39 protein-coding genes and 1 tRNA gene are annotated in these 45,130 nt (G+C 70.9%); 28 read left to right on the top strand and 12 right to left on the bottom strand.

Going from position 1 to position 45,130, the window contains the following annotated elements:
- A partial coding sequence (locus E1287_RS44805) for a hypothetical protein (protein ID WP_207934355.1) occupies positions 1 to 364 on the top strand: 364 nt, incomplete at its 5' end.
- Positions 340 to 762: a hypothetical protein gene (locus E1287_RS21230; RefSeq protein WP_131966792.1), complete on the top strand. Its 423-nt coding sequence runs from the start codon at positions 340 to 342 to the stop codon at positions 760 to 762. The genes E1287_RS44805 and E1287_RS21230, both read left to right, overlap by 25 nt.
- Before the next feature lie 215 nt (positions 763 to 977).
- On the opposite strand, the gene E1287_RS21235 is transcribed toward E1287_RS21230, so the two are convergent.
- Both E1287_RS21235 and moeZ read right to left on the bottom strand, forming a co-directional pair.
- A complete protein-coding gene (locus tag E1287_RS21235; RefSeq protein WP_131966793.1) occupies positions 978 to 1,373 on the bottom strand; it encodes a nuclear transport factor 2 family protein in 396 nt (131 codons plus the stop codon).
- A gap of 66 nt (positions 1,374 to 1,439) precedes the next feature.
- Positions 1,440 to 2,621: an adenylyltransferase/sulfurtransferase MoeZ gene (gene moeZ / locus E1287_RS21240; protein WP_131966794.1), complete on the bottom strand. Its 1,182-nt coding sequence runs from the start codon at positions 2,619 to 2,621 to the stop codon at positions 1,440 to 1,442.
- A 312-nt stretch (positions 2,622 to 2,933) separates the two neighbouring features.
- Here moeZ and E1287_RS21245 point away from each other — a divergent pair, with 312 nt between their 5' ends.
- From E1287_RS21245 to E1287_RS21275, 7 genes are all read left to right on the top strand, one after another.
- On the top strand, positions 2,934 to 3,713 hold the full coding sequence (locus E1287_RS21245; protein WP_131966795.1) for a hypothetical protein: 780 nt from the start codon (positions 2,934 to 2,936) through the stop codon (positions 3,711 to 3,713).
- Between the two features lie 83 nt (positions 3,714 to 3,796).
- Complete coding sequence (locus E1287_RS21250; protein ID WP_243719276.1) at positions 3,797 to 5,284, top strand: S8 family serine peptidase; 1,488 nt, start codon at positions 3,797 to 3,799, stop codon at positions 5,282 to 5,284.
- Between the two features lie 18 nt (positions 5,285 to 5,302).
- Complete coding sequence (locus E1287_RS21255; RefSeq protein ID WP_131966796.1) at positions 5,303 to 5,617, top strand: MGMT family protein; 315 nt, start codon at positions 5,303 to 5,305, stop codon at positions 5,615 to 5,617.
- Between the two features lie 93 nt (positions 5,618 to 5,710).
- Positions 5,711 to 8,884 (top strand): ATP-dependent DNA helicase, encoded by a 3,174-nt coding sequence (locus E1287_RS21260; RefSeq protein WP_131966797.1) that lies wholly within the window; start codon positions 5,711 to 5,713, stop codon positions 8,882 to 8,884.
- 83 nt (positions 8,885 to 8,967) lie between these two features.
- Positions 8,968 to 12,372, top strand: coding sequence for an ATP-dependent DNA helicase (locus tag E1287_RS21265; RefSeq protein WP_131966798.1), 3,405 nt, complete (start codon positions 8,968 to 8,970; stop codon positions 12,370 to 12,372).
- 79 nt (positions 12,373 to 12,451) lie between these two features.
- Positions 12,452 to 13,231 (top strand): methyltransferase domain-containing protein, encoded by a 780-nt coding sequence (locus E1287_RS21270; RefSeq protein WP_131966799.1) that lies wholly within the window; start codon positions 12,452 to 12,454, stop codon positions 13,229 to 13,231.
- A 58-nt stretch (positions 13,232 to 13,289) separates the two neighbouring features.
- Complete coding sequence (locus E1287_RS21275; RefSeq protein ID WP_131966800.1) at positions 13,290 to 13,598, top strand: hypothetical protein; 309 nt, start codon at positions 13,290 to 13,292, stop codon at positions 13,596 to 13,598.
- Between the two features lie 59 nt (positions 13,599 to 13,657).
- Here E1287_RS21275 and E1287_RS21280 read toward each other — a convergent pair whose 3' ends face one another.
- The gene (locus E1287_RS21280; RefSeq protein WP_243719278.1) at positions 13,658 to 15,268 is read right to left on the bottom strand and encodes an AMP-binding protein; all 1,611 of its coding nucleotides are present in this window, start codon (positions 15,266 to 15,268) and stop codon (positions 13,658 to 13,660) included.
- A 144-nt stretch (positions 15,269 to 15,412) separates the two neighbouring features.
- On the opposite strand from E1287_RS21280, the gene E1287_RS21285 reads away from it, so the two are divergent.
- Positions 15,413 to 16,060: a maleylpyruvate isomerase N-terminal domain-containing protein gene (locus tag E1287_RS21285; RefSeq protein ID WP_131966801.1), complete on the top strand. Its 648-nt coding sequence runs from the start codon at positions 15,413 to 15,415 to the stop codon at positions 16,058 to 16,060.
- Positions 16,057 to 16,887 (top strand): maleylpyruvate isomerase family mycothiol-dependent enzyme, encoded by an 831-nt coding sequence (locus E1287_RS21290; protein ID WP_131966802.1) that lies wholly within the window; start codon positions 16,057 to 16,059, stop codon positions 16,885 to 16,887. The genes E1287_RS21285 and E1287_RS21290 overlap by 4 nt, the downstream gene beginning before the upstream one ends.
- Before the next feature lie 9 nt (positions 16,888 to 16,896).
- Here E1287_RS21290 and E1287_RS21295 read toward each other — a convergent pair whose 3' ends face one another.
- From E1287_RS21295 to E1287_RS21310, 4 genes are read right to left on the bottom strand one after another with little or no spacing between them, the layout of a single operon-like run.
- On the bottom strand, positions 16,897 to 17,973 hold the full coding sequence (locus tag E1287_RS21295) for an alanine racemase (RefSeq protein ID WP_131966803.1): 1,077 nt from the start codon (positions 17,971 to 17,973) through the stop codon (positions 16,897 to 16,899).
- Positions 17,970 to 19,616, bottom strand: coding sequence for an IucA/IucC family protein (locus E1287_RS21300; RefSeq protein ID WP_131966804.1), 1,647 nt, complete (start codon positions 19,614 to 19,616; stop codon positions 17,970 to 17,972). Before E1287_RS21300 ends, E1287_RS21295 begins: the two co-directional genes overlap by 4 nt.
- Positions 19,607 to 21,184 carry an IucA/IucC family protein gene (locus E1287_RS21305; protein ID WP_131966805.1) on the bottom strand — a complete coding sequence of 526 codons (1,578 nt, stop codon included), beginning with the start codon at positions 21,182 to 21,184 and terminating at the stop codon, positions 19,607 to 19,609. Before E1287_RS21305 ends, E1287_RS21300 begins: the two co-directional genes overlap by 10 nt.
- Positions 21,181 to 22,281, bottom strand: a complete 1,101-nt coding sequence (locus E1287_RS21310) for a siderophore biosynthesis protein (RefSeq protein ID WP_243719280.1) — start codon at positions 22,279 to 22,281, stop codon at positions 21,181 to 21,183. The genes E1287_RS21305 and E1287_RS21310 overlap by 4 nt, the downstream gene beginning before the upstream one ends.
- 189 nt (positions 22,282 to 22,470) lie before the next feature.
- Here E1287_RS21310 and E1287_RS21315 point away from each other — a divergent pair, with 189 nt between their 5' ends.
- From E1287_RS21315 to nudC, 3 genes are all read left to right on the top strand, one after another.
- Positions 22,471 to 23,082 (top strand): metal-dependent phosphohydrolase, encoded by a 612-nt coding sequence (locus E1287_RS21315; RefSeq protein WP_131966807.1) that lies wholly within the window; start codon positions 22,471 to 22,473, stop codon positions 23,080 to 23,082.
- Between the two features lie 141 nt (positions 23,083 to 23,223).
- Positions 23,224 to 24,606: a dipeptidase gene (locus E1287_RS21320; protein ID WP_243719282.1), complete on the top strand. Its 1,383-nt coding sequence runs from the start codon at positions 23,224 to 23,226 to the stop codon at positions 24,604 to 24,606.
- Between the two features lie 93 nt (positions 24,607 to 24,699).
- Positions 24,700 to 25,614 (top strand): NAD(+) diphosphatase, encoded by a 915-nt coding sequence (gene nudC / locus E1287_RS21325; RefSeq protein ID WP_131966808.1) that lies wholly within the window; start codon positions 24,700 to 24,702, stop codon positions 25,612 to 25,614.
- 19 nt (positions 25,615 to 25,633) lie between these two features.
- Here the strand turns inward: nudC and E1287_RS21330 are convergent, their stop codons facing one another.
- Positions 25,634 to 25,915, bottom strand: coding sequence for a mycoredoxin (locus E1287_RS21330; RefSeq protein ID WP_131966809.1), 282 nt, complete (start codon positions 25,913 to 25,915; stop codon positions 25,634 to 25,636).
- A 149-nt stretch (positions 25,916 to 26,064) separates the two neighbouring features.
- Between E1287_RS21330 and E1287_RS21335 the strand changes: the two genes are divergently transcribed.
- From E1287_RS21335 to E1287_RS21360, 6 genes are all read left to right on the top strand, one after another.
- Complete coding sequence (locus E1287_RS21335; RefSeq protein WP_131966810.1) at positions 26,065 to 28,131, top strand: ATP-dependent DNA helicase UvrD2; 2,067 nt, start codon at positions 26,065 to 26,067, stop codon at positions 28,129 to 28,131.
- Positions 28,132 to 28,192: 61 nt separating this feature from the next.
- Positions 28,193 to 29,110, top strand: a complete 918-nt coding sequence (locus tag E1287_RS21340) for an acyl-CoA thioesterase II (protein WP_131966811.1) — start codon at positions 28,193 to 28,195, stop codon at positions 29,108 to 29,110.
- A 234-nt stretch (positions 29,111 to 29,344) separates the two neighbouring features.
- On the top strand, positions 29,345 to 31,165 hold the full coding sequence (locus tag E1287_RS21345; RefSeq protein ID WP_207934356.1) for an alpha/beta hydrolase: 1,821 nt from the start codon (positions 29,345 to 29,347) through the stop codon (positions 31,163 to 31,165).
- Positions 31,166 to 31,570: 405 nt separating this feature from the next.
- Positions 31,571 to 31,897 (top strand): hypothetical protein, encoded by a 327-nt coding sequence (locus tag E1287_RS21350; RefSeq protein WP_131966812.1) that lies wholly within the window; start codon positions 31,571 to 31,573, stop codon positions 31,895 to 31,897.
- Between the two features lie 122 nt (positions 31,898 to 32,019).
- Positions 32,020 to 32,298: a WhiB family transcriptional regulator gene (locus E1287_RS21355; protein ID WP_131966813.1), complete on the top strand. Its 279-nt coding sequence runs from the start codon at positions 32,020 to 32,022 to the stop codon at positions 32,296 to 32,298.
- Complete coding sequence (locus E1287_RS21360) at positions 32,298 to 32,576, top strand: hypothetical protein (protein WP_131966814.1); 279 nt, start codon at positions 32,298 to 32,300, stop codon at positions 32,574 to 32,576. The genes E1287_RS21355 and E1287_RS21360 overlap by 1 nt, the downstream gene beginning before the upstream one ends.
- 183 nt (positions 32,577 to 32,759) lie before the next feature.
- Here the strand turns inward: E1287_RS21360 and E1287_RS21365 are convergent, their stop codons facing one another.
- Positions 32,760 to 34,091 carry an AarF/ABC1/UbiB kinase family protein gene (locus E1287_RS21365; protein ID WP_243719284.1) on the bottom strand — a complete coding sequence of 444 codons (1,332 nt, stop codon included), beginning with the start codon at positions 34,089 to 34,091 and terminating at the stop codon, positions 32,760 to 32,762.
- 175 nt (positions 34,092 to 34,266) lie between these two features.
- Here E1287_RS21365 and E1287_RS21370 point away from each other — a divergent pair, with 175 nt between their 5' ends.
- The 3 genes from E1287_RS21370 to E1287_RS21380 all read left to right on the top strand — a co-directional run bounded on the left by E1287_RS21370 (position 34,267) and on the right by E1287_RS21380 (position 36,408).
- Positions 34,267 to 35,055: an enoyl-CoA hydratase/isomerase family protein gene (locus E1287_RS21370; RefSeq protein WP_131966816.1), complete on the top strand. Its 789-nt coding sequence runs from the start codon at positions 34,267 to 34,269 to the stop codon at positions 35,053 to 35,055.
- Positions 35,056 to 35,188: 133 nt separating this feature from the next.
- On the top strand, positions 35,189 to 35,722 hold the full coding sequence (locus E1287_RS21375; protein WP_131966817.1) for a M48 family metallopeptidase: 534 nt from the start codon (positions 35,189 to 35,191) through the stop codon (positions 35,720 to 35,722).
- Positions 35,719 to 36,408, top strand: a complete 690-nt coding sequence (locus E1287_RS21380) for a hypothetical protein (RefSeq protein WP_243719286.1) — start codon at positions 35,719 to 35,721, stop codon at positions 36,406 to 36,408. The genes E1287_RS21375 and E1287_RS21380 overlap by 4 nt, the downstream gene beginning before the upstream one ends.
- Here E1287_RS21380 and E1287_RS21385 read toward each other — a convergent pair.
- Together E1287_RS21385 and E1287_RS21390 are read right to left on the bottom strand one after the other, a co-directional pair.
- Positions 36,390 to 36,953 carry an NUDIX hydrolase gene (locus tag E1287_RS21385; RefSeq protein ID WP_243719287.1) on the bottom strand — a complete coding sequence of 188 codons (564 nt, stop codon included), beginning with the start codon at positions 36,951 to 36,953 and terminating at the stop codon, positions 36,390 to 36,392. The genes E1287_RS21380 and E1287_RS21385 overlap by 19 nt on opposite strands.
- Positions 36,954 to 37,140: 187 nt before the next feature.
- Positions 37,141 to 38,568, bottom strand: a complete 1,428-nt coding sequence (locus E1287_RS21390; protein ID WP_131966818.1) for a zinc-dependent metalloprotease — start codon at positions 38,566 to 38,568, stop codon at positions 37,141 to 37,143.
- Positions 38,569 to 38,657: 89 nt separating this feature from the next.
- On the opposite strand from E1287_RS21390, the gene E1287_RS21395 reads away from it, so the two are divergent.
- Positions 38,658 to 39,740, top strand: coding sequence for an NAD-dependent epimerase/dehydratase family protein (locus E1287_RS21395; RefSeq protein ID WP_131966819.1), 1,083 nt, complete (start codon positions 38,658 to 38,660; stop codon positions 39,738 to 39,740).
- A gap of 100 nt (positions 39,741 to 39,840) precedes the next feature.
- Here E1287_RS21395 and E1287_RS21400 read toward each other — a convergent pair whose 3' ends face one another.
- Positions 39,841 to 42,756, bottom strand: coding sequence for a UPF0182 family protein (locus E1287_RS21400; RefSeq protein ID WP_131966820.1), 2,916 nt, complete (start codon positions 42,754 to 42,756; stop codon positions 39,841 to 39,843).
- A gap of 108 nt (positions 42,757 to 42,864) precedes the next feature.
- Between E1287_RS21400 and E1287_RS21405 the strand changes: the two genes are divergently transcribed.
- The 4 genes from E1287_RS21405 (at position 42,865) to E1287_RS21420 (ending at position 45,040) form a co-directional block, all read left to right on the top strand.
- The gene (locus E1287_RS21405; protein WP_131966821.1) at positions 42,865 to 43,401 is read left to right on the top strand and encodes a PPA1309 family protein; all 537 of its coding nucleotides are present in this window, start codon (positions 42,865 to 42,867) and stop codon (positions 43,399 to 43,401) included.
- A 10-nt stretch (positions 43,402 to 43,411) separates the two neighbouring features.
- The gene (locus E1287_RS21410) at positions 43,412 to 43,843 is read left to right on the top strand and encodes a molybdenum cofactor biosynthesis protein MoaE (protein ID WP_243719291.1); all 432 of its coding nucleotides are present in this window, start codon (positions 43,412 to 43,414) and stop codon (positions 43,841 to 43,843) included.
- 27 nt (positions 43,844 to 43,870) lie between these two features.
- Positions 43,871 to 44,917 (top strand): PDZ domain-containing protein, encoded by a 1,047-nt coding sequence (locus E1287_RS21415; RefSeq protein WP_131966822.1) that lies wholly within the window; start codon positions 43,871 to 43,873, stop codon positions 44,915 to 44,917.
- A 49-nt stretch (positions 44,918 to 44,966) separates the two neighbouring features.
- Positions 44,967 to 45,040 (top strand) — tRNA-Met (locus E1287_RS21420).
- Positions 45,041 to 45,130: the final 90 nt, after the last annotated feature.

The raw sequence follows: 45,130 nt of genomic DNA on the forward strand, positions 1-45,130 counted from the left end.
GCTCGACCCCCTCGGGCTCACCCCCCACAACTACAGTGGGGACGATGAGGGAACTCGGCCAGACCGCAAATTCGTAAAGAACGATGATGAGTTGCTCCAGTATGCTATGGACGCCGCCGGTGGGGACTTGGACAGCCTGGAACAGCGAAAGCCCACATTCTGGCGAGGGCGGCATCCTGACGGCGAAATGATCGATATCGAATGGGAGCCCAAGGGGCATAGCAACACTAATGAAGGGCCGCATGTGACCGTGCGACGCCTCAAGGACCCCGAGGATCCCAGGATGGGATGGAAGGTGGTCGACAAGGTGTTCATCGAGGGGCGCGAAAGGTGGGGGGAGTGGAGATGGACCGGCGACACGTAAATTGGACGAGCGCGGAAGACATACTGAGCAATGTGATAGAGGGTGCGAGCAGTTTTGAGCTGGATGAGATACCTGGCCTGAGACCGGAGATCTGGCAAAGATTTCCCATCAACGATCGAGACCCTCGCGCCGTCGAGCAAGAGTTCGTTGAGTACTGCCTCCCCCGAGTCGCAGGTCTTTTGGTCGTGGTGACCTTCGCCAGCTTCAAGGACTCGGTCGGTCCGCTGTTCGTGCGCGCGGAAGCATTCCCGAGTTTCGTTGAGGGCTATTGGGACAGCTTCGGCGAGCTTTTGGTGGACGGTGATGTGGTCGTCGTATCCGCAAAGACTGGCAAGGTGATTGCAGTCCATCATAGTGAGCTAATAACGACGATCGAAGGCCGCACCATCGACCTCTAATAAAGTGCTGCCTGAATGGTTCCTGTTGTTCGGTGCGGGAGCGGGTGCTGGCGAGGGCGAACACGTCACCTTTCGGCCATGGCACCATCAGGATTGGATCGACAACCGATGATCTCCCGGTGGTTCCGCCGGGCTTTGATGACTCCGAGTTGGCGGCGACCTGGCTTCGTACGCTCGGGGTCATCGCCGCTGAGGTGCGTTCTTGTCTGGGGCTTTTAGGGGAGGGAGAAGACCTCGGATAGGGCTTTGGGGTCGTAGCCGTCTACGTGGAACCAGGCTTCGGCGATTTTGGCGGAGGTGAGGCGGTAGATCGCGATTTCGTTGCCTCTGACGTGGGTTTCGCCTCGGCTGGCTGACCAGCGGATCTTGGCTACTACGTGCTCGTCGGTTGTCAGGAAGGCCGTGGGTTCCAGGGTGAAGGTGCCGTTGGTCGCTTGCTTGAGGTCGTCCAGCAGCTTGAGTACGGTTTCTCGGCCCTGGTGGGTGCCTGAGTAGTCCTCGTTGCCTGGTTCGTGCCAGCGGACGTCTGGGGCGAGGAGGGCGTGGAGGGTTTTGGTGTCGCCGTCGCTGCGGGCTTTGTAGAACGAGCGGATTACGTTCTCGTTGGCCATGTCGTCCCCAGTGCACTGGCGAAGGCCCCGAACCCGGTGTGTGGTGGGTTCGGGGCCTTCGGTGGGTTAGTAGGTGGGTTGGGACGGGTCTATTTGGTTCACCCAGGCCAGGACGCCGCCGCCCACGTGGACGGCGTCGGAGAAGCCTGCGTTCTTGACGACCGCCAGGGCCTCGGCGGAGCGGACGCCCGACTTGCAGTGCAGGACGATCTTCTTGTCCTGCGGGAGGCGCTCCAGGGCCGAGCCGTTCAGGAAGTCGCCCTTGGGGATGAGGGTCGCGCCGGGGATCGAGACGATCTCGTACTCGTTGGGCTCGCGGACGTCCACCAGGAAGATGTCGTCGTTCCGGTCCTGCATGGCCTTGAGGTCGATGACGGTGATCGTGGAGTCCTGCGCGGCCTCGGCGGCCTCGTCGGAGACGGCGCCGCAGAACGCCTCGTAGTCTTCGAGGAGCTCGGTCTGCGTGGGGTTCTTGCCGCAGAGGGGGCACTCCGGGTCCTTGCGGACCTTGACGGAGCGGTAGCTCATCTCGAGGGCGTCGTAGATCATCAGGCGGCCGACGAGGGGCTCGCCGATGCCGGCGAGGAGCTTGATGGCCTCGTTCACCTGGATGGAGCCGATCGACGCGCAAAGAACGCCCAGGACGCCGCCCTCGGCGCAGGACGGGACCATGCCGGGCGGCGGCGGCTCCGGGTAGAGGCAGCGGTAGCACGGGCCGTGCTCGGCCCAGAACACGGACGCCTGGCCGTCGAAGCGGTAGATCGAACCCCAGACGTACGGCTTGCCCAGGAGGACGGCGGCGTCGTTCACCATGTAGCGGGTCGCGAAGTTGTCGGTGCCGTCCACGATCAGGTCGTAGCCGGAGAAGATGTCCATGATGTTGTCGCGGTCGAGCGCGGTGTTGTGCACGACCACGTCGATCAGCGGGTTGATCTCACGGACGGTCTCGGCGGCCGACTCCACCTTCGGCTTGCCCAGCGACGACTGGCGGTGGATGATCTGCCGCTGCAGGTTGGACTCGTCCACGACGTCGAAGTCGATGACGCCGAGCGTGCCCACGCCGGCGGCGGCGAGGTAGAGGAGGGCGGGGGAGCCGAGACCGCCCGCGCCCACGACCAGGACTTTGGCGTTCTTGAGGCGCTTCTGCCCGGACATGCCCACGTCGGGGATGATCAGGTGCCGCGAGTAGCGGTTGACCTCGTCGCGGGTGAGCTCCGCTGCGGGCTCGACCAAAGGTGGCAACGACACGGTGGGTGCTCCTGTGCTGACGCGTGTTAGGGCGGGACGTCTTCGTCCTCTCACCGCACAACCTTGCCATGCGCTGGGTCATTCCCGGGCTTCCGGCGCCCTGGACGGTCTCCTCACTGCAATGTCAGGGCGGAATGTCGTGAAGCAACGATAATCTTGGCTGTTGTGGCGTTCCTGCCCCCCTCCCAGCAGCCGCACCCGCCGCGGCCCCCGCAGCAGCCCGGCATGCCCGCAAGCCGTCCGCCCGGCATGCCCGCCGGGCCCTCTGGCATGCCCCCTGGCGGGCCTTCCGGGATGTACGGTCCGCCCTACATGGGGCCGCCGGGTCCGCCGGGGCCGCCGCCGGTGACGGTGCTCGGCCTGCGCGGACGGCAGTGGATGATCGTCGCGCTCGTCGTCGCCTGCTGCTACCTGATCACCACCGGGGTCTCGCTCACCGGCGCCTGGGCGGCCCTCACCCGCGACCCCACCAGCGCCGAGCTGCAACTGGCCGCGAACAAGGAGGTGGCGCGCCGGTGGCAGGCTTGGCCCGCGGGACGCATCTTCCCTGAGCAGGTCAGCTACCGCCCGCAGACGGGCCACAGCGAGTACGCGACACGGATGGGCATCGTCCCCGACACCGCCTGCGCGCAGGCGGTCGACGAGGAGATCGCGAGGACGATCGGAAGGCATGGTTGCCGGGCCGTCCTGCGCGCCACGTACGTCGATCAGTTGCAGGGCATCGTCGTAACGGTCGGCGTGGTGGCGTTCCCCGATCCGTGGAAGGCCGACAAGGCGTACAGGGAGCTGCCCGGTTCGCAGCGGCTGGACGGGCGGGGCACGGTGCGTCCGGCGTTGCACGCGGCGCCCTTCCCCGGGACGGCGTCCGCGCGGTTCAACGACGAGGCCCGGCAGGACCGGACCATCGACCGGGGCGGCCCGTACGTCGTGCTGACGACGTCCGGCCAGACCGACGGCCGCCCCGCCGCGGCGATCAAGAAGGCGCGGCCCGGCGAGCCGTTCGCGCTCGCGCCGCAGGTCGGGCACGCGATCGCGCGGGCGCTGGCCGCCAAGGCCCTGCCGGACTGCGACGAACCCGAGTGGGAATGCTGACGGGAGCGCGGATGCCAGGGCGCCAGGCGGGCGGGACGCGTCGGACCCCGCCGCCCTCCGCGCGGCCGACGCGGAGGCGGGCGGTGGCGGCGGTGTTCGCGGCGGCGGTTGCCGGGACGTGGCTGATGCCCGTTCCCGCGCAGGCCGACATCGTCCGCGATCGGCAGAAGCCCATCCTGAACATGCTCGGCATGGACGCCGCGTGGCGGATCACCAAGGGCAAGGGCGTGACCGTCGCGGTCGTCGACTCCGGCGTCGATCCGCGTCAGGCGGACCTCGCCGGCTCGGTCACCACCGGGCCCAACATGCTCGCCGAGGTCGACGCCGGGACGCAGCCGGTGCGCGAGCACGGCACCGGGATGGCGTCGCTGATCGCGGGCCACGGCCACGGCGCCGGGGGCGGCTCCGGCATCATCGGGATCGCGCCGGAGTCCCGCATCCTCGCGATCCGGGCGATCGGCGAGCCGGAGGACAAGAGCTTCCGCCGCTACCGGACGTCCGAGCGGGCCGACACCGCCGTGGCGCGCGGCATCCGCTACGCCGCCGACCACGGCGCCGACGTGATCAACCTCTCGCTCGGCAAGGACGAGGAGGTCCCGGACGAGCGCGCGGCCATCGGATACGCCATCCGCAAGGGCGTCGTCGTGGTGTCCGCGGTCGGGAACGACGGCGACGACCCGGGCGCTCTGGACGGCGAGGGATACGCGCCGTACTCCTACCCGGCGTCCTATCCGGGCGTCATCGCGGTCGCCGCGACCGAGCCCGGCCACGCCCGCGCGCCGTTCTCCAACCGCAACTACTCGGTGCTGGTGTCGGCGCCCGGCGTGGACGTGCCCGTCGCGTCCCCGGGCGGCAGGTACTTCTCCAGCGGCGGGACCAGTGACTCCAGCGCGCTCGTGTCCGGAATCGCCGCGCTGATCCGCGCCAAGCATCCGAAGATGGCGCCGTCGCTGGTCGCGCAGGCGCTGATCCAGAGCGCCCGGCACGCGCCGTCCGGCGGCTACAACGCCGACATCGGGTTCGGGGAGGTGCACGCGTCCCGGGCGCTGTCCGCGGCCGACGCGCTGGCCTCGTCCGCCGGGTCCGGCAAGGCCGCGGGCAAGGCGTCCGGGCAGCGCTTCGGGGAGGAGGACCCCGAGCCGGTGGAGGTCATCGAGCGGCCCGGCTGGGTCAACCCGCTGATCATCGGGCTGGTGCTCGCCGGGATCGGCGGGACGGTCACGGCCGGCGCGATCGCGATCACGTTCCGCCGCCGCCATCCCCGGCTCGCCGGTGGTCCGCCGCTGGGCCCTGGCCCGGCGATGGGTTCGCCGATGGGTGCCGGTCCCGGGTTGTTCTCGTCCCCTGGGCGGACGCAGGGAGGCGGTCCGCCGCATGCTCCGCCCTATGGCGCTCCAGGTTCGGCGCCAGGTGGACCGCCGCCGCGCCAGAGCGGACCGCCGCCACGGCCGAATGGTCCGTTGCCTGGGCAGGACGGGCCGTCGGGGTCGAGCAGGCCCTCCGGGCCGCCGACGTGGGGGTCTGAATCCGGACCGCCGCCTGGGTCGTTGCCGCCACTGCCGCCCGCCTGAGACCGCGAGAATCGCCGGATGTGGTCTGAACCGGATGAGTACGCCGAGGCCGTCCTGGACGCGGTGGAGCGGATCCCGCCCGGCCGTGTCCTCGCCTACGGCGATGTGGCCGAGCTGGTCGGACGCGGCGGGCCCCGGCAGGTCGGACGCGTGATGTCCCTGTACGGGGGCGCCGTGCCGTGGTGGCGGGTGATCCGCGCGGACGGCAGCCCGCCGAGCGGCCACGAGATCGAGGCGCACGAGCAGTACCGCGCCGAGGGCACCCCGCTGCGCCCGGACGGCCGCCGCGTCGACATGTCCCGCGCCCGCTGGACGGGGCCGGATCCGTCCTGACCCGTCCGCCGCCTCCCGCCGCGCGGGGTTTCTTGGGCGACATGCGTGCGTTGTGGTCAGAACCGCCCCGGTGATCTGTTCCAATGAACTGTTGTGCCGTCTGCTTCCTACCGTCTCGTACGCCGCGCGGGCCCCGCGCGGACCGTCCCGCCCGTGCTCGACGAGCAGCAGCGGCGGGTGGTGGAGCATGCCGGCGGGCCGATGCTCGTGCTGGCGGGGCCGGGCACCGGGAAGACGACCACGATCGTCGAGGCCGTCGTCGACCGCATCGAGAACCGCGGCGTGGACCCGGAGCGCGTCCTCGTCCTGACGTTCAGCCGCAAGGCGGCGGGGGAGCTGCGGCAGCGGATCACGGGGCGCCTGCACCGGACGACGCGCACGCCCCTGGCGCTCACCTTCCACAGCTACGCCTACGCCCTGCTCCGCCGGGATGCCGTCCTGGACGAAGAGCAAGCGCCGCGCCTTCTGTCGGGACCGGAGCAGCTTCTAGAGGTTCGGCGGTTCCTGGAGGGCGAACTGGCGGACGGCGCTCGTGGCTGGCCCGAACGACTCCGGGCCGCTCTGGCTACACGTGGGTTCGCTGAAGAACTGCGTGACTTCACCTTGCGCGCGGTAGAGCGGGATGTCTTCGGCGAAGACCTCGTTGCGCTCGGACGTATGCGCGGACGCGATGACTGGCCCGCCATAGGCGAATTCATGGAGCGGTATGCGGATCGGTTCGCGCTCGATCCCGTCCCGACGTACGACTACGGCGAGCTGATTCACGTGGCCGCCCGCATGCTCGCGGACGAAGAAGTACGGATCCGGGAGCAGGACGCCTACGACATCGTGTTCGTAGACGAATATCAGGACACCGACCCTGCGCAGGAAGCCCTCCTGCACTACCTCGCCGGTGACGGCCGCGACCTCGTCGTCGTCGGCGACCCGGATCAGTCCATTTACGGGTTCCGTGGCGCCGACGTGCGCGGCATCCAAGAGTTCCCGAACCGATTCCGGACGCTGGACGGCGAACCAGCCTCAGTCGTGGCTCTGCAGACGTGCCGCCGGATGGGGCCCGAGATCCTGGCGGCGTCGCGGCGGATCGCCCGGCGCCTGCCCGCCGGGTCGGCGGGGGCCGCGGAGCATCGCGCGCTGCGTCCGGTGGAGGAGCTGGAGGACGGCGAGGTACGCGCCGTGATCGCCGACTCCGAGAGCCAGGAGTCGGCGCTTGTGGCGGACGAATTGCGCCGCGCGCATCTCCTGGACGGCATCCCGTGGTCGCGTATGGCCGTGCTGGTGCGCAGTGCAGTAAGGCAGGTCCCGGTTCTGCGGCGGGCGCTGGCCCAGGCCGGTGTGCCCGTGGTCGTGGCGGGGGACGAAGTCCCCCTGATCGGTGAGCCCGCCGTTCGTCCGTTCCTTGTTCTGCTAAGGGCGGCGTTGAAGAAAGGGTTCCTGGACGAGGTCGTTGCAGAAGACCTGCTGACGGGTCCGCTAGGCGGTGCCGACGCGCTGGCCATGCGCCGGTTGAAGCGGGCGCTGCGCGACCTGGAGGAATTGTCGGGAGGGCAGCGTCCGCTAGGGGAGCTTCTGGTCGCGGCGGTGAACGACCCGCGTGAGCTTGTTCTCGTCCACGAAAGGGTGCGAGCGCCTGCCGAACGGGTCGCGCACCTCATCGACGTAGCGCGCCGCAGCGTTCACGACGGCGGCAGTGCCGAGGACGTCCTGTGGGCCGTCTGGCAGGAGAGCGGGCAAGCGGACGTACTGCTGGAGCAGAGCGTCAAGGGCGGGACGCGCGGCGCGTCAGCCGACCGTGACCTCGATGCCGTCGTGGCCCTTTTCGACCACGCGGCACGGTTTGTCGACCGGCTTCCGCAGGCGGGGCCTGAATTGTTCGTCGACAACATCGCGTCCCAGGAAATCGCCGGTGACACGCTTGCCGAACAGGCGCCGGAAGGCGAAGCCGTCCGGATCCTCACCGCACACCGCTCCAAGGGGCTGGAGTGGGACGTGGTCGTGGTAGCCGGCGTCCAGGAAGGTGTCTGGCCGGACGTGCGTCTCCGTGGGTCGCTGCTCGGTATTGAAGAACTGGTCGAGCACGCCGCAGGGGCCGAGCCGGAAGGAGACGCTGCGGCCGGTGCGTCCATGGCGGCCAAAATGCTGGACGAGGAACGCCGACTCTTCTACGTAGCAGTCACCCGAGCCCGGAAACGGCTCCTCGTAACTGCCGTGGGTGGGGACGACACCGAGGAACGGCCGTCACGGTTCCTGAACGAACTCCTCCCAGGCGCCATCGAGCAATCGCAACTGGACGAGAAGACTCGGTGGCTTTCGCTGTCCGCGCTGGTCGCAGACCTCCGTTCCGTGGTCGCGGACCCGTCCCGTCCGGAACCGCTGCGGCGCGCCGCCGCCGGACACCTGGCCCGCCTAGCGCGCGCGGGCGTGCGCGGCGCGAAGCCGGAGAACTGGTACGCCATCACCGCCCTTTCCGATTCCGGGCCCGCGTTCGCCGAGGACGAGCCCATCACGATCTCCCCGTCCCAGGTCGAGGCGTTCACGACGTGCGGGCTGCGCTGGCTGCTCGCGTCCGCGGTAGGCGCGCAGGAGGGCGGGCCGAACGAGTACAGCACCATGGGCAAGGTCATCCATGCGGTCGCCGAACTGGCGGGCGCGGACGACGGCGTCAACGAGGTTCACGTCGCCGAACGGCTGGACGAGATCTGGAACGACCTGGAATTCCGCAGCTCCTGGTACTCGGAGAAGCAGCGCGAGCAGGCCGGCCGGATGGTCGACAAGTTCCTCGACTGGCACCGCGGCAACCCCAACGAGGTCGTCGCGCTGGAGGAGTCGTTCAAGGTCGACCTCGGCCGCGTCGTCATCAAGGGCCGCATCGACCGCGCCGAACGCGACGAGGACGGCCGTGCCGTCATCATCGACATCAAGACGTCCTCGACCGCCGTCCCCAAGGACGACCTGGCCCGCCACCCGCAGCTCGGCGTCTACCAGTACGCGGTGATGCTCGGCGCGTTCGAGCGGCACGGGCTGATCGAGCCGGGCGGCGCCAAGCTCGTCCAGGTCGGCAAGGCCGCGTTCACCGCCAAGGCGCGCGAGCAGGAGCAGCCGCCACCGTCCGAGGACGACGATCCCGAATGGCCCAAGAAGCTCGTCGAGATCGTCGCGACCGGTATGGCCGGCGAGGTCTTCCAGGCCAGGGCCAACGACAAGTGTCGGACGTGCCCCGTACGCTCCTGCTGCCCGGTCCACGACGAAGGCGGCCAGGTCGGCGACTAGCGGCGGCGGGTTCTGTACGCTCCTGCTGATCCGTCCGCCTCGCCGAGGGCGGGCACGTCGACACGCAGCTCGGGGGGAGTGGGGTGATCACGCCGGGAGAGCTGGCCCGGCTGCTGGAGATCCCGGAGCCGACGAAGGAGCAGGCCCGGGTGATCGAGGCGCCGATGGCGCCCATGGCGGTGATCGCGGGCGCCGGGTCAGGCAAGAGCGAGACGATGGCCGCGCGGGTGGTGTGGCTGGTCGCGAACGGGTTCGTCCGGCCGGAGCGCGTGCTCGGCCTCACGTTCACGCGGAAGGCCGCCGCGGAGCTGGGCGTCCGCGTGCGGAAGCGGCTCGACAAGCTGCGCGAGGTGCTTCCCGGGGACGAGCTGGAACGGCTCGGCGGCGAAGCGCTGTTCGACGGCGAGCCGATGGTGTCGACGTACCACTCGTACGCCGCGCGGCTCTTCGGCGACCACGCATTGCGCGAGGCGCTCGAACCGACGATGCGGCTGATCTCACCGGCCGTCGCCTGGCAGATCTGCTCGCGTGTCGTCGACGCCTACCACGGGCCGATGGACCGCATCGAATGGCAGCCCGACACCGTGACGAAGGCCGTCATGGAACTCGCCGGAGACCTGTCGGAGCATCTGCGGACGGCCGACGACGTCCGCAAGGTCGGGACATGGCTGGACGAACGGTTCGCCGTGGTGAAGAAGCCGCTCAAGGCGCAGCGCGACATCCTCGCCAAGCAGGCCGTCCGGGAACAGCTCATGCCGCTGATCGAGGCGTACGGGCGCGCCAAGGCCGACCGCGAGGTCATCGACCACGGCGACCAGATGGCGCTGGCGGCGAGGATCGCCTACAAGCATCCCGAGGTCGGGATGATCGAGCGGTCGCGGTTCTCGGTCGTCCTGCTGGACGAGTACCAGGACACGTCGCAGGCGCAGCTCGTCCTGCTGAAGTCGCTGTTCACGGGCGGGCATCCGGTGACGGCGGTCGGCGACCCGTGCCAGTCCATCTACGGGTGGCGCGGCGCGAGCGCGGGGAACCTGCTGCGGTTCGCGTACGACTTCCCTTCGCAGGCCGGAATCGCGGGGGGACGTCCTGTGCCCGCGCCGGTCGTCCAGCTCAGCCGGTCGTTCCGGAACGGCGAGCAGATCCTGGACGCCGCCGCCAAGATCCAGGAGGAGCTGCGGGCGGAGACGAAGGCCGTGCCGCGGCTCATCCCCGGCGCGGGCCGGGAGGGGCGCGGACGCGTCGAATGCGCGCTGTTCGACACCGTCGAGGACGAGGCCGAACGCATCGCCGCCCGCATCGCCGGTCTCATGGCCGCCGACCCCGAAACGGCCCCGGACGGCGGCCCGCCCGCCGGCGGCGAAGGCCTGGAGTACGGCGACATCGCCGTCCTCGCGCGGAAGCGGTCGCAGTTCCCGCTGATCAGGCGGGCGCTGGAGGCGCGCGGCATCCCGGTCGAGGTCGTCGGGCTCGGCGGGCTCCTCACCGTCCCCGAGGTGCAGGACGTCGTCGCCACGATGCGGGTCATGCACGACCCGACGGCGGGCGCGTCCCTCGCGCGGCTGCTCACCGGCCCGCGCTGGCGCCTCGGCCCGCGCGACCTCGTCGCCCTCGGCCGCCGCGCCCGCGCCCTCGCCCAGGACGCCGCCCGCGACATCACTCCGCCCGAGACCGCCCAGCCGGAGCAGACCCCGCCGGACGAATCCCCGACCGGCACCGGCGAGGCCGCCGAAACGGGTGAAACAGCTGAAACCGCGGACGATCCGCTGCGGCAGCTCGTCAGCGAGCTGAACCAGGAGACCGGGAGCCTGGTCGACGCGCTCGACGACCTCGGCCCGCCGGAGGCGTACTCGCCGGAAGGCCGCGCGCGGCTCCGCCGCCTCCGCGACGAGCTGCGCATGCTCCGCGGGCAGGTCGGGCTCCCGCTGCCCGACCTCGTCAGCGAGGTGGAACGCGCGCTCGGCCTCGACATCGAGGTCGCCGCCCGGTCCGGGCTCGACCCCGTCACCGCCCGCGCCGACCTCGACGCCTTCATCGACGCGGCCGCCACGTTCGCCGGCGACGCCGAAGACCCGACGCTCGGCGCGTTCCTCGCCTACCTCAAGGCCGCCGAGACGGAGGAGTTCGGGCTGGAGGCCGGACGGGTCGGCGAGACCAACAGCGTGAAGCTCCTCACCGTCCACGCGTCCAAGGGCCTGGAATGGCCGGTGGTCGTCGTTCCCGGCCTATCGTCCGTCCCGCAGAAGAACGGCGCGCCCGCCAAGGGGTCGATCTTCCCGTCGCCGCCGCAGAACGCCACCCGCTGGACCGCGAACCCGCGCGTCCTGCCGTTCATGCTCCGCGGCGACCGCGCCGACCTGCCGCCGCTGAACGGGCTGGAGAAGGACGACCTCGCCGCCTTCGACGACGCCTGCGCCGAACGCGACCTGCGCGAGGAGCGGCGGCTCGCCTACGTCGCGGTGACGCGCGCGTCCACCCTGCTCATCGCCACGGGCTACTGGTGGGGTTCGTCAGGACGCCCGCTCGGGCCGTCGCCGTTCCTGGAGGAGATCCACGCGGTCTGCGTGACCGGCGCCGGGTCCGTCCCCGTGTGGGCCGACCCGCCGGAGGAGGGAACCGCGAACCCGCTGCTCGCCGACCCCGACGAGGCGCAGTGGCCCATCGCGCCCGGCGACCGCGGCGGCTCCGACGCCACGTCCCGCGAACGGTACGAGGCCGTGGTCGAGGCCGCCCGCATGGTCGAGGACGAGATGGCCGGGCGGACGCGCCACTGGGCCGGTCACGAGGGGCTGTCCGACGCCGACCGGGGCCGCATGACCGCGTGGGCGCGCGACGTCGAGCTGCTGCTCGCCGAACGCGACCGGGGGCGCGGCGGCGACGGGCTCCTGGTCGAACTGCCCGCGCACCTGTCGGTGTCGTCGCTGGTGTCGCTGGCCCGCGACCCGGCGGCGCTGGCCCGGCAGATCCGCCGCCCGATGCCACGTCCGCCCGCCCCCTACGTGAGGCGCGGCACCGCGTTCCACGCCTGGCTGGAGAGCCGCTGGGGGCAGCAGCGCCTCCTCGACCCCGACGAGCTCCCCGGCGCGGCCGACGAGGGCGCCGCCGACGACGCGCAGCTCGCGCGGCTCCGGTCCCGTTTCGAGGAGTCGGAGTGGGCGTCGCGGGAGCCGCTCGACATCGAGGTGCCGTTCGAGACCATCATCGGCGACCGGCTGATCCGCGGGCGCATGGACGCCGTCTTCCGGTCGGGCGGCGGCGGGTACGAGATCGTCGACTGGAAGACCGGGTCGCCGCCGTCCGGCGACGAGGCCCGGTTCGCGTCGGTGCAGCTCGCCGCGTACCGGATGGCGTGGGCGGAACTCGCCGGGGTGGACGTCGGGCAGGTCAGCGCGGCCTTCCACTACGTCAGCGCCAACGTCACCGTCCGCCCGGCCGACCTGCTGGACGCGGAGGGTCTGGCCGCGCTGCTGGAGACCGTCCCCGCCGCCTGAGCCGTCGTTGTGTCACGCCGACCCCTGTTCACCGTGCGTGGTTTCGGGGATGATCCGGGCAACCATCCGAGGAGGCGACGTGACGGTGACGCATGACGACAAGGTCGTACGGGAGTTCTCCAAGCAGGCCGCGGGATTCGCCGACCCCGGGCTGAACACGGCGCTCACCCGCCATCTGGACCGGCTCGTCCGGTTCATGGAACCGGAGCTCGACCTTGAGGACGTCGTGCTGGAGGTCGCCGCCGGAACCGGGATCGTCTCCCGGGCGATCGCGCCCCGCGTCCGCCACGTGACGGCCTTCGACCTCACCCCGGCCATGCTCGCCGAGGGCAAGCGCGACGCCGACCACGCGGGACTCACGAACGTCACCTTCACCCGCGGCGACGCCGCCGCGCTGCCCTACGTCGACCGGTCGTTCACGCTGGTCGTCACCCGCCTCTCGCTGCATCAGGTCGCCGACCCCGCGGCGGTCGTGGGGGAGATGGCCAGGGTGAGCCGTCCGGGCGCGGCGCTGATCATCGCCGATCTGGTCCGTCCGGACGGGCTGGACGGCGACCCCGACCGGATCGAGAGGCTCCGCGACCCGTCGCACGGCACCGTGCTCACCGAAGCGCAGATCGCAGAGCTGGTCACGGCGGCGGGCGCGGAGGTGAAGCGCGCCGAGCGGTTCGATCACGTCCGTCCGCTGGAACCGTGGCTGGAGCTCTCGCAGACGCCCGACGACGTCGCCGCGCAGATCAGGCGGGAGCTGGAGGACGAGCTGGCGGGAGGCCCCGCGACCGGGATGCGCCCCAGCAAACCGGACGGCGTCCTGCATTTCACGCATTCCTACCTCTTCCAGCAGGCGATCGCCGAATAGGGCGTGCGTTCGATCAAACGTTCGACGAATGTCGCCCGTGTGGTCTAAGTTGTCGAACATGGGTTCTAAGAACGTGCGCTCCCTCGAACGCGAACCGGCCGCGCTGGCGATGCGCATCGGCGTCGTCGCGGCCGAGGCCGCCCTCGCCACCTTCGCCCGCAACCTCGACGTGGACGACCTCGAGGACGGCGTCGACTTCCAGGGCGCCATCGGCCCCGCCGAATGGCCCGTGTTCTCCCTGGTCATCGACACCCTCGCCGAGGCCGCCCCGGGCGACCGCCGCTCCCTGGACGAACGCCGCGCCGACGCCCTCAACGACCTCGCCCGCATCTGCATGGCCGCCAAGACCCGCCCCGGCGCCGCCTGACGCCTGCGGGCCGCTTGATGCCTGCGGGCCGCCAGCCGCCTGCGGCCGGCCGCGCCGCGCTAGTCGTCGTCCAGGGCGGTCGCCTTCACCTTGCCGGTGCTGGTGCGCGGCAGTTCCTCGACGAACCTGACGTCGCGCGGGACCTTGTAGCGGGCCAGGTGTTCTCGCACGTACGCCCTGACCTCGTCCTCGGTGATCCGCGCTCCGGGGTTCCGGACGATGTGCGCTGCGAGCCGCTGGCCGAACCTCTGGTCGTCCACGCCGGTCACCGACACTTCGGCGACGTCCGGATGGCCGCCGAGCAGGCTCTCGACCTCGCCGGGGAACACGTTCTCCCCGCCCGAGATGATCATGTCGTCGGCGCGTCCGTCGATGAACAGCCGTCCCGCCTCGTCGAAATGCCCGAGGTCGCCGGTGCTCGTCAGGCCGTCCCGCACCCGCTTGCCGCCGCCGCCCGTGTAGCCAGCGAACCGCAGGCCGCCGCCGGTGTGGATCTCGCCGATCTCACCGGCGGGCAGTTCGCGCCCGCTCTCGTCCAGGATCTTGATGGTGAGGCGGAAGGACGGTTTTCCCACCGTGCCGGGAGCGTCTCTCAGATCGTCGGGAGTCGCGATCGTGGCCCAGCCCGTCTCCGTCGCGCCGTACACGTTGATGAGGATGTCGCCGAACCTGCCCATGAACGCGTCCGACAAATGAGGATGCAGCGCCGAACCGCCGCACACGACGACGCGGAGGGACGGCGTTCTCGGCGTCTCCTCCAGGTCGAGGACGCGCTGGAGCATCACGGGCACCGCCACCAGCGCCTCCGCCTCGCAGGCCGCGATCGTGTCCAGCGTCTCCCGCGCGTCGAAACGCCGGGACAGGACGAGCGGCATCCCCATGCCGAGCCCGACCGTCGCATAGGCGAAACCCAGGATGTGGAAAAGCGGCGGCGCGATCACGATGGGCCCGCCCGACCGGACCGGAACCCGCATGAGATGACTGAGCGCCGCAGGCAGCAACGACGAAATCGATAGATCGTGCGTCGCGCCCTTCGGTGTTCCTGTGGTTCCGGAAGTCATGACGATGATGCGGCTGGTCCGCTCTGGGGCGATCGGCTCTGCTTGCGTGCCGGCTATGAGCGCGTCGATCGTCTTGAACGTTTCGTGCGGGTCGCCGTCCGTCCAGGCGAGGAGGCGTTGTCCATCGAATCCGGAATTGTCGACCGTCGAGCCGAACTCCTCATCGTGGACGAGTAGCCCAATGCCTTCGCGTTCGATGACGTCACCTAGCTGCGTGGCGGAGAAGTCCGCATTGAGCAGCACCACGTCATCGCCCAGGCGGGACGCGGCGAGAACCGCCTCGATGAATCCCCGGTGATTGCGGCACAGGACGCCGACCCGGCCGCCGTCCGTGCGGTCGCGGAGCGCGGTCGCGAGTGACGCCGCCCGCTGTTCGAGTTCCCGGTAGGACAGCGTTCCGCGTTCGTCGATCAGCGCCGTCCGGTCGGGGAAGCGCAGCGCCGCCATCGCGCCGATCGTCGCGGGAACGGGCCCGAAGCGCATGTACGGAAGCAGCAGACGTACGGCTCTGTCCGGTCGGACGGGGTGCAGGGCGCCGGCGTCGCGGACGGCGCGGGTCGCCCGCAGCCCAAGGGTCGCGAAGCCACGCATCCGGTCGAGCAGCAGCACAGCGTCCGTCTCTCCTCCGAAGACCCGTCACCCGCGCGGACGAGTCCCGGCACACGGCATACCCGGCTTTCCGCAAGATATGGGGTGCGCTTCCCCCGATTTAATGGTTCTCGGGAACGCGGAGCCGCTGGGTAGTGTCGGATCATGCCGCGTTCATCCGATTCCGTCGAGGCCGTCACCGCGGACGATCTCGACCTGGCCGTCCAACTCGCCGTCGACGCCCTTCGGAAGGCCCCTCCGGAGGTGTGGGACGCCAAGGCCGGGATCCTCGAATGGGACTGCTGGGAGACCGTGGAGCATCTGAGCGACGACCTCTTCGCGTACGCGGCGCAGCTGGGGCCGAAGGCGCCGCCGATGGACGGCGAGGTGCCGTTCGTCTGGGAGAGCCGGCGGCCCGGCGGGCCCGCGAACGCCGTCCACGCGAACCGTGAGGCCGGGCCCGGCGGGCTCCTGCAGGTGCTGGAGGCGTGCGGCGGGCTGCTCATCGCCATGGTGCGCGTCACGCCGCCGGACGTCCGCGCCCATCACGTGTTCGGGGCGTCGGACGCGGAGGGCTTCGCCGCGATGGGAGTGGTGGAGATCCTCGTCCACACCCATGACCTGGCGGAGGGCCTCGGCCTGGCGTGGGAGCCGCCCGCCGGGCTTTGCGCGCGCGTGCTCGGACGGCTGTTCCCGGACGCCCCGCGCGACACCGACCCGTGGCCGACCCTGCTCTGGGCCACCGGCCGCGCCGACCTCCCCGGCCGTCCGCGCCCCACGTCCTGGCGCTGGCACGGGGCGCCGCGCGGATGAGCGCCTGGCTCGGCCCGCCCATCGACGTGCGCCCTCTGTTCGCGGGCCAGCAGGCCGCCTTCATCGAGCTGCTGCGCGGTTTCACGGCCGATGAATGGACGCGCCCGACCGTTTGCCCGGGATGGGACGTCAAGGACATCGCGACCCATGTACTCGGCGACCACGTGGGCCGCCTGTCGATGCTGCGGGATCGGTTCGTGACGCTCCAACCCCGGGAGGACGAGCCGTTTCCCGATTTCATCGACCGCATCAACGACGAATGGGTGACGGCAGCGCGGCGTCTCAGCCCGATTCTTCTCCTGGACCTGCTCTCGTCCGTCGGTGACCAGGTCGTGGAGTTCTGGCAGACCGTCGACATGGACGCCATCGGCGGTTCGGTCAGCTGGGCCGGTCCGGAATCGCATCCCGTGTGGCTGGACGCCGCCCGCGACTTCAGCGAGTACTGGACGCACCACCAGCAGATCTGCGACGCCACCGGACGGGCAGGGCTGACGGAACCGCGCTATCTCGGACCCGTCCTCGATACCTTCATGCGGGCATTGCCGCACACCATGCGAGACATTCCTGCACCGGAGGGAACGGTCGTTCAGGTGGTCGTTTCCGGATTCGGTGGCTGGGCCTGCGTCCGTGGCAGCGAGCGGTGGGAACTGCAGCGAGAAACCCGCAGCACGCCTGATGCGCTGATCGAACTCGACTCTGACACGGCCTGGCGGTTGTGCACGCGCGGCATCACGCCTGCGCGCGCCACCGAGCGCTCCCGAATTGACGGTGATCGGGCGCTCGGAGAGGCGGCACTGCAGATCGTGTCGATCATTCACCCCGGCTGACGCCCCGGATCAACGGATGTAGTGGAAGGCCGGCTTCGGATGCATGAGGAAGTCGTGGTGCGAGATGTTCCAGGCATAAGCGCCGGCCATGGTGAACGCGATGATGTCACCGGGGATCAGCGGCGGGACGAGGACATTGCGCGCGAAGACGTCCTTCGGCGTGCACAGTTGGCCGACCAGGGTGGCTGGGATTCTCTGGCCGCTTGCGGTGAGCGACAGAAAGGGCTGGTCGTGGCCCTTGGTGACCGGAGTTCGCAGATGGTGGGTGCCGCCGCGCAGGATGACGTAGGTCTCGCCGCGGGTTGTCTTCACGTCCAGGACGTCGGTGACGTACCAGCCGTGGTAAGCGGTGATGGCTCGGCCGGGTTCGACGCGGACCTTGGCGGGGATGAGGCTCAGGCCCGTCCCGTAAGCCTGCCAGTTGAAGCGCGAATCGGGGGACGTGTAATCGACGGCCATGCCGCCGCCCACGTTCAGTTCCGGATTGGTCACCCCGAGGGATTTCAGCCACGGGAGCGCCCATTCGGTTACCTGGTCGGCGATGTCGAGCAGGGCGGGAGCGTCCAGGCCCGACGCCAGGTGGGCGTGGATGCCGCGGAGGGTGAGCTGAGGATTGTCCGCCAGTAGGTAGGCGCATTCGTTGAGGGTGTCCTCGTCCATGCCGAACGGGCCGTTCATGGTCAGGGCGGCGTCCGGTGTGTTCAGCGGAAGGTTCGCGCGGAGGAGGATGTTCGCGAAGCCCTCGGCCGCGAGGCGGATCAGCTCGCTCGGGCTTTCCACGTGGATGCGGTCGGCGTGGAGCGCGAGGGACAACTCTTGAGGAGTTTTTCCGGGCCCGCCGAAGGCTATGCGAGTTTTGGGCAGTGTCTCCCGGACGTGGGTGAGTTCGCCGCCGGACGAGACTTCGACGCCGTCCACATGAGGCGCGATGGTCCGCAGGATCTCGACGTCAGGATTGGCCTTGGCGGCGTAGAAGAGTTCCGTCGGGCCAAGGGCGGCGCGGATGGACTTGATATGGGATTCCAGGCCGGCGAGGTCGTAGATGTAGGCCGGGTACCTGTCGAGGTTGAGGGCGTATTCCTTCATAGCGGTCGGGGTGCGACGAGCGGGTTGGGGACGGTGACATAGGCCGCGCCGCGATCGGCCGACCGGGACCAGCGGGTCCGGAGGTTCGCCTTGGCGGGCAGCGGCACCCCGGCCAGCAGGGCCCTCATCTGGGGATGGCGGTCATGGGCGGTGAAATGCCTTCTCGCTGTTCGCCAGAGCATTTTCTCCAGGAGCGGGTGCAGGTCGGCTATCGCGGCCGCGATCTCGGTCAGATGGTTGACGAAAAGGCAGTAGACGACGCGGTTCCAGCCGCGGTCGGGGGCGTAGGTGAGGCTTTCGGCGACGCGGGCCGGAAGGTGCGTCAGGTCCCAGCGGCCCGCGGTGAGCTTCGTGCCTTCCAGATCGCGGAACGCGGTGTGGATGGGCATGCCGTCGCCGTCCACGCAGATGAGGACGTTCTGGAGGTGGGGTTCCAAAACGATGCCGTGGTCGAGGTAGGCGCTCAGGACCGGCGGTGCTACGTGGGCTACGTAGGCGTCCCACCAGGCTTGGGCGCCCTCCGGCGTCGCTAGGGCGGGCAGGTCTGCGAGGAATGTGTTGAAGGGGTCGGCCAGGGCGCCCGCAAGGAGCGGTGTCCCGGGAAGCGTCTTGATGCCCTCGCGAAGGATCACCCCGAGGCCCTCGTACAGGCGGCGGTCGGCGAGCGTGACGCTGCGGTACGCGGGCTCTGCGAGGAGCGTGGAGTTCAGCTTTCTGAAGATGGGCGGCAGCAGGTCGTTCAGGGCCGCCGCGCTGGCCAGCTCGTACCAGGCGTTCTTACGGACGCAGTTGGTGATGCGCACGTCCAGGCTGAATTTGCAGAACACGTCGGCGTCCGGCAGGTACGCCGTGCGTACGGACGACGTCGGCACCGCCTCGGCATCAGACGGACCGAGATTGAGCAGCAGACCCCGCGCCAGAGCCTCCTGCAAGACGGGATTGTCCGCCAGCAGCGAGAACTGCCACGGATGGACGGGAATCAGTTTCCGGCCCTGCGGAATGCGAGGCCCGTAGGTCTCCAGACCTGTGAACGCCTCTGGAGTTCCCTCTTCGGCGACGAGATGTTCAGGGACGGCCAGCCACAGCGGACGAAAACGAGCCCTGGCCTCTGGCGCGTACTGCAGCCAGTCAGTCGGCGAACCCTGGCGGGACTTCGGCGACGGGTGGAAACGGTGACCCGCCACCAGAGATTGTTCAGAGTCGATGTAGGGATCGTATGCAGGGTAGGGATCGTATGCGGGTTCGCCTCGCGCGGCGATGATCGCCTCCAGAGCGGTGTGGCTGCCATCCACCTGAACGAGGAATTCGGGGTTCGGGCAGCCGGTCGCCAGTTCCAGCTCACCCGCCACCAGATTCGCCAGCCTGTTCCAGGAGAGCCGGATCCAGTCGTCCCCGCGTTGCTCTTCGTACGGCGGCGCAAGCCGGTAGGTCGCGCCCACCGGTGGACGGGCCAGGCCCGTGCGCAGCACGACGCCCGCGCGAGGCAGGCGCGCGACGAGCTGGACACCGTCCTGCCAGACCTGCTCCTCGGGCGCGCACACCTCCCGGATCAGGCAGTTGAGCAGCGCGGTGGAGGTCGCGTCTCCGGCCAGGTCGGCCGGGTCGGCGGTGACGGCGGTGAGTGCGGTTCCGATTACGGGCAAGTCGCGTCCAGTAGGTAGTTGGGGCCCGGCGGGCCGTAGTGCTTGTTGATGTCGGCCGCGCCTGTCCTGGCCTTGTCGACGAGGGTTCCGGCGGTGACCATGGCCTTGCCCGGCAGGGCGTCGGCGTCCAGCGTGCGGGAGCGCAGGAACGCGTCGACCGGGCCGAGCGCGTCGTCCAGCCGTTCGCGGATCAGCGACAGTCCGGTGCGCCAGGGGAGCAGCCCGCGCTCGGCCAGGCCGAACGCCGGTGCCGCGGCGCACAGGTGCAGCGTGATGGTGACGAAGACGCGCGCGAGCGCCTCGTCGTCGCTGGTCGTCATACGGCGGTCGATGAGGTCGCGCGGGTCCGCGCCGGGGGACGGGGTGAGCCGCTCGCGGAGCCTGGACGTGTTGATGAGCGCGCCGTCGTTGTCCTTGACCAGGAGCCGGAGCGGGGCATCGCCCAGGACCAGTGCCACGTTCTGCTGGTGCGCCTCTAGCGCGATGCCGTACCGGAACAGCGTGACGTTCCAGGAGAACAGCGCCGACAGGTATGCGTCGAAGAGAGCCTCGACGTCCCACCGCTCGACTACGTAACCGCCATCGGGAGCCTCCGCCAGCAGCGCCGCTATGGGGACGATGTGCGCGCGCGCCGTTTCGGGCGGGAAACGCCGCACGAGATAGCCGAGGAGAGGATCCTGCGCGTGGCCGTACGTCTGCTCGTCGGCGAGAAGGACGGGCAGCGCCGGTTCCCGCTGCAGGACGTCGCGCAGGAGGCGTTCGACGAGCGCGCCGTCCGGGAGCGTGCCCGGCATGATCGTGCGGCGGTTGCGGAGGCCCAGCGTGGCGGTCGGCAACGGCATCTTCAGGTGGTCGAGCGGCGCGGCGGCGACGGTCCGCATCGAGAGCGTGGGCGCGACCTGGAGGTACGGATCGGGCGCGAGGGTCGCTCCGGGGCGCTCGCGCACCTGCCGCACCGCGAGCGGGTGGACGGGGAACAGCACGCCGAGCCCCGGGGCCAGGCCGACGTCGGACGGGCCCGGCCACCAGCCGGGCGGCGACCCCGCCAGCTCCGGATTCCGCACCGCCGCCCAGCGCAGCGGGAACGACGGCGCGAACTCGGGCGCGTAGCGGCTCAGATCGGCCATGGACAGCCCGGCGCGGCTCCTCCCGGTCGGATGTACCGGGTGGTCGTTGTAGGCCGCCAGCGTCTCGTAGAACGTCCCGGGGCCGGTGCGCAGCTCGTCGGGCAGGCGGGCGAGCCGCCGGTGCACCGCCGGCCGCGCGTCGAGGTGGAGCTTGGCCGTCGCCAGCGCGTCCAGGCATTCCCGCTCGAAAGCGGCGGTGTCGTCCCGCGGGTCCGCCACGGCGTGGACGGTGGTGAAGACGTCGCTCAGCCTGAGTTTCTGCGCAGGATCCACGACGAATTCGGACAGAAACGCAGGACATGCTTGCAGAAGGCGCACGGGACGGTGGGGAAGCCGCAGTGTCTTTTGCTCGATGAAACGGCGTAGGCCCGCGTAGTTCTCGCGCAGGAGCGCGTCCAGAATCCGGGCGGCCAGTGAGCCCTCGATGTCATGGCCGGTCACGTGATCGTCCAGTCGTGGGCGGCGCGGAAGCGGGCCAAGGCGGCGTTCACCTCGTCCGGCCCGGGGCCGATGGCTCGGACGGTGCCGAGGTAATCGCGGTTCGTTCGGGTCACGGCGACGGCATCCCCCACCGCGCGCTGAGGGCGATACGAGAGCCGCACTGGGCCGTCGTCCATCTGCAGTGAGCCAGGAGCGGCCGTCAGTGTGCCGGAGCGGTCGGCAATCACCGGCTCAGCGATGGCGTGCCGCTGACTGGGGCCGTCCCAGTCACCGAGGGATTCACCCAGGTGGACGGCCAGGATCTGCTCGAACAGCGGCACGCCCAAGAGGTCGGCTAAGAGGAAGTCACAGTGGTCGCCGATCAGCCTGTAGTTGACCTCGATGATGTGCGCGCGTCCCTCGTGGACGACGAACTCCGTGTGGCAGGCCCCGAAACCGATGCCCAGCGCGTCGAGCTGTTCAAGGACCTGCGCGGTTTCCGGCGGCGGAGCAGTCCACTCCAGGCGCTCTTCCACGAAGAAGGGCGGCGGGGAGAGCGTCGTCCGGAACGAGCCGAGGACGCGCAGTTCCCGTCCGTCACCGAGCGTTTCGAGCGTGTGGAGACGTCCAGGAAGGTATTCCTCCGCCACCAGCGGGTCGTCGCGGCGCGCAGTGATTTCGTCAACGCGCGTGGTCAGTTCCAAGGCGTCCCGGACGAGGAACACGTCCTCGCTGGCGACGCCCTCGCGCGGTTTCAGGACGAGCGGAAACGGCGCCTCCTCCGGCACATGGCGGGCGTCCGCCGAGAAGACCGGGTCTATGGACGCCAGATGGCGTCGCATGAGCGACTTGTTCTTCGCACGGGCCGCCGCCCGCCAGTCCTTGGCCGGAAGCCCGTGATAGGCGGCGGCCAATGCGGTCGGCGCCTGCAAGAAGTCACTGTTGGAAAAGATGGCGGCAGGCACGCCGTCGACCGCGGCGACGAGTTCCCGGAAATCGAACACGTCGCATTGGACGATCGGTCCGTCGTGCGTTCCGGCATGGGCGGCCGGACGGTCGGTGAGCAGCGTCACCTCCAGGCCCAGACGCGCGGCGGCGGGCAGGAAGCCGTGCGTCACCGAGTCGGTCGTCTTCCCGGCGGCCAGGTAGAGAGAGGCGGCCACGGATCGGCCTTTCCAGTGCGTGAACCACAACGGTCAGTGAGGTAAGGCTTGCCTAACTCGCGGTAACCATACTGGCGGGGCCGGTCCGCAGGGGCAAGGACGGTGGCATCGCGTGTCCTGACCCCGATCGGCCAGGATGGGGCCATGGACCTCGTCGACCGGTGGGTCGCGCTGGCCGGGCCGCACACCCGGCACATCGGGACGGAGCTGAACGACCGCTACGGCGAGCCGCATCGCCGCTACCACACGCGCGAGCACCTCACCGCCGTCCTCGACCTCGTGGACGAACTCGCCGGCCACGCCGACGCCCCCGGCACCGTCCGCCTCGCGGCCTGGTTCCACGACGCCGTCTACGCCCCCGAGCGCGCCGACAACGAGGAGCGCAGCGCCCGCCTCGCCGCCCGCATGCTCGCCGACACCGACCTCCCGGCGGCGGACGTCGAACAGGTCGTCCGCCTGGTCGAACTGACCGCCACGCACGCTCCCGCGGATGACGACCGCGACGGCCAAGTCCTCTGCGACGCGGACCTCGCGATCCTCGGCTCGGAACCGGCTCAATACGCCGCCTATGCGGCCGCCGTCCGCGAGGAGTACGCGTTCGTCCCCGAGGAGTTCTTCCGCGCCGGACGCGCCGAAGTGCTCAACGGCCTGCTCGCCCTACCGAAACTTTTTCGCACGCCAACGGCCCACGAACGCTACGAACAACACGCACGAAAGAACATCCTCACAGAACTGATGCTCCTGAATCGTCAATGATGATCAAGGTGATGCCGCGACCTAGGCAACGGAATCCTTTACTGTGAGTTTCTCGTCCCCTGGAAGCCGTACGCGCGGCCCCAGAAACCCCCGGACGGACGAGACTTTGCCTGACGTTACGACATGCGAAGGGGCATGCAGGTGAACGACGTAGTGGCGTACATCCAGGCCGGCAGGGACCGGTTCGTCGCCGACCTCAAGGAGTGGCTGACGATTCCGTCCATCTCCGCGGATCCGGCGCACGCCGGGGACGTCCGGAGGTCGGCCGGGTGGCTCGCCGACTACCTGCGCGGCCAGGGCTTCCCGACCGTCGAGATCTGGGAGACCCCGGGCCTGCCCGCCGTGTACGCCGAATGGCCCGCCGAAGACCCGGACGCCCCCGCCGTGGTCGTCTACGGGCACCACGACGTCCAGCCCGTCGAGCCGCTGGACGAGTGGGACACCGCCCCCTTCGAGCCCGTGGAGGACGGCGACCGGCTCATCGGGCGCGGCACGTCCGACGACAAGGGGCAGATCTTCTTCCACATGCTCGCGCTCCGCGCCGGGCTCGCCGCGTCCGGCCGGAACGCCCCGCCCGTGACGATCAAGCTGCTCGTCGAGGGCGAGGAGGAATCGGGCTCGGCGCATTTCGCGGAACTCCTCCGCACCCATCGGGACCGGCTCGACTGCGACGCCGTCGTCATCAGCGACACGACCATGTGGGACGCCGACGTCCCGTCGATGTGCACCGGCATGCGCGGGCTCGCCGTCGCCGAGGTCACGCTGCGCGGCCCGTCTGTCGACCTGCACTCCGGCTCGTTCGGCGGCGCGGTGCCGAACCCGCTCCACGCGATGGCGGAACTGCTCGCCGCGCTGCACGACGCGGACGGACGCGTCACCCTCCCCGGCTTCTACGACGACGTCGTCCCGCTGACCGACGAGGAGCGCGAACTCTTCGCGCGCCTCCCGTTCGACGAGGACGACTGGCTGCGGAGCGCGGGCGGCAGCCGCGTCGCCTACGGCGAGAAGGGCTACACCACCCTCGAACGGATCTGGGCGCGGCCCACCGCCGAGATCAACGGCATGTGGGGCGGGCACACCGGACCGGGCGCGAAGACCATCGTGCCCCGCGACGCGCACGCCAAGGTCTCGTTCCGGCTCGCCGCGGGCCAGGACCCGCGCAAGGTCCAGATGGCGTTCGAGGCGTGGGTCGCCGAGCACACCCCGCCCGGTGTCGAGGCGGAGGTGCGCGCCGCCGGCGGCGTCCGGCCGTGCTTCTCGCCGATCGACTCCGCCGGGGTCAAGGCCGCGCGCCGCGCCATGGAGCGGGCGTTCGGCACCCAGGTCCTGTTCACCCGCGAGGGCGGCAGCGGCCCCGAGGCCGACCTCGCCGACATCCTGGAGGCGCCGCTGGTCTTCGTCGCGGTCGGCCTGAACGGCGACCGCATCCACGCGCCGAACGAGAAGGTCGAGATCCCGCTGCTCCTCAAGGGCGCCGAAGCCGCCGCGTACCTGTGGGAAGAGTTCGCGACCGCGCTGCGCTGAAGGCTCCGCCGGGACCGGGTTGCCGGAAAAGGGCGAGGTGGACGATGCTCCCCTGGAACGGCTTGTGACGACGAGTGATCGGGGGCTTGGCGGATGGTGGACGACGGCCCCCTGGAATGGCTGGCGCTCGCGCGCGGAACGCTCGACCGGGTCGCGCTGAACCGCCGCGACGACGACTGGCTGGACGCCGCCTGGGCCGACCCCGGGACACGCGTCGTCGTCGTCCAGGACGGCCGGTCGCTCGTGACGTACGAGCCGAGCCCCGCGCTCGTCCTCGTCCCGCCGGGGCAGGCGCCGGACGGCGACCGCTGGCTCCTCGGCGAGGACGAGTCCGGCACCGTGTACTTCGGGGCGTCCGGCCCGCTGCCCGCCATCGAGGGGGCGGAACCGGCCGGGCTGCGCCGCGTCGGCGCGCTCCTGGGCGACCGCGACTCCGGCCTGATCACGCACGTCGTGGCGCTGGAGCACTGGCACCGGACGCACCGGCACTGCCCGCGCTGCGGCGCCGTGACGCGGGTGGCGGCCGCCGGGCACATGCGCGTCTGCCCCGAGGACGGCTCCCAGCACTTCCCCCGCGTCGACCCGGCCGTGATCATGCTGGTGGCCGACGAGGCCGACCGGATCCTGCTCGCCCGCGGCCCGCAGTGGCCCGAGGACCGCCGCTCGATCCTCGCCGGCTTCGTCGAGCCGGGCGAATCCCTGGAGCAGGCCGTCGCGCGGGAGGTGCAGGAGGAGGTCGGGCTGCCCGTCCGGGACGTCCGCTACCTGGGCAGCCAGCCCTGGCCGCTGCCGCAGAGCCTGATGCTCGGCTTCACCGCCAGGACGGACGGCGACGTCCCGCTGCGTCCCGACCCGGAGGAGATCCTGGACGCCGCCTGGTACACCCGCGACGAGCTCCGCACGGCCATCGAGGCCGGTGACCTTGTGGCCCCGGGCCCGTTGTCGATAGCCGCCCAGCTCATCATGCGCTGGTACGGCGGCGACCTCCCGAAGATGCCGCCCTTCTGACGGCCGGCCGGGTGGCGGGTCAGGCGAGCGACGCGAGCTTCGCCTTGACCGCCTTCGCGCTCGGGTTGGTGGCGGCCGTGCCGTCGGGATAGAGGATCGTCGGGACGGTCTGGTTGCCGCCGTTGACGCTCATGACGAAGTCGGCGGCGGCGGGGTCGCGCTCGATGTCGATCTCCAGCATCTCGATGCCGTCGCGGGCGAGCTGGCGCTTGAGCCGCCGGCAGAAACCGCACCAGGACGTCGTGTACATGGTGAGCTGGCCGGTCGGGTCTTTGGCCCGGTCGGTCGTCGGCGTCGCCATCGCTGCGTCGTCTCCCTCTGTCGCTCGTCCGATCCGCTTATCGCAGAACAGTAGGCAGGCGTTGCGCATTCCGCTCGTCCACAGGGGCGTGCTTATCCACATGCCGAGGTATTGGCGATACGGGTGGGGCGGGCTGCGAGTATGGGGGGATGTCGACTGAGTCGGTGCTGGAGGGACTCGACCCCGAACAGCGGGAGGTCGCCGAGGCGGTGCAGGGGCCGGTGTGCGTGCTCGCGGGCGCCGGGACGGGCAAGACCAGGGCCATCACGCACCGCATCGCCTACGCCACGCTGACCGGCGTCGTGTCCCCGCAGCGGGTGCTCGCCGTGACGTTCACCACGCGGGCGGCGGGGGAGTTGCGAAGCCGGCTGCGGCTGCTCGGCGCGCCCGGCGTCCAGGCGCGGACGTTCCACGCGGCGGCGCTGCGCCAGCTCACCTACTTCTGGCCGCGCGTCGTCGGCGGCGAGCCGCCCAAGATCATCGACTCGAAGATCGGGCTGGTGGCGGACGCGGCGCGGGCGTGCCGGCTGTCGCTCGGGCGGACGGAGCTGCGCGACGTCGCGAGCGAGATCGAATGGGCGAAGGTCACCCAGCACCGCCCCGAGGACTACCCCGCCGCGGCGGTCAAGGCGGGCCGGCGGGCGCCCGCCGAGGTCGTGGACGTGGCCCGCGTCTACGCGATGTACGAGCAGCTCAGGCGCGAGCGCAACCTGCTCGACTTCGAGGGGATGCTGGAGCTGACCGCGGCCGTCCTCACCGAGCACCGGGAGGTCGCGAACCAGGTCCGCGAGCAGTACCGGCACTTCGTCGTGGACGAGTTCCAGGACGTCAACCCGCTGCAGAAGATGCTGCTCGACACCTGGCTCGGCGACCGCGACGACCTGTGCGTCGTCGGCGACCCGAACCAGACGATCTACTCGTTCACCGGCGCGTCCCCCTCGCACCTGCTCGACTTCACCCGCGAGCATCCGGACGCGAAGGTCGTCAGGCTCGTCCGCGACTACCGGTCGACGCCGCAGGTCGTCCTGCTGGCGAACGGCGTGATGGAGCAGGCGAAGAGCGGGCGGCACAAGCTGGAGCTCGTCGCCCAGCGCGAGCCGGGCCCTGAGCCGCTGTTCAACGAGTACGACGACGAGGTCGCCGAGGCCGACGACGCGGCGCGGCGGGCCCGCAAGCTCATCGACGAGGGCGTCCCGGCGCGGGAGATCGCGATCCTGTACCGGATCAACGCGCAGTCGGAGACCTACGAGGCGGCGCTGGCGGCGGCGGGCGTCCCGTACGTCCTGCGCGGTGCCGAACGGTTCTTCGAGCGGCCCGAAGTGCGCGAAGCGGTGGTGCGGCTGCGCGGCGCGGCGCGTGCGGGCGCCGACGCGGAGACCGACGGGACGGGTTTGATCATGACCGTCCGGCACGTCCTTTCCGGTGCCGGGTTCTCCGACCAGCCGCCCGAGGGGGCGGGCGCGGCGCGCGCGCGCTGGGAATCGCTGGCCGCGCTGGCCCAGCTCGCCGAGGACATGGCCGCCGATAACCCGAAGGCCGGTCTCGCCGAATTCGTCGCCGAACTGGAGGAACGCGCCACCGCGCAGCACGCGCCGCCGCTGGAGGGCGTCACGCTGGCGTCGCTGCACGCCGCCAAGGGCCTGGAGTGGGACGCGGTGTTCCTCGTAGGGCTCGTCGACGGAACGTTGCCGATCGTCTACGCGGAGACGCCCGCGCAGATCGAGGAGGAGCGGCGGCTGCTCTACGTCGGGGTCACGCGGGCGCGCGTTCACTTGTCGCTGTCGTGGGCGCTGTCGCGGTCGCCGGGCGGGTCACGGCACCGCCGCCCGTCCCGGTTCCTGAACGGTCTGACGGGCAAGACCACCACGCACACCCCGGTCCGCGCCGACCGGACGAAGCGCCGCGCCGCCAAGGGCCCGCAGCCGTGCCGGGTGTGCGGGCGCCCGCTCACCGCCGCCGTCGAACGCAAGCTCGGCCGCTGCGAGGACTGCCCGTCCGAGCTGAACGAGGAGCTGCTCATCGCGCTGAAGGAATGGCGCGCCCAGGTGTCGGCGGAGCAGAAGGTCCCCGCCTACGTCGTGTTCACGGACGCGACCCTCCAGGCGATCGCGGAGCACAGCCCCGAGTCGATGGAAGATCTGGCCCGGATCCCGGGCGTGGGAACGGTGAAGCTCGATCGCTACGGCGACGCCGTCCTGACCCTGTGCGGCGGCTGAGCCGCCACGGCACCGGGTCCGGGATCCTGATCACGCGAACCGATAGGGAAGACTGACCGCCGTGAAGGAATCGCTGAAGGCGCTGCTCGACCTGCTGGACCTCGAACAGATCGAGAACGACATCTTCCGCGGCCGCACGTCCGACGAGCGGCGGCAGCGGGTCTTCGGCGGTCAGGTCGCGGCGCAGGCGCTCGTCGCGGCCGGACGCACCGTCCCGGTGAACCGGCCTGCCGAGCGAAGCTCGTCCGTTGAATGGCGGGGGGCGGGGGCTGGAGGACGGTCCGTGCATTCGCTGCACGCCTACTTCATCCGCCCGGGCGACCCGCTCGTCCCGATCGTCTACACCGTCGACCGGGTGCGGGACGGACGGTCCTTCACCACCCGGCGCGTCGTCGCCGTCCAGCACGGCAAGGCGATCTTCACGCTGTCGGCGTCGTTCCAGATCGTCGAGGACGGGCCCGCCCACCAGGCCGCGATGCCGGACGCGCCCGCCCCCGAGACGCTCCCCGACGGCCTGACCCGCATGACGCCGCTGTTCGGCGAGGTCGCCGCGCGCGAGTTCGTCACCCGGCGGCCGTTCGACATCCGGCACGCGACGCCGCTGTCCTGGGAGGCGGCGAAGGACCCGGCGCTCGTCACCTCGGAGTCGAAGGTCTGGCTGAGGGTGGACGGCGAGCTGCCCGACGACCCGCTGCTGCACGTGTGCCTGATGACGTACGCGTCCGACATGACGCTGCTCGACACCGTCCTGCTCAACCACGGGCTGACCTGGGGCGACAAGCAGACGATGGGCGCCAGCCTCGACCACGCGATGTGGTTCCACCGGCCGTTCCGCGCCGACGACTGGCTGCTGTACTACCAGGACACGCCGTTCGCCGGCGGGGCCCGCGGCCTCGCCCGCGGCCAGGTGTTCACCCGCTCCGGAGAGCTGGTCGTCTCCGTCATGCAGGAGGGCCTGATCCGGGTCACCGGCGACTGACCGGAACAGGACAGGGCCGCCGTCCGCGGCTTTCGCGCCCGCGCCGCCGTGCGCAACGGCCTCCGGGCCTGGCGAACCAGCGATCACGGCGCGCGTCAATCCTCCTGGGGTTTGATCCGCGAGACCGCATGAGGGGCCTGCCGGTGGATCACGTCGCGAGAGGCGCGGCACAAGGATCAGGGGACCAATCCGCCGTGTGCGCGGACTGGCACTGATCCCCCGGAAGGGAAACGCATGCGCCTGAGAAGCAGGATGCTCGCCGTCGGCGCCGCCGCGGCGCTCGTGCCCGTCCTGGCCGTCCCCGCCCTAGCCGATCCCGGCGCCCCCGCCGTCCGGGCCGCGCCCGCCGGCGACACGACGAGCCCGGCCGAGAAGAAGCGCGTGGACGGCGTCCCCACGCCGAAACCCGACTGGTACCCGTGCTACGGCGGCGCCGAATGCGCGACCGTCCGGTTACCGCTGGACTACGACGACCCGAAGGGCGCCACGACCGAGATCGCCGTCCTGCGGGTGCGGGCCCGCGACGCCAAGAAGCGGGTCGGCAGCCTGTTCGTCAACCCCGGCGGGCCCGGCGGGCAGGGCACCGCCATGGCCCTCCAGGCGCCGGACTTCCTCGGCCCGGACGTCATCGACCGCTTCGACGTCGTCGGCTTCGACCCGCGCGGCATCGGCTTCAGCGACAACGTCGCCTGCTTCAAGTCCACCAGGGACCAGGCGCTCGCGCTGACCGGGCTGAGCGTGGCGTTCCCCGTAGGCACCAAGCAGGAGGCGGCCTACATCAAGTCAACGAAGGCCCTCGGCAAGGGCTGCTCCACCACCGGCAAGAAGCTGGCGGGCGCGATGTCCACCGCGAATGTGGCCCGCGACATGGACGTCCTACGCCGCGCGGTCGGCGACAAGAAGCTGACCTACCTGGGCTTCAGCTACGGCTCGGCGCTCGGCCAGTACTACGCCAACATGTTCCCCGACCGGACGCGCGCCGTGGCCGTGGACGGCATCATCAACCCGGTCTCCTGGACCGGCACCAAGAAGACGCAGGACCAGATCCTCGACGACCGGCTGCGGTCCGCCGACGGCGCCTACAAGGCGTTGCGGGAGCTCCTCGTCCGCTGCGGCAAGGCGGGCAAGGAGGCGTGCGCGTTCGCGGAGTTCGGCGACCCCGTCAAGAACTTCGGCGTCCTCGCCGAACGGCTCAAGGCGAAGCCCGCCGACATCGAGGGCCAGAAGGTCACCTACGCCGACCTCGTCGCGTTCATGCTCGGCGAGCTGTACAGCCCGGAGGGCTACTTCTTCATCGACCTGATCGTCACCGACCTGTGGAAGGCGACCTCGCCCGCCTCGTCGGCGGCGCAGGCGGCCGAAGCGGCCGCGGCGCGCAAGGCGCTCGCCGCACGCATCGCGGAGCGCCGCGCCAAGGCCCAGCAGCAGCAGGACGCCGCCGAGAAGGTCCTCGCCAAGGGCTTCCCCTACGACAACTGGCTCGACGCGTTCAGCAGCGTCGTCTGCACCGATGGGCTGCACCCGAAGAAGGCCGGGAACTGGCCCGCGCTGACGGCGGCGTCCGACAAGCGCGCGCCCTACTTCGGACGGGCGTGGGCCTGGACCAGCGTCCAGTGCGCCGGCGACTCCTGGACGGTCCGCGACGAGGACGCCTACACCGGCCCCTTCAACCGGCGGACGAACGCTCCCGTCCTGTTCGTCGGGAACTACTACGACCCGGCCACGAACTACGACGACGCGGTGTCGTCCAGCAAGCTGCTGCCCGGCAGCCGTCTGCTGTCCAGCAACAGCTGGGGGCACACCGCCTACGGCAGCTCCACGTGCGTGACGGGTGCCGTCGACAGTTACCTCGTCCGCGGCACGCTGCCGCCCGCGGGGACGGTGTGCGTGGGCGACATCCAGCCGTTCGAGCCGAGGCCGGAACCGGCGCTCGACACGCGGGGCCCCGCGGACGCGAGCGCGATGGCGACCCGGCCGGGCGCCGCCGGGCAGGCCACCGAGCTGCCGCCGGTGGCGACGCGGGTGCCGCCGTCCGTCCTGCTCGGGACCCGGTGACCTGAGCGACCGCGACGCCGGGCCGCCCCACCCGGCGTCGCGGTCCGCCCGTCCGTCCGGCGGTAGACCCCGGGCGGACGAACCGGGCGGGCGGACGAGCCCGGGCGGGCGGACGAACCGGGGTACGCGGCCGGATCCGGCCCGGCGGTGTAGGGCGGATGCGGCGCGGGGGCGGGTAGAATGATCAATTCGTACGGGCATCCCGAGAGTCTCCGACGCTCGCCAGGCGTCGCGGGTTCCGCGGGAGAAGGGTGAACTCACCCACAAAACCGCAGGTCAAAAATACCTTGCTTGATTCGGCGGACGCCCCGTACGCTCGATCGCGAGCAATCAACCGGCCCGCCGGTGCGGATCATGGATCCGCCGGTGCGGCCCCGAGGAGCCAGAAGGGTGGTGTGCAGTCCGGTGAGCAACACGTTGATGAAATCCGCGTCGTCCTGGACCGCCGCATGCCTTGGCGCCTCGATCCCCGGCGCGCCGTCCGCCTATGCGGACGCGTCCGGCTCACGACCGCGCGACCTGCGCGACCCGCGCGGCAAGCGCGGCCTGAATCTGCGCGATCTGCGTGATCTGCGCGAACTGAGCGTTGAGCAGCGAATCCAGGACCAGGGACGCAGTGTCTTCGGCCACCTTCTCGAAGGCATGACCGTCCAGGCTCCGGCCACGGCCCACGTGGGCGTCACCGTCACGGGTGACGTGTCGGGTCCGTACCCCTGGAGGCAACCGGTTTAGCACCACACCGGCAAGCCCCCAGGCCGCGGATCCAGACACCGGATCCGCGGCCTTCTTCTTTGCCCAGGACAACCCACCGACACGCCCGTTGAGATCCAACGAGAGGAACAAGGGTGACTGTGATGCAGGGGGCACTCGCAGTAAGCGAGGAGGACCTCACTCTTCCGTGCCGGACCGACCCGGAGCTGTTCTTCGCCGAGGCTCCCGCCGACGTCGAGCTCGCCAAGGCCCTGTGCCTGGAGTGCCCGCTCCGCAAGGAGTGCCTCGCCGGGGCGCTCGAGCGCAAGGAGCCCTGGGGCGTCTGGGGCGGCGAGCTGTTCGTCCGCGGTGTGATCGTGCCGCGCAAGCGGCCGCGTGGCCGCCCGCGCAAGCACCCGCGGCCCGACGAAGTGTCCGTCTGATGCCGGCTCCACCGGCTCCCGTCGACCCCGGAGGCGCGGCCCCCGTGCAGGGACCGCGCCTCCGGGCCGCCGGGGCGAACCCGTCCGTCCGATCCCGTCCGTCCGTTCACGTCCATGACCTGCCCGACGAGCTGGCCGTCCGGCTGCACGCGCTGCGGCGTGCGCGCCGGGACGCGCGGACGAGGGCTTCGCGTGTGCGGCGCGTCCTGCTCGCGCCGTCCGCGCCGTCCATTCCGTCCGCGCCCGTCGCACCCGCCGAAACGCACGTGCACCTCTGACCTGCTGGGGGACGCCCGCACCGGTAGCAGGACGCCGTCCGCCCTTCTTGGATGGTTTGGCGGACGAGCGCCTCCCGGCGGGCGTCTGGAGCGCGTCCAGGTGGCCCTACCTCACCGGACGCGCGAAGCGGGGCCCCGCGCATCTCATCAATGCGCGGGCCCCGCTTAATTTTCGCTGGCTCGTCAGCCGGAAATGAGTTCGCCGTCCTCGTCGTCGGCGAAACCGGGCACCCACTTCAGCGACTCGGCGCGGGCCGGGATCTCGCATTCCAGCTGGCACAGCACGCCGGTGCCCGCCGACAGCACCCGGTGGATGATCACATACTCGGGCGGCAGGTTGAGCTGCCGCACCACATTGCCCGGACGCAGGTCCGTCACCCTGGCCGCCATGTCGCGCAGCCATTCGCGGCTGAAATTGAACGTCTCGGTCACGAACGGCTCGGTGATCGGCGCGAGGAACGCCTGCAGCGAGTCGGCGTCGATCTCCACGCCCTCGCGGATGAAGTCCTCGCGGCGCAGCGCCTCCTCGACCTCGTCGATGTCGGCCATCGTGCCGATGCGCAGCAGCAGGCCGAGCCGCCGCTGGAAACCGCCGGGGATGCGGTCGACGGCGCCGAAGTCGAGGACGCCGAGCCGGCCGTCCTCCAGCAGCCGGAAGTTCCCCGGATGCGGGTCGCCGTGCAGCATCCCGCACCGCTTCGGCCCGGAGAGCAGGAAGCGGCAGTACAGCAGGGCCGCGTGGTTCCGCGTCTCCTGGTCGCCCTCGCTGATGATCTTCGAGAGGAGGGTGCCGTCCATCCACTCGCTGATCAGGATGTTCCCGTTCTGCGCGATGACCTCGGGGATGTAGAAGTCGGGATCGCCGTCATAGGCGTCCCGGAAGATCGTCTGGGACTCGGCCTCGATCGTGTAGTCGAGCTCCTCGACCACCCGCTCCTTCAGCTCCGCGAGCATCGACTTGACGTCCAGGCCGGGCATCAGCACGCCGAACAGCCGGCCGAGGCGGGCGAGCTGGTTGAAGTCGCTGATCAGCGCCTTCCCGGCGCCCGGATACTGCACCTTGACCGCGACCGGACGGCCGTCGTGCCAGACGGCGCGGTGCACCTGCCCGATGGACGCGGCCGCGGCCGGCTGGTCGTCGAACGACTCGAAGTAGTCGCGCCAGTCGTCCCCGAGGAACTCGGCGAGGACCTTGTGGACGGTCCCGGCCGGCAGCGGGGGAGCGGCCTCCTGCAGCCTGGTCAGCGTGGCGCGGTACGGGCCGGCGATCTCCGGCGGCAGCGCCGCCTCGAAGATCGACAGCATCTGGCCGAGCTTCATCGCCCCGCCCTTGAGCTCGCCGAGCACCTTGAACAGCTGCTCGGCGGTCCGCGTCTGGATCTCCAGCGCGACGGTCTCGGCCGGGCGGCCGAACGTCCGCTTCCCCATCCCGAGCGCGGTGCGCCCCGCGAAGCCGATGGGGAGGGACGCCAGCTTTGCTGACCGCGTCACCGCGCGGCGGGGAAGATCGCTCACGCGGACCATTCTCGGTGATCGGCTGTCGTTCACGCCACAACCACCCGCAAGTATCGCCGGAGTCAAGAACGGTGGAACGATCTGACCTGCGGCGACGCGGTAAGTGTGCGCTTTCTCACGCCGTGGCCTGGCCCGCGGGAGGGCACCGGGCGGGCGTCGCGGTACGGTGCGGGCCATGCCTGAACCGCTGCTCGCCGAACGCCGCCCGGACGGGATCGCCGTCCTGACGCTGAACGACCCCGCCCGCCGCAACGCGATGTCGGACGAGATGACCGCGGCCTGGCAGGCCGCGATCGAGGACCTGCGCCGCGACAGGGACGTGCGCTGCGTCGTCGTGACCGGCGCGGGCAGCGCGTTCAGCTCCGGAGGCGACCTGTCCTGGCTCGCCGACACCAACGACGTCGCCGTCCCCGCCCTCCGCGACCGGATGCTGACCTTCTACCGGACGTGGCTGACGATCCGCGGCCTGGAGGTCCCGACGATCGCCGCCGTCAACGGGCACGCCGTCGGCGCCGGGCTGTGCCTCGCGCTGGCCTGCGACCTGCGGTACGCGGCGTCCGGCGCCAAGCTCCTCGCCCCGTTCACCGCGCTCGGGCTGCACCCCGGCATGGCCGCGACCTGGCTGCTCCCCGAGGTCGCCGGGCTGCCGCTGGCCCGCGAGATGCTCCTGGCCGGACGGATCGTCACCGGCGCCGAGGCCGAGCGGTACGGCCTGGTCAACAAGGCCGTGCCCGGCGACCAGGTGCTGGACGAGGCGCTCACCGTCGCCGGCCGGGTCGCCGCGCAGGCCCCGATCGCCACCCGGCTCACCAAGGCGGCCCTCTCCGGCGGCGGGCACGGCGACATGGAGGCGGCGCTGCGCTGGGAGTCGCTCGCGCAGCCCGTCACGATGTCGTCCAGGGACATGCTGGAAGGGCTCGCGGCGCAGCGGGACAAGCGCGTCCCGCGGTTCACGGGCGAGTGAACGTCGGTCAAAAACAGACCTCCTGACCTGCGACAACGTCAAACACCCCCTGTGGTGGAGGCAAATTTTCGAGTACGGTTCAGGCGTGCCCCCTAACGTTGAGGTCCGTCGCAGCGCGAGGCGCCGGCGAACCGTGTCCGCCTACCGAGACGGCGACAAGGTGGTGGTGATGGTTCCGTCCAGGCTGAGCAAGACCGAAGAGGAACAGTGGATCGCGACCATCCTGGAGCGGCTCGAAGAGAGGGAACGCCGCCGGCGGCCCAGCGACGCCGACCTCCAGTCGCGGGCCAGGGAGCTGTCCCGCCGCTACCTGGACGGCCGCGCCGACCCCACCAGCGTCCGCTGGGTCGCGAACCAGCGCACCCGCTGGGGATCGTGCACCCCCGACGACGGAACGATCCGGCTGTCCACCCGCCTGCGGGGCATGCCGGGGTGGGTCGTCGACTACGTCCTCGTCCACGAGCTGGCGCACCTGCTCATCCCGGGGCACGGCGCCGACTTCTGGGAGCTGGTCGGCAACTACCCGAAGGCCGACCGGGCCCGCGGCTACCTGGAGGGCGTCGCCGCCGCCGCGCACCTGCCCCTTGAGGCGGACGCGCCCGACGACGAGGTCGCCGGCGACGGCGTCCACCACGGCGACGACTTCCCGCACGAGGTCGCCGGGTGACCCACCCGCCCGAACCGGCCCCGGCCCCGGACTCCGGTGTCTCGGCGCGGTTCGCCGCGGTGCTCTCCCTTCCCGGCAGGCCGCTGGACGTCCCGCCTGGCGTCGACCCCCGCGCATTCCGGCTCGCGCTGCTCGAAGACACCTACGAGGTCGTCGCCGGGCTCGAACTGGTGACGTCCGCGCTCGTCCTCGACCCGCCCGACCAGCCGGACGCCGAGGCCGTGACCTGGCCAGGCACGCCGATCGTCCGGGAGCCGACGCTCGCGGGCGCGTTCGCGGCGCTGCACGCGCTCGGCGCCGGGACGGCCGCGCTGGTCGCGGCGGACGCCCCCGACCTGCCGCCGCTGCTGATCGGCAAGCTGTTCCGCGCCCTCGGCCACGCCCCGGCCGCCGCCTGCCCCGCCCAACCGGACGATCATGGCGAGGGCCGTCCCGCCGGGCTCGTCGCGCTCGCCGCCCGGCTGCCGCTGCCCGGCTGGCTCGCCGCGGCCCTTCAGGACATCGATCTCGACACGCCGGACGCGCTGGCCCGGCTGCGCGCCGCCGCCCCGCGCCCCGGCCTCGTCCCGCAGGGGCCCGGCTGGCACCGCCTCCGCACCGCCCATGACCTGCGGTTTCTCGACCCGGGGCTGGAGGGCTGGGAGAACACCCGCGCCCTCCTCGAAGGTCACCCGCTGAGTTCCTGACAGCGCGCCACGAGCCGCCGGAGGGCGTCGTCGGTCGGCTCGGGGAGGCCGTCGACGGGGAACCAGGCGAGGGCGTCCGACTCGTCGCTCACCGTGTGCCGCGCGTCCGCCGGGGCGATCGCCGCGTACTGGACGTCGAGATGCCACGTCCCGCCCGGGTGGCAGCGGACGGCGTGCCGATCGAGCTGGACGGGCCCCGGCAGCAGCCGCAGATCCCCGATGCCCGACTCCTCCGTCGCCTCCCGCAGCGCCACGCCCGCGAGCGTCGCGTCGCCGGGCTCGCAGTGCCCGCCGAGCTGGAACCACAGCTTGAACTTCGCATGCAGGGTCAGCAGCACGCGGTTACGGGACGCGTCGAGAACGGCGGTGCTGGCGGTGATGTGCCCCGCCGCGCATTCGCGCCACATCCCGTCCGCCGGGTACTGCTCCAGGTGCCGCAGGAAACCGAGCCGGACGTCCTCCTGCCCGGCGTCAGGCGCCTCCCACGACGACAGGACCCGCACGGCGTCCTCGTACAGGGCGCCTCGCGGAACGCCCTGCGTCACGTGCGTCCCACGCGCGGGTAACGAGAGTTGACGGGATGGCGGCGACGGCGCTCCTGGTCGACGGGCCGCTGCCAGCACAGGCTCCGCCGCGCGACCCGGCGCCTGATCGCCCTCGTGGACGATCCCGGCCCGTACCGGCAGCCGTTCACCCGCGTCACCGGCGACCCGTGCGACTCACGCGACAGGCTCATGCGCGAGACCCGCCGTCGCCCGAGCCGTCGTCGCCGTCGTCCTTGTCGTCGGGCTTGTCATCCGCCTTGTCGTCGGGCTTTTCGTCCGGCTTCTCGTCGAGCTTCTTGGCTTCGCTCTCGTCCGGGGCCTTGGTGAGGTTCGACAGGTCCAGGTCGGACAGGCCCTCGATCTCGTCGCGGCCGTGGACGAACCCATCCGGGTCGTCGAGGTCGTCGGACGTCGGGAGCAGGTCGGGGTGGTCCCAGATCGCGTCCCGGCCTTGCGTGCCCCGCACTTCCGTGAGCGTCCGCCACAGGCTCGCCGCCTCGCGCAGCCGCCGCGGCCGCAGCTCCAGGCCGACGAGCGTCGCGAACGTCCGTTCCGCCGGGCCGCCCGTCGCGCGGCGCCGCCGCACCGCCTCGGCCAGCTTCACCGAACCGGGCAGCCGCCCCTGCGCCGCCTCGTTGACGACCGTGTCGACCCAGCCCTCGACCAGCGCCAGCGTCGTCTCCAGCCGGGCCAGCGCCGCCTTCTGCCGCGGCGTCTCCTCAGGCTGGAGCTGGATCTCGCCGCCGAGCGCCTCCTGGATCGCCTCCGGGTTGGACAGATCGAGGCCCTGGACGGCCTGCTCGATGCCCGACAGGTCGACGGTGATGCCCCGCGCGTACTCCTCGACCGCGCCCAGCAGATGCGAGCGCAGCCACGGGACGTGCGCGAAGAGCCGCTGGTGGGCGGCCTCCCGGAGCGCCAGATACAGGCGGACCTCGTCGCCGGAGACCTCCAGGCCCGAGCCGAACGCCTCGACGCCCGCGGGCAGCAGCGCCCCGACGCCGCTCGGCGCGAGCGGCAGGCCCACGTCGGCGGAGCCGGTGACCTCGCGGGCCAGCGCCCCCAGCGCCTGCCCGGCCTGGCCGCCGACCATCGCGCCCGCCATCTGCTTGACCATCCCGATCAGCGGGCCCGCCATCGCCTGCATGTCGGCGGGGATGTCGCCGCCGGCGCCGCCGAGCGCCCCGCCCATCGACTCGACCATGCGCGCCGCGATCGGGTCGCACACCTTCGCCCACACCGGGAGCGTCTGCTCGATCCACTCGGACCGGCTCCACGCCCGCGGCGTCCGGATCCCGGCGGGCAGCGTCGTCTTCTCGTCCAGCCACAGGTCGGCCAGGCGCAGCGCCTCCTCGACCTGGCGGCGCTCGCTGTCGACGACCGAGGGGTCGCCCTGCTCCACCACCTGGTGCCGCGCTATGTTCTTGGCCAGATCCCAGTTCAGGGGGCCGCCGGCGCCGCCGCCCGCACCCTGGCCGCCGATCATGTCGGCGAACCGGTGCAGCATGTCGGCGAACTGCGCCATGTCGCCGCCCATGCCCTTGAATGGATCCTGGGGCCGGTCGTCGTCGTCGCCGTCGCCTGGACGGTTGAAGCCGAACGGAGTGTCACTCATCGGTTTGCCCCTGGGATGCATGATGGGCTCATATCCGCAACGTTAGCCGGTCCCGGCAAGGTCGCGTACACAAGGAAGGGGGCACCCCCGTGGCAACGGGCAAGGTTCGCCCTCGGCGTAGCAAGGGCCCGGTCGTCGCCGTCACCGGCGCCGCCTCCGGTGCGGGGCGGCTGCTGGCCGCCCGGCTCGCCGAACGGCAGGAGATCCGCAAGGTCGTCGCCATCGACGGGCACCGCGGCGACGTGCCCGGGGTCACATGGCGCGTCGTCGACATCCGCGACCCGCTGCTGTCCAACCGGCTGTCGGACGTCGACGTGATCGTCAACCTGGACGTCGAGCACTCCCCGGACGTCGACCCCCGCGACCGCCGCACCCACAACGTCCGCGGCGCCCAGACCGTCGTCACCGCGGCCGCCGCCGCCCGGGTCCGCCGCGTGGTCCTCGTCACGTCCGCGATGGTGTACGGGGCCGAGCCCGGCAACGAGGTCCCGCTGCACGAGGACGCGCCGCTGCTCGCCGAGGCCAGCACGTCCATCGCGGGGGACTACCTGGAGATGGAGGAGCTGGCCGCGACCGCGCCCGTCACCCACCCCGGGCTGGACGTCACCGTCGTCCGTCCCGCCGCGCTCGCCGGGCCCGGCATCGACACCGTCATCACCCGGCACTTCGAGGCGCCGCGGCTGCTCTCGGTCAAGGGCAGCACGCCCGGCTGGCAGTTCTGCCACATCGAGGACCTCGCGTCCGCGCTGGACATCGTCGTCACCGAGGACGTCACCGGCCCCCTCACGGTCGGCTGCGAGGGCTGGCTCGGCCCCGACGAGGTCACCGAGATCACCGGGAAGCGGAGCTTCGAATTGCCCGCCGCGCTCACCTTCGGCATGGCGCAGCGGCTGCACCGGCTCGGCATGACGCCCGCGCCCGCCACCGACCTGCACTACGTCGCCTACCCGTGGGTCGTGGACTGCGCGCGGCTCCGCGCCGCCGGCTGGAAACCCCTGTACGACAACGCCGCCGCGCTGCGCGCCGTGATGGAGGAGACCGCCGGGCGGCACGCCGTCGTCGGACGCCGCGTCGGCGGCAAGGAGGCCACGATGGCGACCGCCGCGGGTGCCACCGTCGCCGCGATCGGCGCGGCCGCCGCCATCCGCCGCGCCCGCAAACGCCGCCGCTGACCCGGTTGCCACTGGGCCCGTCGCCGCTGACCCCGCCGAGGCTGGGCCCGTCGCCGGTGGGCCCGGCCGGGGCTGGGCCCCGGCCCGGGGCTCGGCGGGCTCAGCTCGCCGGCGGCGAGCCGGAGGGGCTCGGCGACCCGGTCTGCGTCCCGGTCGGGCTCGGTGACGGGCTCGGCGCGGCCGGCTTGGCCTGGCCCGCCGCCGCCAGCGCGGCCTGCGCGTCCTTGATCCGCTTCCAGGCGTCGCCCATGCCCGGATAGTCGCCCTTCTTCTGCGCGTCCTCGTAGTCCTTCACGGCCGTCTGCAGATCGGCGATCGCCTTCTGCGCCGCGGCGCTGAGCTGCTGCCCGCCCGGGGCCGTCGGCGTCTGCGACGGCGGCGCCGCGGACGCGGTGCCGAGGATCTGCTTCATCGCGTCCTCCAGCGTGTCCGCCGCCGCGATGCCGTTGCCGTACCGGACGAGGATCTTGCCGAGGATCGGGTACGGCTGGCTCTCCTTGCCGCCCGCCGCCTTCGTGTACATGGGTTCGACGTACAGCAGCCCGCCGCCGAACGGGATCGTCAGCAGATTGCCCGCCACGGTCTTCGTGCCGCCCTGTCTCAGTGCGAACAGGTCGGCCTTCACCTGGGTGTCCGTCTCGAACGAGTTCTGCACCTGGCCCGGCCCCGCGGGCTGCGCGTTGCGCGGCATCTGCAGGATCTGGATCTGCCCGTAGTCGCGTCCCGGCGTCGACCCGACCGCCATGAACGCCGCGAGCTGCGGGTTGCCGCGGGGGTTGAACACCGTCGTCAGCGAGAACGACTTGGCGTCCTGGCCCGGCATCCGCAGGCTCTGGTAGTACGGCGGCTGCCTCCGGTTCTTCGCGGACGGGTCCTCCGGCACCTCCCAGAAGCCCTCGCCGTTGTAGAACGCCGACGGGTCCGTCACGTGGTACTGGGTGAGGATCTTCCGCTGCACCTTGAACAGGTCCTGCGGGTAGCGGAAATGGGCCTCGAGCTCCGGCGGGATCGACGACCGCGGCTGGACGGTCTTGTCGAACACCTTCATCCACGTCTTCGTGATCGGGTCGTTCTCGTCCCACTGGTACAGGTGCACGGAGCCGTCATAGGCGTCCACCGTCGCCTTGACCGAGTTCCGCATGTAGTTGATGTGGTCGTCGGCCTGCCGCGCCACCGCCGACCGCGTGTCGGTGATCGTGTCGCGGGTCGCGTCGCCGAGGCTCATCTCCTCCGAGTACGGGTAGCTGTTGGACGTCGTGTAGCCGTCCACGATCCACAGGATGCGGCCGCCCACCACCGTGGGGTAGGGATCGCCGTCCAGCGTCAGCCAGGGCGCGGCCTTCTGCACCATCTGCCGCGGCGACCGGTCGTAGAGGATCTTGGCGTCCTGGTTGATCGCGCCGGACAGCAGCAGGTTCTTGTCCTGGAACTTGGCCGAGAACAGCAGCTTGTGGAAGAACGAGTCGATCGGGACGCCGCCGTCCCCGTCGTAGGTGCTGTTCTGCTGCCCCGTCTTGCTGTTGTCCGGGTAGTTCAGCTCCTGCTGGCCGCGCCCGCCGACCACCGAGTACCTCGGCGACCGCTCCCCGAAGTAGATCTCCGGCTTCGCCACCTTGATCTTCTGCTCGGGGGAGACCGGCATGTCCTTGGTGATGAAGTCGGGCTCGTTTCCGGCGCCGAAGCGGTCTCCGTACGCCGACACGAAACCGTAGCCGTGCGTGTACACCAGGTGGTCCTTGACCCAGCTCCGCTGCGCCGCGGGCGCCCCGGACAGCTCGCGCAGCGCGACGATCGTGTCGATCGGCTTGCCGTCCACCTGGTAGCGGTCCACGTCCAGCGTGTCGGGGAACCGGTAGAACGGCCTGATCTGCTGGCGCTGCTGGAACGTCTCGCCCACGACGGCCGGGTCGAGGACGCGCACCCCGCCGAGCTGGTCGGCCTCCTGCTGCAGCTTCGCCTTGTCCGTCACCGGCTGCGACCCGTACGGGACGACCTTCGCGCCGTCCACGCCGTACGCCTGCCGGGTGAACTGGATGTTGCGCTGGATGAACGCGCGCTCCTTGGCCAGCTCGTCCGGCTTCACCTGGAACTGCTGGATCAGCAGCGGATACACCCCGCCGAGCAGGATCGCCGACAGCACCAGCAGCGTGAACCCGACGCCCGGCAGCATCATCCCGCGCCGCAGCAGGTTGCTGAAGAACATCACCGCGCACAGCAGCGCGATGATCATGAGGATCGTCTTCGCCGGAAGCAGCGCGTTCACATCGGCATAGGACGCGCCGGTCGTCACGCCGCGCTCCGAATGCACCAGCCCGTACCGGTCGAACCAGTACGCGACCGCCTTCAACAGGATGAACAGCCCGAACAGCACCGACAGGTGGGCGCGCGCGGGCGGGCTCGCCTTGTCGCCCGGCCCCTGCAGCCGCAGCCCCCCGTACAGGTAGTGCACCATCACCGCGGCCAGGATCGACAGGATCACCATCGCGAAGATCACACCGATGATGAGCCGCAGGAACGGATACGTGAAGACGTAGAACGACACGTCCTTGTGGAACTGCGGGTCCTTCACGCCGAACGGCGTCCGGTTCAGGAACGCCAGCCACACCGGCCACTGGCCCGCCACCGACGAGCCCGTCAGCACCCCGAGCAGCCCCAGCAGCGACCACGCGATCAGCCGCCGCCGCGGATCGATCACCGCCCGGTACCGCTCCAGGCCCTGCTGCTCCACCGACAGCGGCCGGTACGCCGGACGCAGCCGGTACGCGACCGCCACGTTCGCGCCGACCAGCAGCATCATCAGCAGCCCCGCGCCGAAGAACAGCGCCACCCTGGCCTGAAGCTGCGTCGTGTACACCTTCGAGAAGCCGATGGAGTCGTACCACAGCAGATTCGTGTACGTCGCCGTGAAGACCATGAACGCGATCAGGAGCACCGCGAGCGTCACCAGAGAAGGCAGCACCAGCCGCGTCCGTCCGGTACCGAGCCGGCGCCCGAAGCCGGGAGTACGGAAGGTCACTGACCCCTCCGATCGAGATTCTCGCCACCGGCGCCCGCCGGTGCTGTAGAAGCAACTTACCGACTGGCGCGGGGGTTCCCGCATGTCCATGCGCCGAATGGGGGAAAGATGGGCCCCGTGAGCCTCCTCGAAGAAGTCGTCCTGGACCTCGAACGCCACTCGGCGCAAGAAGGCTGGGACGCCGCGCCCCGACTCTACGCCCTCGTCCGCAGCGCCGAACTCCGCCAGGCCGAGCCCGACCTCGCCGACCAGCTCGGCCTGCCGCCCGGAGCCGACACCCTCGCCGCGCTCGAGCAGCCCGCCCTCCCCGACCGCGACGCCGTCGAGGACGCCCTCGCCACCATCGCCTGGCCCGACACCGTCGAAGGCTGCGCCCTCGTCATGGAACGCGTCGTCCTGCCGCCCGAAGCCGAGGACGACATCCCCGAGGACGACGCCGAAGCCGCCGAGTACGCCGCGTCCCACCCCGGACGCGAGGACGTCCGCATGATCGTCGGCGTGCTCCGCGACGGCGCCCGGCACTCCGCGCTCCGGCTCCGCCGCCACGACACCGACGACGAGGTCCTCACCGGGCCCGACCTCGTCCCCGCCCTCGCCGAGGCCCTCGCCGCCACCTTCGAACCGGACGAGCCGGGCGCCGGGTAACCTGCGGAACGTGAGCCACGACAGCGTGATCAGGCTGATCGGCGTCCGCGACGAGCCCCTCTCCGTGGACGAGGTCCTCGCCGCCGTCTCCGCTCCCGGCGCCGGCGGCACCGCCGTGTTCGTCGGCACCGTCCGCGACCACGACCACGCCCGGACCGTCACCGGCCTCGACTACAGCGCCCATCCCAGCGCCGAGCAGCAGCTCCGCGCCGTCATGGAGAAGGTCGCCGCCGACCATCCCGTCCACGGGCTCGCCGCCGTCCACCGCGTCGGCGACCTGCGCATAGGCGACCTCGCCGTCATCGCCGCCGCGTCCTGCGCCCACCGCGCCGAGGCGTTCGCCGCCTGCCGGCAGCTCATCGACGACCTCAAGGCCAACGTGCCCATCTGGAAACACCAGACCTTCGCCGACGGCGGTGACGAATGGGTCGGCGCGTGCTGACCGCCCCGACCGCATAGAGTTTCGGACATGTCCCGTCGTGCCGCCACGCTCACCGCCGCGAGCGTGATAGTCATCGTGCTCGCCATCATCGGCTCCGCCATGCCGGTCCCGTACGTCGCGCTGATGCCCGGTCCGACGAGCAACACCCTCGGCACCAACGACAAGGGCCAGCCCCTCATCAGGATCGACGGCCGCCAGACCTACCCCGACGCCGGCCACCTCAACTTCACCACCGTCACCTACCGCGGCGGCCCCGGCGGCCGCATCGACCTCTTCACCGCCCTCCGCGGCTGGATCGCCGGCGACACCGCCATCGTCCCCGAAGAGACGATCTTCCCGGACGACGAGTCGCCCAAGAAGGTCGACGAAGAGAACACCCGCCAGATGCAGGACTCCCAGCAGAGCGCCGAAGCCGCCGCCCTCCACGAACTCGGCATCCCCGTCACCACCCGCGTCGTCGTCGACGGCATCCAGAAGGGCCGCCCCGCCGACGGCGTCCTCAAGACCGGCGACGAGATCACCGCCGTCGACGGCACCAAGGTCACCAACGTCGCCCAGGTCACCGGCACCATGGCCAAACACAAGATCGGCGACAGCGTCACCCTCGCCTACACCCGCGCCGGCAAGCCCGCCACCACCACCCTCAAGACCGTCGCCACCCCCAACGGAGACCGCGCCGCCGTCGGCGTCGTCATCTCCGACCAGTACAAGTTCCCCTTCAAAATCGACATCAGCGTCGGCGACATCGGCGGCCCCTCCGCCGGCCTCATGTTCTCCCTCGCCATCATCGACAAACTCACCCCAGGCCCCCTCACCCGGGGCACCTTCATCGCCGGCACCGGCACCATCACCGCCAAAGGCGAAGTCGGCCCCATCGGCGGCATCCAGCAGAAAATGATCGCCGCCCGCAAAGCCGGCGCCACCGTCTTCCTCACCCCCAAGGACAACTGCCCCGACGCCGCCGCCTCCCGTCCCGACGGCCTCCGCCTCATCCGTGCCGACACCCTCCACGGCACCGTCCAGGCCATCAACGCCCTCACCACCGGCAAAGGCGACGTCCCCACCTGCGAATGACCCGTCCCGTTCGCAGCACCCCGCCCCATGCCATAGACTCAAACATCACCGCGGGGTGGAGCAGTTCGGTAGCTCGCTGGGCTCATAACCCAGAGGTCGCAGGTTCAAATCCTGCCCCCGCTACTGGTCTGGGTCCGTGTGGTCGGTGCTTCGCACCTTTCCCGCGGACCCTTCGCCTTCTCCCGGGGGGCGACCCCCCGGAGCCCCCCGTGC

Origin of the sequence: Actinomadura sp. KC06, from assembly GCF_004348735.1 — a bacterium.
Taxonomy (GTDB): domain Bacteria; phylum Actinomycetota; class Actinomycetes; order Streptosporangiales; family Streptosporangiaceae; genus Spirillospora.

What these genes read in the sequence shown, in the direction of transcription:
- E1287_RS21235 (WP_131966793.1), bottom strand. Translation starts at nt 1,373, where the DNA reads ATGGCCAACGAGAACGTAATCCGCTCGTTCTACAAAGCCCGCAGCGAC.
- E1287_RS21245 (WP_131966795.1), top strand. Translation starts at nt 2,934, where the DNA reads ATGGGGCCGCCGGGTCCGCCGGGGCCGCCGCCGGTGACGGTGCTCGGC.
- E1287_RS21255 (WP_131966796.1), top strand. Translation starts at nt 5,303, where the DNA reads ATGTGGTCTGAACCGGATGAGTACGCCGAGGCCGTCCTGGACGCGGTG.
- E1287_RS21275 (WP_131966800.1), top strand. Translation starts at nt 13,290, where the DNA reads ATGGGTTCTAAGAACGTGCGCTCCCTCGAACGCGAACCGGCCGCGCTG.
- E1287_RS21285 (WP_131966801.1), top strand. Translation starts at nt 15,413, where the DNA reads ATGCCGCGTTCATCCGATTCCGTCGAGGCCGTCACCGCGGACGATCTC.
- E1287_RS21290 (WP_131966802.1), top strand. Translation starts at nt 16,057, where the DNA reads ATGAGCGCCTGGCTCGGCCCGCCCATCGACGTGCGCCCTCTGTTCGCG.
- E1287_RS21295 (WP_131966803.1), bottom strand. Translation starts at nt 17,973, where the DNA reads ATGAAGGAATACGCCCTCAACCTCGACAGGTACCCGGCCTACATCTAC.
- E1287_RS21315 (WP_131966807.1), top strand. Translation starts at nt 22,471, where the DNA reads ATGGACCTCGTCGACCGGTGGGTCGCGCTGGCCGGGCCGCACACCCGG.
- nudC (WP_131966808.1), top strand. Translation starts at nt 24,700, where the DNA reads ATGGTGGACGACGGCCCCCTGGAATGGCTGGCGCTCGCGCGCGGAACG.
- E1287_RS21330 (WP_131966809.1), bottom strand. Translation starts at nt 25,915, where the DNA reads ATGGCGACGCCGACGACCGACCGGGCCAAAGACCCGACCGGCCAGCTC.
- E1287_RS21335 (WP_131966810.1), top strand. Translation starts at nt 26,065, where the DNA reads ATGTCGACTGAGTCGGTGCTGGAGGGACTCGACCCCGAACAGCGGGAG.
- E1287_RS21345 (WP_207934356.1), top strand. Translation starts at nt 29,345, where the DNA reads ATGCGCCTGAGAAGCAGGATGCTCGCCGTCGGCGCCGCCGCGGCGCTC.
- E1287_RS21355 (WP_131966813.1), top strand. Translation starts at nt 32,020, where the DNA reads ATGCAGGGGGCACTCGCAGTAAGCGAGGAGGACCTCACTCTTCCGTGC.
- E1287_RS21360 (WP_131966814.1), top strand. Translation starts at nt 32,298, where the DNA reads ATGCCGGCTCCACCGGCTCCCGTCGACCCCGGAGGCGCGGCCCCCGTG.
- E1287_RS21370 (WP_131966816.1), top strand. Translation starts at nt 34,267, where the DNA reads ATGCCTGAACCGCTGCTCGCCGAACGCCGCCCGGACGGGATCGCCGTC.
- E1287_RS21390 (WP_131966818.1), bottom strand. Translation starts at nt 38,568, where the DNA reads ATGAGTGACACTCCGTTCGGCTTCAACCGTCCAGGCGACGGCGACGAC.
- E1287_RS21405 (WP_131966821.1), top strand. Translation starts at nt 42,865, where the DNA reads ATGGGCCCCGTGAGCCTCCTCGAAGAAGTCGTCCTGGACCTCGAACGC.
- E1287_RS21415 (WP_131966822.1), top strand. Translation starts at nt 43,871, where the DNA reads ATGTCCCGTCGTGCCGCCACGCTCACCGCCGCGAGCGTGATAGTCATC.